The organism is Streptomyces nodosus (genome assembly GCF_008704995.1).
GTDB classification, from domain to species: Bacteria; Actinomycetota; Actinomycetes; order Streptomycetales; family Streptomycetaceae; genus Streptomyces; species Streptomyces nodosus.
The window spans coordinates 912,725-968,960 of sequence record NZ_CP023747.1 but is presented as its reverse complement, the minus strand read 5'-3'; the positions used below and the strand labels follow the sequence as shown (position 1 = coordinate 968,960).

General features: G+C 70.7%; 54 protein-coding genes (2 of these 54 cut by a window edge). 26 read left to right on the top strand and 28 right to left on the bottom strand.

Annotated elements, in window-relative coordinates; translation table 11 throughout:
* The 3 genes from CP978_RS04335 to CP978_RS04325 form a co-directional block, all read right to left on the bottom strand.
* Positions 1–674, bottom strand: partial view of a SpoIIE family protein phosphatase gene (locus CP978_RS04335; RefSeq protein ID WP_043448134.1) — the start only. Its footprint begins 1,729 nt before the window's first position; the window shows 674 of its 2,403 coding nt (coding positions 1–674); the start codon lies at positions 672–674; the stop codon falls past the left edge of the window.
* A gap of 214 nt (positions 675–888) precedes the next feature.
* The gene (locus tag CP978_RS04330; protein WP_052454523.1) at positions 889–2,211 is read right to left on the bottom strand and encodes a glycoside hydrolase family 10 protein; all 1,323 of its coding nucleotides are present in this window, start codon (positions 2,209–2,211) and stop codon (positions 889–891) included.
* A gap of 447 nt (positions 2,212–2,658) precedes the next feature.
* On the bottom strand, positions 2,659–3,681 hold the full coding sequence (locus tag CP978_RS04325) for a LacI family DNA-binding transcriptional regulator (protein WP_079162001.1): 1,023 nt from the start codon (positions 3,679–3,681) through the stop codon (positions 2,659–2,661).
* Between the two features lie 139 nt (positions 3,682–3,820).
* On the opposite strand from CP978_RS04325, the gene CP978_RS04320 reads away from it, so the two are divergent.
* The 6 genes from CP978_RS04320 (at position 3,821) to CP978_RS04295 (ending at position 11,611) form a co-directional block, all read left to right on the top strand.
* The gene (locus tag CP978_RS04320) at positions 3,821–5,122 is read left to right on the top strand and encodes an ABC transporter substrate-binding protein (RefSeq protein ID WP_043437645.1); all 1,302 of its coding nucleotides are present in this window, start codon (positions 3,821–3,823) and stop codon (positions 5,120–5,122) included.
* Positions 5,123–5,129: 7 nt separating this feature from the next.
* Positions 5,130–6,086 carry a carbohydrate ABC transporter permease gene (locus tag CP978_RS04315; protein WP_043437643.1) on the top strand — a complete coding sequence of 319 codons (957 nt, stop codon included), beginning with the start codon at positions 5,130–5,132 and terminating at the stop codon, positions 6,084–6,086.
* Positions 6,083–6,901 (top strand): carbohydrate ABC transporter permease, encoded by an 819-nt coding sequence (locus tag CP978_RS04310; protein WP_043437641.1) that lies wholly within the window; start codon positions 6,083–6,085, stop codon positions 6,899–6,901. Before CP978_RS04315 ends, CP978_RS04310 begins: the two co-directional genes overlap by 4 nt.
* Positions 6,898–9,279: a beta-xylosidase/alpha-l-arabinosidase gene (locus CP978_RS04305; RefSeq protein WP_107070342.1), complete on the top strand. Its 2,382-nt coding sequence runs from the start codon at positions 6,898–6,900 to the stop codon at positions 9,277–9,279. Before CP978_RS04310 ends, CP978_RS04305 begins: the two co-directional genes overlap by 4 nt.
* A 293-nt stretch (positions 9,280–9,572) precedes the next feature.
* Complete coding sequence (locus CP978_RS04300) at positions 9,573–10,235, top strand: response regulator transcription factor (RefSeq protein ID WP_043437640.1); 663 nt, start codon at positions 9,573–9,575, stop codon at positions 10,233–10,235.
* A complete protein-coding gene (locus tag CP978_RS04295) occupies positions 10,232–11,611 on the top strand; it encodes a sensor histidine kinase (RefSeq protein ID WP_043437639.1) in 1,380 nt (459 codons plus the stop codon). Before CP978_RS04300 ends, CP978_RS04295 begins: the two co-directional genes overlap by 4 nt.
* 16 nt (positions 11,612–11,627) lie before the next feature.
* On the opposite strand, the gene CP978_RS04290 is transcribed toward CP978_RS04295, so the two are convergent.
* The 4 genes from CP978_RS04290 to CP978_RS04275 all read right to left on the bottom strand — a co-directional run bounded on the left by CP978_RS04290 (position 11,628) and on the right by CP978_RS04275 (position 15,549).
* Positions 11,628–12,428, bottom strand: a complete 801-nt coding sequence (locus CP978_RS04290; RefSeq protein ID WP_242647128.1) for a COG4705 family protein — start codon at positions 12,426–12,428, stop codon at positions 11,628–11,630.
* 220 nt (positions 12,429–12,648) lie between these two features.
* On the bottom strand, positions 12,649–13,488 hold the full coding sequence (locus CP978_RS04285; RefSeq protein WP_043437635.1) for a COG4705 family protein: 840 nt from the start codon (positions 13,486–13,488) through the stop codon (positions 12,649–12,651).
* Positions 13,489–13,546: 58 nt separating this feature from the next.
* The gene (locus tag CP978_RS04280; RefSeq protein WP_043437633.1) at positions 13,547–14,884 is read right to left on the bottom strand and encodes an MFS transporter; all 1,338 of its coding nucleotides are present in this window, start codon (positions 14,882–14,884) and stop codon (positions 13,547–13,549) included.
* Positions 14,881–15,549 carry an ArsR/SmtB family transcription factor gene (locus CP978_RS04275; RefSeq protein ID WP_043437632.1) on the bottom strand — a complete coding sequence of 223 codons (669 nt, stop codon included), beginning with the start codon at positions 15,547–15,549 and terminating at the stop codon, positions 14,881–14,883. The genes CP978_RS04280 and CP978_RS04275 overlap by 4 nt, the downstream gene beginning before the upstream one ends.
* A gap of 193 nt (positions 15,550–15,742) precedes the next feature.
* On the opposite strand from CP978_RS04275, the gene dnaK reads away from it, so the two are divergent.
* The 4 genes from dnaK to CP978_RS04255 all read left to right on the top strand — a co-directional run bounded on the left by dnaK (position 15,743) and on the right by CP978_RS04255 (position 20,059).
* Entirely contained in the window at positions 15,743–17,602 is a 1,860-nt protein-coding gene (gene dnaK / locus CP978_RS04270; RefSeq protein WP_043437631.1) for a molecular chaperone DnaK, read from the top strand.
* A 26-nt stretch (positions 17,603–17,628) separates the two neighbouring features.
* Positions 17,629–18,126, top strand: a complete 498-nt coding sequence (gene grpE / locus CP978_RS04265; RefSeq protein WP_227745315.1) for a nucleotide exchange factor GrpE — start codon at positions 17,629–17,631, stop codon at positions 18,124–18,126.
* A gap of 368 nt (positions 18,127–18,494) precedes the next feature.
* A complete protein-coding gene (locus CP978_RS04260) occupies positions 18,495–18,917 on the top strand; it encodes a subtilase-type protease inhibitor (RefSeq protein WP_043448129.1) in 423 nt (140 codons plus the stop codon).
* Positions 18,918–19,195: 278 nt separating this feature from the next.
* A complete protein-coding gene (locus CP978_RS04255) occupies positions 19,196–20,059 on the top strand; it encodes a Cof-type HAD-IIB family hydrolase (protein ID WP_043437630.1) in 864 nt (287 codons plus the stop codon).
* A gap of 36 nt (positions 20,060–20,095) precedes the next feature.
* Here the strand turns inward: CP978_RS04255 and CP978_RS04250 are convergent, their stop codons facing one another.
* Positions 20,096–21,100: a zinc-binding alcohol dehydrogenase family protein gene (locus tag CP978_RS04250; protein WP_043437627.1), complete on the bottom strand. Its 1,005-nt coding sequence runs from the start codon at positions 21,098–21,100 to the stop codon at positions 20,096–20,098.
* 195 nt (positions 21,101–21,295) lie between these two features.
* On the opposite strand from CP978_RS04250, the gene CP978_RS04245 reads away from it, so the two are divergent.
* Positions 21,296–21,997 carry a ribonuclease H family protein gene (locus tag CP978_RS04245; RefSeq protein ID WP_079162000.1) on the top strand — a complete coding sequence of 234 codons (702 nt, stop codon included), beginning with the start codon at positions 21,296–21,298 and terminating at the stop codon, positions 21,995–21,997.
* Positions 21,998–22,048: 51 nt separating this feature from the next.
* Here the strand turns inward: CP978_RS04245 and CP978_RS04240 are convergent, their stop codons facing one another.
* Entirely contained in the window at positions 22,049–22,675 is a 627-nt protein-coding gene (locus CP978_RS04240) for an alpha-ketoglutarate-dependent dioxygenase AlkB (RefSeq protein WP_043448128.1), read from the bottom strand.
* Between the two features lie 117 nt (positions 22,676–22,792).
* Entirely contained in the window at positions 22,793–23,461 is a 669-nt protein-coding gene (locus CP978_RS04235) for an AIM24 family protein (protein ID WP_043437623.1), read from the bottom strand.
* Between the two features lie 162 nt (positions 23,462–23,623).
* Between CP978_RS04235 and CP978_RS04230 the strand changes: the two genes are divergently transcribed.
* Complete coding sequence (locus CP978_RS04230; RefSeq protein ID WP_043437620.1) at positions 23,624–25,111, top strand: FGGY-family carbohydrate kinase; 1,488 nt, start codon at positions 23,624–23,626, stop codon at positions 25,109–25,111.
* A gap of 79 nt (positions 25,112–25,190) precedes the next feature.
* Here CP978_RS04230 and CP978_RS04225 read toward each other — a convergent pair whose 3' ends face one another.
* Positions 25,191–26,384, bottom strand: a complete 1,194-nt coding sequence (locus CP978_RS04225) for an ABC transporter substrate-binding protein (protein ID WP_376697907.1) — start codon at positions 26,382–26,384, stop codon at positions 25,191–25,193.
* A gap of 509 nt (positions 26,385–26,893) precedes the next feature.
* On the opposite strand from CP978_RS04225, the gene CP978_RS04220 reads away from it, so the two are divergent.
* The 3 genes from CP978_RS04220 to CP978_RS04210 all read left to right on the top strand — a co-directional run bounded on the left by CP978_RS04220 (position 26,894) and on the right by CP978_RS04210 (position 29,761).
* On the top strand, positions 26,894–27,637 hold the full coding sequence (locus CP978_RS04220; protein ID WP_043448127.1) for a cache domain-containing protein: 744 nt from the start codon (positions 26,894–26,896) through the stop codon (positions 27,635–27,637).
* A gap of 306 nt (positions 27,638–27,943) precedes the next feature.
* Entirely contained in the window at positions 27,944–29,254 is a 1,311-nt protein-coding gene (locus CP978_RS04215) for an MFS transporter (RefSeq protein WP_043437615.1), read from the top strand.
* Between the two features lie 135 nt (positions 29,255–29,389).
* Positions 29,390–29,761 carry a DUF6479 family protein gene (locus tag CP978_RS04210; protein ID WP_043437613.1) on the top strand — a complete coding sequence of 124 codons (372 nt, stop codon included), beginning with the start codon at positions 29,390–29,392 and terminating at the stop codon, positions 29,759–29,761.
* Positions 29,762–29,804: 43 nt separating this feature from the next.
* On the opposite strand, the gene CP978_RS04205 is transcribed toward CP978_RS04210, so the two are convergent.
* The 3 genes from CP978_RS04205 to CP978_RS04195 all read right to left on the bottom strand — a co-directional run bounded on the left by CP978_RS04205 (position 29,805) and on the right by CP978_RS04195 (position 32,365).
* Positions 29,805–30,770 (bottom strand): ATP-dependent DNA ligase, encoded by a 966-nt coding sequence (locus CP978_RS04205; protein WP_043437611.1) that lies wholly within the window; start codon positions 30,768–30,770, stop codon positions 29,805–29,807.
* A 96-nt stretch (positions 30,771–30,866) separates the two neighbouring features.
* Positions 30,867–31,760: a Gfo/Idh/MocA family protein gene (locus CP978_RS04200; RefSeq protein WP_043437608.1), complete on the bottom strand. Its 894-nt coding sequence runs from the start codon at positions 31,758–31,760 to the stop codon at positions 30,867–30,869.
* Positions 31,761–31,864: 104 nt separating this feature from the next.
* Positions 31,865–32,365 carry a hypothetical protein gene (locus CP978_RS04195; protein WP_043437606.1) on the bottom strand — a complete coding sequence of 167 codons (501 nt, stop codon included), beginning with the start codon at positions 32,363–32,365 and terminating at the stop codon, positions 31,865–31,867.
* 242 nt (positions 32,366–32,607) lie between these two features.
* Between CP978_RS04195 and CP978_RS04190 the strand changes: the two genes are divergently transcribed.
* Positions 32,608–33,138, top strand: coding sequence for a hypothetical protein (locus CP978_RS04190; RefSeq protein ID WP_043437605.1), 531 nt, complete (start codon positions 32,608–32,610; stop codon positions 33,136–33,138).
* A gap of 117 nt (positions 33,139–33,255) precedes the next feature.
* On the opposite strand, the gene CP978_RS04185 is transcribed toward CP978_RS04190, so the two are convergent.
* The 4 genes from CP978_RS04185 to CP978_RS36070 form a co-directional block, all read right to left on the bottom strand.
* The gene (locus tag CP978_RS04185; RefSeq protein WP_043437603.1) at positions 33,256–34,068 is read right to left on the bottom strand and encodes a pectate lyase; all 813 of its coding nucleotides are present in this window, start codon (positions 34,066–34,068) and stop codon (positions 33,256–33,258) included.
* 31 nt (positions 34,069–34,099) lie between these two features.
* A complete protein-coding gene (locus CP978_RS04180) occupies positions 34,100–35,077 on the bottom strand; it encodes a pectate lyase family protein (protein WP_043437601.1) in 978 nt (325 codons plus the stop codon).
* Positions 35,078–35,752: 675 nt separating this feature from the next.
* Entirely contained in the window at positions 35,753–36,106 is a 354-nt protein-coding gene (locus CP978_RS04175; protein WP_207312930.1) for a VOC family protein, read from the bottom strand.
* A 301-nt stretch (positions 36,107–36,407) separates the two neighbouring features.
* The gene (locus tag CP978_RS36070; protein WP_260421442.1) at positions 36,408–36,533 is read right to left on the bottom strand and encodes a hypothetical protein; all 126 of its coding nucleotides are present in this window, start codon (positions 36,531–36,533) and stop codon (positions 36,408–36,410) included.
* On the opposite strand from CP978_RS36070, the gene CP978_RS04170 reads away from it, so the two are divergent.
* The 3 genes from CP978_RS04170 to CP978_RS04160 all read left to right on the top strand — a co-directional run bounded on the left by CP978_RS04170 (position 36,475) and on the right by CP978_RS04160 (position 39,065).
* A complete protein-coding gene (locus CP978_RS04170) occupies positions 36,475–36,708 on the top strand; it encodes a hypothetical protein (protein ID WP_242647129.1) in 234 nt (77 codons plus the stop codon). The genes CP978_RS36070 and CP978_RS04170 overlap by 59 nt on opposite strands.
* A 47-nt stretch (positions 36,709–36,755) precedes the next feature.
* Complete coding sequence (locus CP978_RS04165; RefSeq protein ID WP_043448125.1) at positions 36,756–38,054, top strand: SGNH/GDSL hydrolase family protein; 1,299 nt, start codon at positions 36,756–36,758, stop codon at positions 38,052–38,054.
* Positions 38,055–38,246: 192 nt separating this feature from the next.
* A complete protein-coding gene (locus tag CP978_RS04160; RefSeq protein ID WP_043437597.1) occupies positions 38,247–39,065 on the top strand; it encodes an SAM-dependent methyltransferase in 819 nt (272 codons plus the stop codon).
* Between the two features lie 15 nt (positions 39,066–39,080).
* Here CP978_RS04160 and CP978_RS04155 read toward each other — a convergent pair whose 3' ends face one another.
* Both CP978_RS04155 and CP978_RS04150 read right to left on the bottom strand, forming a co-directional pair.
* The gene (locus CP978_RS04155; protein WP_043448123.1) at positions 39,081–40,001 is read right to left on the bottom strand and encodes a helix-turn-helix domain-containing protein; all 921 of its coding nucleotides are present in this window, start codon (positions 39,999–40,001) and stop codon (positions 39,081–39,083) included.
* A gap of 98 nt (positions 40,002–40,099) precedes the next feature.
* Positions 40,100–40,330: a DUF397 domain-containing protein gene (locus CP978_RS04150; RefSeq protein ID WP_167748001.1), complete on the bottom strand. Its 231-nt coding sequence runs from the start codon at positions 40,328–40,330 to the stop codon at positions 40,100–40,102.
* Positions 40,331–40,637: 307 nt separating this feature from the next.
* Between CP978_RS04150 and CP978_RS04145 the strand changes: the two genes are divergently transcribed.
* Positions 40,638–41,135, top strand: coding sequence for a hypothetical protein (locus CP978_RS04145; protein ID WP_227745314.1), 498 nt, complete (start codon positions 40,638–40,640; stop codon positions 41,133–41,135).
* A gap of 133 nt (positions 41,136–41,268) precedes the next feature.
* Here the strand turns inward: CP978_RS04145 and CP978_RS04140 are convergent, their stop codons facing one another.
* A complete protein-coding gene (locus tag CP978_RS04140; RefSeq protein ID WP_043437594.1) occupies positions 41,269–42,438 on the bottom strand; it encodes a hypothetical protein in 1,170 nt (389 codons plus the stop codon).
* A gap of 348 nt (positions 42,439–42,786) precedes the next feature.
* Here CP978_RS04140 and CP978_RS04135 point away from each other — a divergent pair, with 348 nt between their 5' ends.
* Positions 42,787–44,136, top strand: coding sequence for a transaminase (locus tag CP978_RS04135; RefSeq protein ID WP_043437591.1), 1,350 nt, complete (start codon positions 42,787–42,789; stop codon positions 44,134–44,136).
* A 48-nt stretch (positions 44,137–44,184) separates the two neighbouring features.
* Positions 44,185–44,625, top strand: coding sequence for an Lrp/AsnC family transcriptional regulator (locus tag CP978_RS04130; RefSeq protein ID WP_043437587.1), 441 nt, complete (start codon positions 44,185–44,187; stop codon positions 44,623–44,625).
* A 117-nt stretch (positions 44,626–44,742) separates the two neighbouring features.
* Here CP978_RS04130 and CP978_RS04125 read toward each other — a convergent pair whose 3' ends face one another.
* The 6 genes from CP978_RS04125 to zwf form a co-directional block, all read right to left on the bottom strand.
* A complete protein-coding gene (locus CP978_RS04125; RefSeq protein WP_043437584.1) occupies positions 44,743–44,949 on the bottom strand; it encodes a hypothetical protein in 207 nt (68 codons plus the stop codon).
* Between the two features lie 152 nt (positions 44,950–45,101).
* On the bottom strand, positions 45,102–45,992 hold the full coding sequence (locus CP978_RS04120) for a DMT family transporter (RefSeq protein ID WP_052454013.1): 891 nt from the start codon (positions 45,990–45,992) through the stop codon (positions 45,102–45,104).
* Positions 45,993–46,070: 78 nt separating this feature from the next.
* Positions 46,071–46,526 carry an NlpC/P60 family protein gene (locus CP978_RS04115; protein ID WP_043437581.1) on the bottom strand — a complete coding sequence of 152 codons (456 nt, stop codon included), beginning with the start codon at positions 46,524–46,526 and terminating at the stop codon, positions 46,071–46,073.
* Positions 46,527–46,580: 54 nt separating this feature from the next.
* Positions 46,581–48,923, bottom strand: coding sequence for an FUSC family protein (locus tag CP978_RS04110; protein WP_227745313.1), 2,343 nt, complete (start codon positions 48,921–48,923; stop codon positions 46,581–46,583).
* A complete protein-coding gene (locus CP978_RS04105; protein ID WP_043437578.1) occupies positions 48,920–49,141 on the bottom strand; it encodes a hypothetical protein in 222 nt (73 codons plus the stop codon). The genes CP978_RS04110 and CP978_RS04105 overlap by 4 nt, the downstream gene beginning before the upstream one ends.
* 126 nt (positions 49,142–49,267) lie before the next feature.
* Entirely contained in the window at positions 49,268–50,644 is a 1,377-nt protein-coding gene (gene zwf / locus CP978_RS04100; RefSeq protein WP_043437576.1) for a glucose-6-phosphate dehydrogenase, read from the bottom strand.
* A 187-nt stretch (positions 50,645–50,831) separates the two neighbouring features.
* Here zwf and CP978_RS04095 point away from each other — a divergent pair, with 187 nt between their 5' ends.
* The gene (locus CP978_RS04095; RefSeq protein ID WP_052454012.1) at positions 50,832–51,461 is read left to right on the top strand and encodes an isochorismatase family protein; all 630 of its coding nucleotides are present in this window, start codon (positions 50,832–50,834) and stop codon (positions 51,459–51,461) included.
* Positions 51,458–52,726 (top strand): MFS transporter, encoded by a 1,269-nt coding sequence (locus CP978_RS04090; protein WP_043437574.1) that lies wholly within the window; start codon positions 51,458–51,460, stop codon positions 52,724–52,726. The genes CP978_RS04095 and CP978_RS04090 overlap by 4 nt, the downstream gene beginning before the upstream one ends.
* A 15-nt stretch (positions 52,727–52,741) precedes the next feature.
* On the opposite strand, the gene CP978_RS04085 is transcribed toward CP978_RS04090, so the two are convergent.
* Entirely contained in the window at positions 52,742–53,755 is a 1,014-nt protein-coding gene (locus tag CP978_RS04085; RefSeq protein ID WP_043437572.1) for a LysR family transcriptional regulator, read from the bottom strand.
* A gap of 549 nt (positions 53,756–54,304) precedes the next feature.
* Here CP978_RS04085 and ctaD point away from each other — a divergent pair.
* Together ctaD and CP978_RS04075 are read left to right on the top strand one after the other, a co-directional pair.
* Entirely contained in the window at positions 54,305–55,948 is a 1,644-nt protein-coding gene (ctaD, locus tag CP978_RS04080; protein ID WP_227745312.1) for an aa3-type cytochrome oxidase subunit I, read from the top strand.
* Between the two features lie 3 nt (positions 55,949–55,951).
* Positions 55,952–56,236, top strand: partial view of a hypothetical protein gene (locus tag CP978_RS04075; protein ID WP_063839039.1) — the 5' portion only. 282 nt of this gene lie beyond the right edge of the window; the window shows 285 of its 567 coding nt (coding positions 1–285); its start codon is at positions 55,952–55,954; its stop codon lies beyond the right edge, outside the window.

Genomic DNA, 56,236 nt, shown 5'->3' with positions numbered 1-56,236 from the left:
AGGTCGTGCGCGGTCACGGACACTCCGCACACCCGGCCGTCGCCGTCGGTCAGCGGGGTCAGCCGGACCAGCCAGCCGTGCGCGTACTCCTCCACGCCGGCGCGCAGCCGGGTGCGCACGTCCCGGGCCTGCCCGGTGTCCAGGACCTCCCGCGCCCGGCGCTCCAGGGCATCGGCCTCGGGCTTGCCGCCGATCTCCGACATCCGCAGACCGCGTATGCGCTCCAGAGGCAGCCCGATCACCTCGCCCATGGCGTCGTTGACGTCGCGCAGCCGCAGATCCTCGTCCCAGACGGCGATGGCACAAGGGGAACGGGCCGTCGCCATGCGCATCAGACGGTCGTGCCCGGCGGGCGGAGCGGAGCCGAGCGGAGCGAGCACCAGCCAGCCGCCGCCGGGCTCGTGTCGCCGGCGGTGGGCGAGCAGCCACAGGGACAGGGGGTGTCCGTCGCGGCGGCGCAGCTCGACCGTGCCGCTCCAGCGGGCCCCGCCCGGTCCGGGTGACGGCACCCGGCCACCCGGCACGAGCAACTCGGCGGCGGGACGGCCCTCGGCCTCACCCGGGGCGTAGCCCAGCAGCCGGCGCGCAGGCTCGTTCCACTCCACCAGAAGGCCGTGGTCGTCGACGACTGCCCGGGCCGTGGCGGCCTCGCCGGAGGGATGGACGGGGCTCATCGACGCCACTCCCTTGCACACACTCCCCGTGACCGAGTACATCACTCGTGCTCCAGCCTAGTGCCGCAGTGGTCAACACTCGCCCCGTATCGCCCCGATCCGCCCGCCGGCCGGGCCGGACACGGTGAGGGGCCGTCCGTGAGGGGTGAGCCCCACGGACGGCCCCGGTCCCCCCGGTCCGCCCCCCCGGTCCGCCCCCCCGGTCCGTCGCCTGTCAGGACGCCGTGCAGGCCCCGATGACGGGCGCAGAGGTGTTGCCGTTGGTCATGATGGTGAAGCCGAAGGTCGTCGAGGCACCGGCGGCCAGATTGCCGTTGCCGTTCGGCTTCATGGTCATGACGTTGCCGCTGCTGTCCCAGCTCGGTGAGCCGTTCCAGGTGGTGGAGATCTTCTGCGGTGAGGTGACGGTGACCTTCACGGTCCAGCTGCTGATCGGGGAACTGCCCGCCTTGACGGTCACATTGCCGTTGAAACGGTCGCTCCAGGTCTCCGCCTTGCTGTAGGTGGCGGTGCAGGTCGCGCCGGTGCCGCCACCGCCGTCCCCGTTGCCGCCCCCGCCGGAGGAGGAGCCGCCGAGCGCGCTCAGCACCGCGTCGTAGGCGGGCTTCTTGGCGTAGTTGGAGTCGAACAGCAGCGGAGTGCCGCCGCTGCGCCAGGAGTACTTGTCGGTGACGCCCCAGACGGTGATGCCGGTGCAGCGCGAGACGGCCAGACAGGCCTTCACCACATTGCCGTAGTTGGTGGCCTGGGCGCTGCCCGAGCCCTCGATGTCCAGCTCGGTGATGTGGACGTCCACGCCGAGATCGGCGAAGCGCTGCAGGTTCGCCTGGTAGTCCGAGGGGACCGGGGAGGCGCTGTTGAAGTGGGACTGGAAGCCCACGCAGTCGATCGGCACGCCCCGGGACTTGAAGTCCTTGACCATGTTGTAGACGGCATTGCTCTTCGCGTTGACGCCGTCGGTGTTGTAGTCGTTGTAGCAGAGCTTGGCGTTGGGATCGACGCTCCGAGCCGTGCGGAACGCCTCCTCGATGAAGCCGTTGCCGAGCTTGTCCTGGAAGGGCGAGCTGCGCCGGGCCCCGCTGGAACCGTCCTGGTAGGCCTCGTTGACGACGTCCCAGGCGTAGATCTTGCCCTTGTAGTGCTGCATCACCTGGGTGATGTGATTGTTCATCGCCGACCTGAGGTCGGTCGCGTTGAGGCCGCCGACCCAGGAGGGCAGCTGGGAGTGCCACACCAGGGTGTGCCCGCGGACCTTCATCCCCTTGCCCTGGGCATGGCTGACGATCTGGTCGGCGGAGCCGAAGGAGAAGGAGTTGCGGGAGGGCTCGGTGGCGTCCCACTTCATCTCGTTCTCGGGCGTCACCGCGTTGAACTCGGCGTCCAGGGTGGAGGCGTACGCGGACTCGCCCAGATGGCCGGCGGCCACGGCGGTGCCGAAGTAGCGGCCCTTGGCGGAGGCGGCGGAGGCGAGGGAGGTGGCGGCGTCGGCCGTTCCCGCCAGCGCGGTCGCGCCGGCCGTGGCCAGCAGGCCCGCCATGCCGAGGACCAGGGCCCGGCGCAGCCCGGAACGCCGGGGTCCGGGAACCGCGGGCGTGCTGCCGCGGGGCGGCGCGGAGGTGTGCGTACTACCGACGGCAATCATGGGCATGTCATCCCCTTCTGGGTGGCCGCAACCGGGGTGGTGCGGCCGGTGGAGTGGAGGGCGGATGAGCAGATGAGCCCATTCGAAAGTTTCGCTCGGCTTTCCGAATGGCTGGGCAGAACTTACGGGCGACCGCGAGGCGGGTCAACCGGTTGTGCGAAGATCGCCGTACGGAGGGTGGCTTTCCGGTTCTCCTCTGTCATGGCGGTTGACGCCGCGGAGCCCCGGCCCCTACCGTGCCGCGACAACGGCCGAAAAGTGCCGAAACTTTCGGCTCGCCGCAAGGTCTCCCGAGCCCGTACGCGGGTGGGCGGCTGGCGCCGGCCCCCTCCCGTCGAGCGCTCAGGCGCTCTTCGGCGGCGCCGTGCTCTGCCGCACCACCAGATGACTGGCGAGTTCGATGCGCAGGGACGAGGCGCGGGGGCCGGCCGGGCGCAGCAGCATCCGGGCCGCCTCCTCGGCCATCTGACGCAGCGGCTGGTGGATGGTGGTCAGCGCCGGGCTCGACCACTGGGCCAGCGGGACGTCGTCGTATCCGACGACCGAGAGGTCTCCGGGCACGCTCAGGCCCTTCACCCGCGCCGCCTCCAGCACACCGAGCGCCTGGAGGTCGCTGCCGGCGAAGATGGCGGTCGGCCGGTCCGGTCCGTCCAGCAGGTCCATGGCGTGTTCGAAGCCGCCCTGCACATGGAAGTCGCCGAACCGGATCAGCCGCGGATCGACCGTCAGATCGGCCATCGCCATGGCCGAGCGGTAGCCGTCGAGCCGGGCGAGGGAGCACATCATGTCCTCGGGCCCGGTGATGATGGCGATGCGCTCGTGCCGGTAGTCGGTGAGATGGCGGGTGGCCGCGAGGCCGCCGGCCCAGTTGGCGGACCCGACGGAGGGCACATCGGGATCCGGATCACCTGCCGGGTCCACGATGACGAACGGTATGGCCCGCGAGCGCAGTTGCTTCTTGACCTTGTCCGGGAGGGCGGAGAAGACCAGGACCACGCCCAGCGGACGGCGCCGCAGCACCCCTTCGATCCAGTCGGGCGAGGGCGCGTGCCGGGTGCCGCTCTCGGTGAGCACCACACTCGCCTTGGTCTCCTTGGCGACGTTCTCCACCCCGCGGATGAGCTCCATCGCCCAGACGCTCTCCAGCTCGTGGAAGACCAGCTCGATCAGCGGGGCCCGGGGCGCGCCCTGGGCCCGGCGGCGGTAGCCGTGCGTGTCCAGTAGCCGCTCCACCCTGGTGCGGGTCGCCTCGGCGACATCGGAACGGCCGTTGAGGACTTTCGAAACCGTCGACAGCGACACCCCGGCCTGTTCGGCCACCGCCGCCAGGGTCACTCGACCGTTCACCTCGTGGTCATCGCGCATGTTTCGAAGAATAGGGCACCGGATACTGGTAACGGTTTGGTCGCGCGCGTACCGGGCCGTTGACCGCCCGGGGTGCCTCCCCTACTGTCCGACAGCAGCGACTTTCGGCGATGGTGTCGAAACTTTCGAGAGGTATGCGATGACGATACGCGCGCGGTTGCCCCGTCTGATTGCCGGTGGCGTGACGCTTGGCCTGACGCTGAGCCTTTCGGCCTGTGGGAGCGAGAGCGGGGGATCCTCGAACGACGGGAAGATCCACGTCCTCGTCTACGGCGACGCCACCAACAAGGTCGAGAAGCAGATCATCGAGACCTTCAACAAGACCTCGGACGTCAAGGCCGTCCTGGACACCATCCCCGGCGCCGACTACCAGCAGAAGCTCCAGACCATCATCAGCACCCCGCAGGCCCCGGACGTCTTCTTCAACTGGGGCGCCGGCAGCATCCAGCCGTTCGTCAAGGCCGATCTGCTGATGCCGCTGGACGACTTCATCAAGGACGACCCGGGCCTGAAGGACAACTTCCTGCCGTCGGTGTTCAACAGCGCCGTCGTGGACGGGAAGCCGTACGGCATTCCGATGCGCGGCACCCAGCCGGTGCTGCTCTTCCACAACAGCAAGGTGCTGGCCGACGCCGGGGTGCAGCCGCCCAAGACCTGGGACGAGCTGCTCGACGCGGTCAAGAAGCTCAAGGCCAAGGGGTACACCCCGATCGCCCTCGGCGCCGGCGACCAGTGGCCGACGCTGATGTGGTTCGAGTACCTCTACGACCGCATCGCGGGCCCTGAGCTCTTCCAGAAGGCCCTGAGCGGCGACAAGAGCGCCTGGGAGGCGCCCGAGAGCAAGAAGGCGCTGAGCATGCTGAAGCAGCTCGCCGACGCCGGCGCCTTCGGCACCAACTTCGACTCCGTGAAGTACACCAACGGCGCCTCGGTCGCCCTGGTGTCCCGCGGCAAGGCCGGCTTCGAGCTGATGGGGTCCTGGTACTACTCCCAGCAGCAGCAGGACGCCAAGGAGTTCGCCGAGAAGGACCTGGGCTACACCACCTTCCCGACCATCGACGGCGGCAAGGGCGACCCGAACGACATCGTCGGCAACACCAACAACTTCTACTCGGTGCTGAAGAAGACCAAGCACCCCGAGGCCGTCGAGAAGTTCCTGAAGCTGATGTACTCCGACGAGTTCGTCAAGGCGCAGATGGCCGTCGGCAACCTGACGACCACCGCCAACACGGAGAAGTTCCTGGACACCGCGGCCAGCCCCGAGTACGCGCACTTCCAGTACGACGTGGTGAAGAAGGCCCCGTCCTTCCAGCTCTCCTGGGACCAGGCGTACCCGCAGTCGGCCAGCACGCCCATGCACCAGGCCGTGCAGCAGTTCCTGAACGGCCAGCTCGACGCCGACGGGTTCATCAAGGCCATGCAGGCCCTGCCGAACGAATGAAACCCTCATGACCACACAGATGACGAGCACTCCCCCCGCCGCCGGGAACGGTAAGACCGCCCGGCGGCGGCCGGACGGCTCCTATGTCGCCCAGGTGGGGCGTCCGGGCTTCGCCTGGGCGCTCCCCGCCACGTTCTTCTTCGCCGTCTTCGCCATCGCCCCGCTGATCATGGTGGCGGTGCTGTCCTTCATGAGCTGGAACGGCCTCGGCTCGCCCCAGTGGGTGGGGACGGACAACTGGTCCCGGGTCCTGGACGACCCGGTGATGATCAAGAGCATCTGGCTGACCCTGCTGGTCACCGTGCTCGGCGTGGCCATCCAGACCCCGCTGAGCATTCTGCTCGGCGTCTGGGCCGCGGGGCAGCAGCGCAACCGAGCGGTGCTGTCGGTGATCTACTTCATCCCGCTGCTGCTGTCCTCCACCGCCGTCTCGGTGCTGTGGCGGGCGCTGCTCGACCCGAACTTCGGCATCCCGGCGCAGGCCACCTGGCTGTTCGGCGACGGCAACCTGTTCGGCAAGCAGGCCTCCGCGATCGGCGTGCTGGCGTTCGTGGCCACCTGGCAGTTCACCCCCTTCCACACGCTGATCTACCAGGGCGCCGCCCGCGCGATCCCCTCCGTGCTCTACCAGGCGGCGGAGATCGACGGCGCGGGGCGCTACCGGAAGTTCTTCCACATCACCCTGCCGCAGCTGCGCAACTCGATCGTCACCTCGATGATCCTGATGATCGTCGGCGGGCTCACCACGTTCGAGACGGTCCTGATCCTCACCCAGGGCGGACCGGGGACGGACACCACGATCAGCGCCTACTACATGTACCAAAAGGCGTTCAAGAGCTTCGACTTCGGCGCCGCTGCCGCCATCGCCCTCGCCCTGGTCGTCGCGGCGACGATCATCTCGCTGATCGTCGTGCGGGTGTCCGGCTACGACAAGATGCGCGGAACCATGGAGGGCCTGTCATGAGGCGACGCCCCAACTACCTGGCCGGCGTGGGCTCACTGATCTGGCTCTTCCTGATCGGCCTGCCGCTGTACGTGATGCTCGTGGCCACGGTGCAGCCCCAGTCCAAGTACTCCCAGAACGGCCCGGTGTCGTTCCCGCGCAGCTTCACGCTCGAGAACTACACCGGGGCGTTCAACAGCGGCTTCGGCCAGTACTTCCTGAACACGCTGATCGTCACGGTGTGCGTGATCGGACTGGTGCTGCTGCTGGTGCCGCCGCTCGCCTATGCGATCGTGCGCAGCCGCTCCAGGGTCACCTCGCAGATCTTCCGGCTGTTCCTGCTGGGACTCGCGATCCCGGCGCAGGCCGTGATCGTCCCGATGTTCTATCTGATCAGCAAGGCCGGCCTGTACGACAACCTCCTCGGCGTCATCCTGCCGACCGCGGCCTTCTGTCTGCCGATGTCGGCACTGATACTCAGCGGCGCCATGCGGGACATCTCCCCGGAGCTGTTCGAGGCCATGGCGATGGACGGCGCCAGCCCGCGGCGGATGTTCTTCCAGCTCGTGGTGCCGCTCTCCGGGGGCGGGCTGTCCACGATCGTGGTGTTCTCCGCCCTCCAGGCATGGAACGGCTTCCTGTTCCCCCTGGTCCTGACCCAGTCCGAATCCACCAAGCTGATCACCCTGGGTCTCTACAACTTCCAAACCGAACACGGCATCAACATCCCCGGACTGCTGGCAGCAGTGGTGTTGTCCATGGTGCCCGTCCTGCTCGTCTACCTGTTCGCCCGTCGTGCCCTGGTCCAGGGCCTCATGGGCGTCGGAGGAAAGTGACCGCCATCGTGGCAGTTGAGACCACCCCCGAAAGCCCCGTCTGGAACGACCCCGGCCGCGACACGGACACCCGGGTGTCCGCCCTGATCGAGGCCATGACGCTCGAGGAGAAGATCGCCCAGCTCTACGGGGTCTGGGTCGGCGCGTCCGAGGACGGGGGCCAAGTGGCCCCCCACCAGCACGACATGGAGGAGGCCGTCGACCTCGAGGGCCTCCTGCCGTCCGGCCTCGGCCAGCTGACGCGTCCCTTCGGCACCGCGCCCGTCGACCCCGCGCTCGGCGCGCTCTCCCTGCTGCGCACCCAGCAGAACATCGCCTCGGCGAACCGTTTCGGCATTCCCGCCGTCGCCCATGAGGAATGCCTGGCCGGCTTCGCGACCTGGAAGGCCACCGCCTATCCGGTGCCGCTGTCCTGGGGCGCCACCTTCGACCCCGGTCTGATCCGCCGCATGGCCGCCGCCATCGGCCGTGACATGCGGTCCGTCGGGGTGCACCAGGGCCTCGCGCCCGTACTCGACGTGACGCGCGACGCCCGCTGGGGCCGCGTCGAGGAGACCATCGGTGAGGACCCGTACCTGGTCGGCACCGTCGCCACGGCCTATGTGCAGGGGCTCCAGTCCGCGGACGTCATCGCCACCCTCAAGCACTTCGTCGGCTACTCGGCCTCGCGGGCCGGGCGCAACCTCGCCCCCGTCAGCGTGGGCCCCCGCGAGCGCGCCGACGTCCTGCTCCCGCCCTTCGAGATGGCCGTGCGGGAGGGCGGCGCCCGGTCCGTCATGAGTGCCTACAATGACAACGATGGCGTGCCGGCGGCGGCCGACGAGGAACTGCTCACCGGGCTGCTGCGCGACACCTGGGGCTTCGACGGCACGGTCGTGGCCGACTACTTCGGCATCGCCTTCCTCAAGGTCCTGCACGGGATCGCCGGCGACTGGGCCGGCGCCGCGGGGGCCGCACTGCACGCCGGTGTCGACGTCGAACTGCCCACCGTCAAGACGTTCGGCGCCCCCCTCGTCGAGGCCGTCACCAGCGGCCGGGTGCCGGAGTCCGTCGTCGACCGCGCCCTGCGCCGGGTGCTCACCGACAAGGCCAGGCTCGGTCTGCTGGACCCGGACTGGACGCCGGTCCCGGCGGTGCTCACCGGCGCCGACCTCAGCGACCCGGACGTGCTGCGCGGCACGGTGGACCTGGACACCCCCGAGAACCGGGAACTGGCCCGGGAGGTCGCCGAGCAGGCGGTGGTGCTGCTCTCCAACGACGGCACGCTGCCGCTGGACCGGCCCCGCCGCATCGCCCTGGTCGGCCCCAACGCGGAGCAGCCGACGGCCGTGCTGGGCTGCTACTCCTTCCCCCTGCACGTCGGGGTCCACCACCCCGAGGTCCCGCTGGGGCTCGAACTGCCCACCCTCCGCGACGCCGTGGCACGCGAGTTCCCCGACGCGGAGATCACCGTGGCGCGGGGCACCGGCGTCGACGACGGCGACACCTCCGGCATCGAGGACGCCGTTCGCGCGGCGGGCGAGGCCGATGTGGTGATCGCGGTGCTGGGCGACCGCGCGGGACTCTTCGGACGCGGCACCAGCGGCGAGGGCTGCGACGCCGAGTCGCTGGAGCTGCCCGGCGCCCAGCAGCAACTCCTGGACGCGCTCCTGGACGCGGGCACACCGGTGGTGACCGTGCTGCTCGCGGGAAGGCCGTACGCCCTCGGCCGCGCCGTGCAGGAGGCCGCCGCTCTGGTGCAGTCCTTCTTCCCGGGTGTCGAGGGCACCGGCGCCCTCGCCGGTGTGCTCAGCGGCCGGACCAACCCCTCGGGACGGCTGCCCGTCAGCGTGCCCCGGGGCCCCGGCGCCCAGCCCACCAGCTACCTCGGCGCGCCGCTCGCCCAGGCCAGCGACGTCTCCAACATCGACCCGACCGCGGCCTTCGGCTTCGGGCACGGCCTGTCGTACACCTCCTTCGCCTGGAGCGACCTCCTGGTCGACGAGAAGGAGACGGGCACGGACGGCGAGTTCCGTCTGGAGTTCACGGTGCGCAACACGGGGCAGCGGCAGGGCACCGAGGTCGTCCAGCTGTATCTGCACGACCCGGTCGCCCCGGTGGTCCAGCCGGTGCAGCGCCTGGTCGGCTACACCCGGGTGCCGCTGGCCCCCGGCGAGGCACGGCGGGTGCGGGTGACGGTGCCGGCCGACCTGGCCTCGTTCACCGGCCGGGACGGGCGGCGCGTGGTCGAAGCGGGCGATCTGGAGCTGCGGCTGTCCGCGTCCAGCGCCGATGCGCGGCTGACCGCCTCGGTCACCCTGACCGGGCCCGACCGGCAGGTCGACCACACCAGGCGGTTCCACGCGGTCTTCGAGCAGGAGACCGAGTCGGACGACTGAGGCGGCCCGGCCAGGACCGACCGGTCCGAGCCCCCCTCACCCTGCGGCCCGGCGCCCGTCCGAGATCCATCGGGGGCGCCGGGCCGCGGCCGTCGGCAGACGATGTCGGAGCCGGGGTGTACCGACCTGCTGCGGAGCTCCGGTCGCGAGGTACGCCCGCCGCCGTCGGGTGGGGAACGCTCCTCGGCCGCCGGTCGTCTACAGTGACGTAGACGGTTCCCGATTCTGGGACCCGGTGACTGCCCGATCCGTTCACCGCGGGTACGACCCCCGCCGGAGGCCGACGGAGGATCATGCGACCCAGGATCCTGGTCGTCGAGGACGATCACGCCCTGCGGGACGTGCTGCGGCGGGGCCTGCAGGACGAGGAGTTCGAGCCGGTCCTCGCCGCCGACGGCGCCACCGCCCTACGGCTGGCGACCGACGGCATCGCGGCGGCCGTGCTGGACGTCGGCCTGCCCGACTCGGACGGACGGGACGTCTGCCAGGCGATGCGCGCCAACGGCTTCCTCGCCCCCGTGATCTTCCTGACCGCCCGGCACCGGCTCACCGACCGACTGTCCGGCTTCTCGGCCGGGGGCGACGACTATCTGCCCAAGCCCTTCCACCTCGCCGAACTCGCCGCCAGGCTGCGCGCCGCACTCAGACGGGTCGCCCCCCGACCCGATGCCACCCACGGTGATCTGGTCCTGGACGCGGTGGATCACCGTGCGACCGTGCACGGTTCACATATCGCCCTCTCCCCGACGGAGTTCCGGCTGCTGGCGACGCTCGTCGCCGCCGACGGGACGCTGGTGCGCCGCCGCGACCTGGTGCGGGCCGGCTGGCCCGAGGGCGCCCAGGTCAGCGACAACACCCTGGACCAGTATCTGAGCCGGCTGCGCCGCAAACTGCGTGCGGCGAGCAGCCGTCTGACGATCGACACGGCGCGCGGCGTCGGACACCGCCTGACATGAACCGTGCCCGCCGTGCCCTTCGTCGCCTGACTCCGCGCACCCTGCGGGGCCGGCTCTCCCTGGTGGCGCTGACCACCGCCGCGCTGCTGATGACGGTCCTGACCGTGGCGTTCAACGCCGTGATGGACGAGCACCTGCAACACCAGGCGGACGCCGAACTGCGCAACAGGGCGGCAGCGGTGACCACGACCGTCGACACCAGCGGTCCGCGGGTACGCGTCCTGGAAACCGTCAACGACCGGCTCCTCGACACGAACGTGTGGATCTACGCCGGAAGCCGCCTGCTGGAGAAGCCGCCGTCCGCCACCGTCGGGAGCCCGCTGACCCGGGCCGTCGACCGGCTGGCCGCACAGCGGGGGCATGTCTGCGCGACCGCCGACGGTCACCGGCCCGTCCGGCTGTGCTCACAGCCGATCCCCGGGCGCGCTGTCGGTGCCACTGTCGTCACCGCCCTGGACCTGGCTCCGTACCGCAGTTCGGCCGACACCCTGCTGCTGGGGTCGCTCGTCCTGGACGCCGTGATGCTCGGATGCACCTATGTACTCACCCGCCTGGCCGTCGGCCGGGCGCTGCGACCGGTGCGCACCATGACCGACCAGGCCACCCAGTGGAGCGCCGTGGGCTCCGACGACCGCTTCGGCACGGAGGACCACCCGGTGGAACTCGCCCGTCTGGGTGCCTCACTGGACGCGCTCCTCGACCGCATACGCACCGTACTGGTCCACGAACAGCAGCTGACGGGAGAGCTGTCCCATGAACTTCGCACGCCGCTCACCCGGATCGTCATGGAACTCGACTGGTGGCGGGCCCGCCCCCGCACGGACACCCAGACCCGCGCCACCCAAGAGGTGATCGCCGAGGCCGCGCGGTCCATGCGCACGATCTGCGACACACTCCTCGACGACGCCCGCGAGTATGCGCTGCACCCGGCGTCGGCCCCCGCGACGACCGACGTCGTGCCCGTCCTGGGCCGCCTGCTCGAGCACGTCGGCCCACCGGACCGGGTGGACGTCACGATGGAGACGGAGGCGCGGGCGCTGGAGGCGGGGGTCGCACCCGCTCTCCTCGAACGCATCCTCAGCCCGCTGCTCGCCAACGCCGTCCGCTACGCCCGCTCCCGCGTGATCGTGTCCGCGCGGCGCCTGCCCGGTGTCGTGCGGATCGATGTCGTCGACGACGGCCCCGGTGTGCCCGAGGCGTTCGTCCAGGAGTTGTTCCAGCCCGGCCGGCGCGCCGACACCGGCGACGGGCACGACGGCGCGGGCCTCGGACTGCCGCTCGCACGACGTCTGGCCCGCGCCGTCGGCGGTGAGGTCTCCTTCGACCCCGGACAAGCGCCCGGGGCCAGGTTCACGATCAGCATCCCCGCCGGGTGACCCGCTCCCGCTCCGACTACGCCCGTGCGGCGGAGGTCCGGCGCTCCCGCACCTGGGCGTGGGCCATCAGACCGAACAGGACGACGAGCAGGACGGCGGAGGAGCCCACGGTCCCGAGATCCAGGCCGCCCTTGGCGGCCGGCTTGGTGAGAAAGTCGCCCGCGGTGGCGCCCAGCGGGCGGGTGAGGACGAAGGCGATCCAGAACAGCAGCACGTTCGGCACCGCCGGCGCCTTCATCAGCGCCATGAGTACGACGAGCACCCCGGTCACCAGCAGCGCACCACCGGCATAGCCGAGGCCGGAACTGTCGGACAGGAAGTCGCCCATCGAGGTGCCGAGGGTGTTCGACACGAGGATCGCCGACCAGAACAGGGCCTCGCCCCTGAAGGTGACGATGTCGCGGATCTGGAAGGTCATCCCGCTCAGCTTCCAGACGAGGAAGATCGCCAGCAGGACCGAGATCAGAAGAGCCGCTCCGGCCGGGTAGCCGAGGCCGAGGCCCTGCGGACCCCGGCCCAGCTCGGTCGCGCCGTTCGAGAGGTACTCGGCGCCGGCGTCGCGGTTCATGAAGTCGGACATCGTGGTGCCGGCCATGCTGGTCGAAAGGATCACCGTCCAGTAGAAGAACGGGTTGTAGCGCCTGGATCGCAGCTGGACCACCAGAGTCACCACGAAGATCAGGAACAGCGCGATCGTGGTGAGGAAGTAGCCCAGTCTCAGGGTCTGCGCGAAGAGGTCGCCGGCCGTCTCCCCCAAGGTCGTCGCGGCGATCTTCATGATCCAGAAGGCCGCCGTGACCTCGGGCAGCTTCTTCATCACCGACCTGGTGGTACTCGACGTGACTGCTACGTCGAGGTCGGGGAGGACCTCCGATTTCTCCACCTCAGCGTCTCCTGTCCGGTCGAACGACGGGGCGCTCGCCTCCGGGAACCGGGACGAGCGCCCCTGCGGGATGAGCCGGCCGCCGGTGGTGGCCGAGAACTCCGACCGTGACACAGCACGCCCGACCGCCCGGTGAACGCAGACAGGTCGCAGGTCACGCTGCGTGTCGGCTGGTTCGCTCCGGTTCGATGACGTCCTTGCGGGTGACGGCCAGGTACACCACCAGCCCGAGGACGACCGTCAGGAACAGCGCGCTGGTGATCACGGTTCCCAGGCCCAGGCCACCGTCTCCGCCCGGCTGTGAGAGGTAGTCGCCGATCGAAGCTCCGAGCGGCCGCGTGAGGATGTACGCGATCCAGAAGCCCCATACCGCGTGGAGACCGAGCGAGAAGCGCGCCACGGCCACCGCGGCGATGGCCAGGGCGAACAGCACGGCGGACAGCCAGTAGCCGAGATCCATGCGCTCGGAGACCAGGTCACCGGCCGCGGTGCCCAGGGCGAAGGTGAACAGAACGGCGAGCCAGTAGAAGGACTCGCGGCTCGGCGTGTCGATGCTGTGGATGGACAGCGTCCGCTCCCGGCGGTACCAGACGACGAACACGACCGCGAGAGCGACGGCGAACACCGTGGTGCTCAGCTCCAGCGGTACGCCCATGTTGTCGGTCAGGTTGTCGCTGATCAGCGTACCGACGACGCTGATCAGGGCTACGGCGAGCCAGTACACGCCCGGCCGGTACGCGCTGGTGCGGAACTGCACGACCAGCGTCACCGCCAGCAGCGCGCTCATCAGCACCGACACACCGGTCAGACCGAGGCCCGCCTTCTCGTTCAGCAGGTCGGCCGCGGTCTCGCCGACGGTGGTGCAGAGCACCTTGATGATCCAGAAGTAGACCGTGACCTCGGGCACCTTGTTCCCGCGCAGCCATCGCTGCGCATGAGGGGCGGGCCCATCGGCCGCGGGGACGGCGGAAGTCTGCGACGTTTCATAGGTCATGGACAGTGACCGTGCCACCGGACACCTGAACGCATCCTGACTGCCGCACGGCCCCGCGTCATGTGGTGACGTCCGCCTCGCTCGGTGGGGCGTCGTTCTCGGGGTTCCGCCGCGGGACGGCTCGCCCGGCCGTGCGGTCCATCTCGCGCCATTCGGGCCGCAGTCCGGCCAAGGTCGTGGTGAGGAAGTACGCGGACCCGCCGGCGAGCAGCGCCGGCACAAGCCCGAAGGAGGCCACCACCGCCCCGGCGACCAGCCCGCCGAGCGGGATACCGGCCCAGGCGAGGGAGTCGCCCAGCGCGTTGACCCGGCCCAGCATCCGGCGCGGCACCCGCTCGAAGAGGACGGCCCCCAGCACCGGATTGAGGAACCCCGCGCCGAACCCGCTGACGGCGAAGACGGCCAGTACCGCCCCCATCGGCGCACCGGAGGCGAGCACCAGGAACCGCGGCGCCCCGGCCAGGAGGAACCCGGCGAAGAACACCAACCGGCGTCGCAGCCGGTGCGCGGCCATCGCGGCGATCAGGCTCCCGCCGACCGCCGCGGCTCCCGTCACGCTGCCCACCAGCCCGATAGCGGTCGGCCCGCTGCCGGAGTCCTTGGCCCAGACGGGCAGCAGCACGGTGGTGAAACCCGCGTCCAGCAGATTGATGATCCCGACCGTGACGGTCACGGTGAGCAGCAGCGGCTCGCCGCGCAGGAAGGTGAAGCCCTCGCCGAATCGTCGCCAGTAGCCCGGTTCCGCCGTCCCGTCCTGCGCCGGGGCGTCATCGGCCGCGTGCCCCATATCGCGAGGCAGCGCCAGTTTGATGATCAACGATCCGAGCGCGAAGCAGCCCGCGTTGACGGCCAGCCCCGCCAAGGGGCCGAGCAGCGCCACCAGCGAGCCGCCGGCCGCCGGGCCGATGGTGGAGGCGAGCCGCTCGGTCACACCGGAGAGACCGGTGGCCCGTTCCAGCGGCACCCCGGCGCGCTCGGACGCCTCCGGGACCATGACGTGCTTGGCGAGATCGCCGGGGCCGCGGACCGCACCGATCAGCGTGACCAGGACCAGCAGCAGCGGAAAGGAGAGGAGGCCCAGGGCGTGGAGCAGGGGAACCGCCGCGGCGGCGGTCGCACTGGCCAGATCGGTGGTCCAGGAGACGGTCCGCGGGCCCCATCGGTCGACCAGCGGACCGGTGAGCGCCTTGACCACCACATAGGGGGTCATCTCACAGAAGGCGACCAGCCCGGTCTGGGTGGCGCTGCCGGTGGTGACGAGCACGAACCAGGGCAGTGCCACGGCCGAGATCCGGGTACCGGTCAGCGACACGGCCATGGCCGCCAGCACTCCGACCAGCGGCCGTGACGACCGCGTGCGGGGTATGCCGTCGGCGCCCGGGACGTCCTCCCTCATGAGGTCTCCGTTCCGGGCGCCTGCTGCGGACGGGGCGGGGCGGACTCGGCGGCGGGCACGTCCAGCTCGGGCAGGAGATGCGTGATGACGCCGATACGCTCGGCGCCGTCGGGGGCGCTCGCCGCCGACTCGGGTGTGTCCTTCCGGTAGCGGGCGATGACGGCTCTCAGGTCCTGCCGCAGGGCGACGGCTTCTTCGGGGGTGAGTCGCAGAGCCCAGTCGCTCATCTCGAAGGCGTCCCGCCAGGCGGTGGGCATCGTCTGCAGCTCGTTCAGCGCGCGCTGGGTGCGCAGGGTGTAGGTGGCGGCGACGGACTGGAGAAAGGCCAGGGTGGCCTCGGGCTCCCGAACGGCCAGGTCCCGGTCGTTGAGCTCCGTCGTCTGATGCACGGCACGCCACCAGCGCTCACGCGCATTGCCGCGTTCCCTGTCCTCCTCGACGAAACCGGCCGCCCCGAGCTGCCGCAGGTGGTAGCTGGCCGTCCCGGAGTTCACCCCCAGCCGCTCCGCGAGGCGGGTGGCCGTCGACGGGCCGTACTTGCGCAGCAACCCCACCAGCTGGACACGTACCGGGTGCGCCAGGGCGCGCAGCCCCTTGGCGTCCAGGGCGATGGCGTCCTCCGGGACGTGGGGACCGTTCGACGGCCCCTTCGATGCGTCGGTCATACCGCACACGCTATCCGCAAAGAGTTCTTCGCGAAGGGTTCTTTGCGAAGAAATCTTCGCGGTCTTGCCGCCCGTCTGCCCGGCTAACCTTGACAAAGGGGCACTCAAGTTTTATTCAGGCATGAGAGGCAGATCGCGGTCCCGCCAGGAGGTGGGACCGTGGAGATGTGGACGACGAGGAGGGAGAACCCCCATGGCACGTCCGGTCGGTATCGACCTCGGCACCACGAACTCGGTGGTCTCGGTCCTGGAGGGCGGTGAGCCCACCGTCATCACCAACACCGAGGGCGCCCGGACCACCCCGTCGGTCGTGGCCTTCGCCAAGAGCGGCGAGGTGCTCGTCGGCGAGGTCGCCAAGCGGCAGGCGGTGACCAACGTCGAGCGCACGGCACGCTCCGTCAAACGCCACATGGGCGACCAGTCCTGGCGCTTCCCGGACAGCGGCACCATCGACGGCAAGAAGTACACCGCGCAGGAGATCTCCGCGCGGGTGCTGCAGAAGCTGAAGCGGGACGCGGAGGCCTATCTGGGCGAGGACGTCACCGACGCGGTGATCACCGTGCCCGCCTACTTCGACGACTCCCAGCGGCAGGCCACCAAGGAGGCCGGGGAGATCGCCGGTCTGAACGTCCTGAGGATCATCAACGAGCCGACGGCCGCCGCACTGGCCTACGGCCTCGACAAGGAGAACGACCAGACGGTCCTCGTCTTCGACCTGGGCGGCGGCACCTTCGACGTCTCGCTGCTGGACATCGGCGAGGGCGTCATCGAGGTGAAGGCCACCAACGGCGACACCCACCTCGGCGGCGACGACTGGGACCAGCGGGTCGTGGACCACCTCGTCAAGCAGTTCAAGAACGCGTACGGCGTCGACCTGTCCAAGGACAAGATGGCGGTGCAGCGGCTGCGCGAGGCGGCCGAGAAGGCCAAGATCGAGCTGTCCTCGGCCACCGAGACCTCGATCAACCTGCCCTACATCACCGCCTCCGCCGAGGGCCCGCTGCACCTGGACGAGAAGCTCACCCGGGCGCAGTTCCAGCAGCTGACGGCCGATCTGCTGGAGCGCTGCAAGTCCCCCTTCCAGCAGGCCGTCCAGGACGCCGGGATCAAGGTGTCCGCCATCGACCATGTGATCATGGTGGGCGGCTCCACCCGGATGCCCGCGGTGACCGACCTGGTCCGTGAGCTGACCGGCAAGGATCCGCACAAGGGCGTCAACCCGGACGAGGTCGTGGCCGTCGGTGCCTCCCTCCAGGCCGGTGTCCTCAAGGGTGAGGTCAAGGACGTCCTGCTGCTCGACGTGACCCCGCTGTCCCTCGGCATCGAGACCAAGGGCGGGATCATGACCAAGCTCATCGAGCGCAACACCACGATCCCGACCAGGCGTTCGGAGATCTTCACCACGGCCGAGGACAACCAGCCGTCGGTGCAGATCCAGGTCTTCCAGGGCGAGCGGGAGATGGCGGCGTACAACAAGAAGCTCGGGATGTTCGAGCTGACCGGTCTGCCGCCGGCGCCGCGTGGCGTCCCGCAGATCGAGGTGTCCTTCGACATCGACGCCAACGGCATCATGCATGTCGCGGCGAAGGACCTCGGCACCGGCAAGGAGCAGAAGATGACCGTCACCGGCGGCTCCGCGCTGCCGAAGAACGACATCGACCGCATGGTCCGCGAGGCCGAGCAGTACGCGGAGGAGGACCACCGCCGCCGGGAGGCCGCCGAGACCCGCAACCGGGCCGAGCAGCTCGTCTACCAGACCGAGAAGCTGATCAGGGAGAACACGGACCGGATCCCCGCCGACGCGCGCGGCGAGACCGAGAGCGCCCTCGCCGAACTCAAGGAGGCGCTCAAGAGCGAGGACGACGCGGAGATCCGCCGGGTCATGGACAAGGCCGCCGCCGCGGCACAGAAGATCGGCGGCGCCCTGTACGAGCAGGCGCGCACCGAGGGCGGCACCACCGCGGAGCAGGGCGCGGCGAGCGACGGGGGCCACGACGAGGATGTCGTGGACGCCGAGATCGTGGACGACGACAAGCCCTCACAGGCGGGCTGACCATGGATCCGACCCGGCCGGGGAGCATGGAGACGAGGCGTCTGCTGGACGAGCGCACCGCCGACCTTCAACGGGTGAAGGCCGAGTACGACAACTACCGCAAGCAGGTGCGCCGCGACCGCATGGCGGTACGGGAGATCGCCGCGCAGAACGTGCTGCGGGCGCTGCTGCCCGTGCTGGACGCCGTGGAGAGCGCCCGGCGGCAGGGAACCGTGGAACCCGGGCTGAAGGCCGTCGCCGATGTGCTGGAGACCCAGCTGGGTTCCCTGGGGCTGCGCACGTTCGGACAGGAGGGCGAGCCCTTCGACCCCACCCGGCACGAGGCGGTGACCCATGTCGTCTCCCCGGGCACCGACCGGCTGACCTGCACCGAGATCCTCAGCCCCGGATACCGGGCGGGCGACCGGCTGCTGCGTGCCGCCCGCGTGGTGGTCACCGGACCGCCCCCGCCCGCCGGCACCGGGGACGCGCCGCGGAGCCACGACGGCGGCGCACCCCGGGAACAGCCCGGCCTGTGTCCCTGACACTCCGCTGCCGCGCCGGGTACGCGGCAGCACACGAGCACGACCGGAGCGATGCGTCCGGGGACCGCGCGTGCCCCGGAGGGCGGACGGAACGTTTCCGGACGATTGCCGAACCGTGGGATTCCGGCCAGTGGGCCGCTTCCCGTGATCGACAGCCGTGCCGTTCCGGGCCGGGCCACGAACCGATTGGTCACTTCACGCCACTGATTCAACACTCAAAGTTACCGAATCCCGGGGGGTCGATATGAGATTCCCGCCCGGACTCGGCAGACTCCCGCTCGCCGGACCGGCACCCGACCGGTCCGTCCCCGGCCCATCCCACGCCGGAGCCGGACCGTGACGTCGACATGAGCGGAAGGATGCACACCATGCCGAACATCGCGCGCTGGGCAGCAACCCTCACCCTGACGGCCACCGCCGTCTGCGGCCCCCTCTCCGGGGCCGCCCTCGCCGCCCCCGCCTCGCTCCACGCACCGTCGGCGCTCGTCCTGACCCTGGGGCACGGCGAGGACGCCGCCCTTGCCGCACCCCAGCGCGCGGTCACCCTGAGCTGCGCCCCGACCGCCTCGGGCAGTCACCCGGACGCCGTCGCGGCCTGCGCCGCACTGAAGGCCGCCGGGGGTGACCTCGACGCACTGCCGGCCGAGGGAGGGGCCCTGTGCACCCGGCAGTACGACCCGGTGGTCGTCACCGTGCAGGGTGTCTGGGAGGGCCGACGCGTCGACTATCAGCGCACCTTCTCCAACGAGTGCGTGAAGAACGCCCATGGGGCCGCGGTCTTCGCGTTCTGAGGACGCGGATCGCGCGGACCTCGTGCATGGTGAGCCGGGGCTGGTGGCTGGGGAGCGCCAGCCCCTTCGCGGTCCGCGCGATCTCGCCTCGGGGGCCGGCCGGACGGAGTGGGGCCGTCCGGCCGGCCCCCGTAATTCGCGGTGCGGCCCGCCCCCCTTCGTGAACAGACGCGACCCCGCGTCACCCGGCGCGACCCCGCCCAGGGAGACTGATCGGGACGAACACACCGGACAGGCCGCCGCCGCACCTTCCCGCGCCCCCGATCGGAAAGCACCCCATGTCCACCACGCCCTCGTGCCCCCTCACTGCCCCCGAGCTGCCCGGGGAGCCCGTCGACATCCGGCTGGTCGTCACCGACATGGACGGCACACTGCTCGACGCCGCCGGACGCGTCCCCGACGGGCTGTGGCCGCTGCTCGCGGAACTGCGCCGGCGTGGGGTGCTGTTCAGCCCGGCCAGCGGTCGCCAGTACGCCACCCTGGCACGGCAGTTCGCAGCGGCGGCCGACGGCATGGTGTTCGTCGCCGAGAACGGCACCTATGTCGTACGCGACGGCCGGGAGCTCAGCTCCGACCCCCTGGACCCGGCGGTGGCCGCCCGGATCGTCGCCACCACCCGCGGACTCGTGGCCGACGGCGTGGACGTCGGGGCGGTGCTGTGCGGCAAGAAGTCCGCCTATGTGGAGCGGACCGACGACGCCTTCGTGACCGAGGCGAGCAAGTACTACGCACTGCTGCGCACCGTCGAGGACCTCACCGCCGTCGAGGACGAGTTCCTCAAGGTCGCCCTCTACGACTTCGGGCCCGTCGACCGGACCACCGCGCCCGCGCTCGAGCCGTTCACCTCGACCCACCAGGTCGTCGTCTCGGGAGCGCACTGGGTGGACATCATGAACCCCACCGCGAACAAGGGCGCCGCCGTCCGCAGGCTCCAGCACGACCTGGGCATCACCCCCGCACAGACCCTGGTGTTCGGCGACTACCTCAACGACCTGGAGATGCTCGACACCGCCGACTGGTCCTTCGCCATGGCCAACGCCCACCCGGACGTGCTCCGCCGGGCCCGCCATGTGGCGCCGCCCCACACCGAGAACGGTGTGCTGCGCACCGTCGCCCGACTGCTGGGCCTGCCCACCGGCTGAGCGCCGAAGGCCCGCACCGGCGGGGCGCCGTCGCGCTCAGAGATCGTTCACCAGCACGGCCGCCCCGTCGAAACGTCCCGCCTCGAGGTCGCCGAGCGCCCGCAGCGCCCCCGACAGCGGATACGGGTGCGTCGTCGCCCGTACGCCGTACCGGGCCGCGAGCTCCAGGAACTCCCGGCCGTCGTCGCGCGTGTTCGAGGTGACGCTGCGCAACTCCTTCTCGTAGAAGAGCTCCTTCTCATAGCGCAGCACCGGGACGTCGCTCAGATGGATGCCGGCGACCGCCAGCACACCGCCACGGTCCAGCGCCCGCAGCGCCACCGGTACGAGATCGCCGACCGGTGCGAACAGGATCGCCCCGTCCAGCGGCTCCGGGGGCATGTCATAGGCATCGCCCGCCGAGGCGCAACCCAGTTCGAGCGCGAGCCGCCGGGAGGCCTCTTCCCGCGTCAGCACATGCACCGTGGCACCCTGCGCCAGGGCGACCTGTGCGCACAGATGGGCGCTGCCGCCGAACCCGTACAGCCCGAGGCGCCCGCCGCTCGGCAGTGATGTGCGCAGCAGCGCCCGGTACCCGATGATGCCCGCGCACAGCAGCGGCGCCAGCGCCACATCGTCCACGTCCGGGGGCAGGCGGTAGGCGAAACCGGCGGGCACGGTCGTGTACTCCGCGTACCCTCCGTCGGCGTCCCAGCCGGTGTACTCCGAGGCCGGGCAGAGGTTCTCGGACCCGCGCAGACAGTACCGGCAGGTGCCGTCCGTGCGGCGCAGCCATGCCACCCCCACCCGGTCGCCGAGGGCCCACCCGCTCACGGCGGCTCCGATCCCGGCCACCTCGCCCACGACCTCATGCCCGGGTGTCACCCCGGTCCTGTGCACCGGCAGGTCACCCTCGGTGACATGCAGATCCGTACGGCACACCCCACAGGCCCGCATCTGCACCAGAAGCTCGTCGGGCCCCGGCTCGGGGATGGGCCGCCCCACGAACCGCAGCGGCTCGCACCCGACGGGTCCCGGCCGGTCCACCACCCATGCGCGCATAGCCTGCGCCCCCGTCCCGTCCCACGACTGTCTCGTCCGTGTCCTTCTTCGTCCTTCTTTCGCCCTGTGTCTCCAGTGTGGGCCGCAACCGGCGTCCGGCGCGCGGCACACGGCAGGCCGGGCACGGAGGGAACGGCCGCCCGGTCCCGCCGGTGAGTGATCGCCCCCGGGCCCGGAGGGCGTCCCGGGCGTGGCATGATCAGGGGCATGCCTGAACGTGTTGTGGCCGCCTGCGACGGGGCTTCGAAGGGGAACCCCGGACCTGCCGGATGGGCCTGGGTGGTCGCCGACGACGACGAGGTCCCGAACCGCTGGGAGGCAGGCCCGCTGGGCAGAGCCACCAACAACGTCGCCGAACTCACCGCGCTGGAACGTCTGTTGACCGCTGTCGCGGCGGATGTCCCGCTGGAGATCCGGATGGACTCCCAGTATGCGATGAAGGCCGTCACCACCTGGCTGCCCAACTGGAAGCGCAACGGCTGGAAGACCGCCGCCGGCAAGCCCGTCGCCAACCAGGAGCTGGTGGTGCGCATCGACGAACTGCTGGCCGGCCGTGAGGTGGAGTTCCGCTACGTCCCCGCGCACCAGGTCGGCGGCGACCGCCTCAACGACTTCGCGGACCGCGCCGCCAGCCAGGCGGCGAGCGTCCAGGAACCGGCCGGCAGTGCCTACAGCTCCCCGGAGCCCCCGCCGTCCCCCGACACCCCTGGTTCCGCCTCCGCCCGCCGCGCCGCACCCGCGAGGAAGCGCACCGCCGGTCGTACCACCGGCCGCACCATCAAGGCGAAGTTCCCCGGCCGCTGCACCTGCGGCCGCCCCTATGCGGCGGGCGACCCCATCGCCAAGAACCCCCAGGGCTGGGGCCACCCGGAGTGCCGCACGGACGGCGACGGATAGCGGTTGCGCGGGGCGATGTGAGGCGGTGCGGTTCCCGGGCCGTGGCGTGGCTCAGCTGACGCCCCGCGGGCGGAACTGGATGCTGATCCGGGGTCCGATCGCCCGGCTGCTCTTCGGGACCGCGTGTTCCCAGGTCCGCTGGCAGGAGCCGCCCATCACGATCAGATCGCCGTGCCCGAGAGGGTGCCTCAGCGAAGGTCCGCCGCCGCGCGGCCTCAGCGCCAGATCGCGGGGTGTTCCCACGGAGAGGATGGCGACCAGGGTGTCCTCGTGTGCGCCGCGGCCGATGCGGTCCCCGTGCCAGGCCACGCTGTCCCGGCCGTCGCGGTAGTAGCAGAGCCCGGCCGTGACGAAGGGTTCCCCGAGTTCGCCCGCATAGTGCGCGGAGAGGGCTTCGCGTGCCTCCTCGAGCACGGGGTGCGGCAGCGGCTCGCCCGCACGATAGTGCGAGAGCAGCCGTGGCACGGCCACCGTCTGCTCGTACATCTGCCGCCGCTCGGCGTACCACGGCACCTCGGCGGCCAGCCTCTCGAACAGGGCGTCGGCTCCGCTCAGCCAGCCCGGCAGCAGATCGATCCATGCCCCCGCACCGAGCCGGGTCCGCCGTAGTCCGTCGAGGGGCGCGAGCCGGATGTCGTCGGTCTGGTCGAACAGAGAGCCCTGGAAGTGCGTGGCCATGGGGGCAGCGTACTCCGGCATTCGAAAGTATGTTCTGATCAAGCTCCTTCCCCGTGGTGTGAGCATGCCAAGTCAAGGGTGCGGAAGAGGCCCCGTCATGCAACGGGGCCCGGTCGTTCAGCGCTCCTGTGAGCTCAGCTCGCTGGGCCGTACGACCACATACCCCTCGCCCTCCAGCTTCAGCTGAACGACCTCGCCGGAGCCGCCGCGCAGCATCGAGCCGAAGGTCTGCGAGCGGTGCAGGGAGGTGTGCAGCCGGGCGGTCCAGCCCACCACCGCGTCGGTGTCGACATACAGCGGCTGCTGCGGGGTGACGGGGATGACCAGCGGACTGCCCGCACAGGTCAGCCCCAGCCTGCCGTGCCCGGAGAACACGCTGTTGAACAGCCCTCCGCCGGTGATGCCGGCGCCCTTCACGGTCTGGATCCGGTACGACAGGGTCGCATCGAAGCACAGGACATTGCGTCCGTCGACGGTGAACTCGTCGCCCGGTTCGATCTCCACGATGAAGCAGTTCTGCGCCTGGTGCGCGAACCATGCCTCGCCCTGGCCGCGCACCGCCATCAGCGGCAGCCCCTCGCCGGTGACCACCCGTTTGAGCATGCCACCCACGCCCTGGCCCTTGCGTTCGAACTGCAGGTCCCCGCGGTAGGCGACCATCGCCCCCTGCCGGGCCAGCATCTCGCCGTTCACGACGTATCGGATGGATTTCTCGTTCTGTACGGACATGCCCGGCGCCGAGGCGGGCCCCACCATGTGGTCACTGGAAAAGAGGTCACCCTTCATATGCGCATCCTGTCCCGGCGAGGACGGCCGCGCCAAGATCGGCTGGATCAGGAAACGGCAACGCGCGGGGACCGGCGCCGATTTCCTCCGTTCCGCCCGGTGATCGTCCCCTCCCGGCGGGGAACCATGTCCCGGAGGCCCCAGCGGGGAGGACGGGATCGCATGACGGTGCTCGGTGTCGACATCGGTACGTCCAGCAGCAAGGGTGTGCTGGTCGCCGCGGACGGGACGGTGCTCGCCACCGCGGTGCGCCCGCACACGGTCAGCCGTCCCCGGCCCGGTCATGTCGAGATGGACGCGGGCCTGTGGTGGGACGAGTTCGTCTCGCTCGCCCGGGAGTTGACGGCGTCCGGCACCGCCGTGGACGCGGTCGGGGTCAGTGGCATGGGCCCGTGCGTCGCCCTGGCCGACGAGTCGGACACCCCGCTGCACCCGGCCATCCTCTATGGCGTGGACACCCGCGCCACCGCCCAGATCGCCCGGCTCGACGCCGAACTGGGCCGCGAGACCGTCCTGGGACGCTGCGGCTCCCTGCTGTCCACCCAGGCGGTCGGTCCCAAGATCCTCTGGCTGGCCGAGCACCGCCCCGAGGTCACCGCCCGCGCACGCCGGCTGTATATGCCCAGCTCCTACCTGGTGCGGCGGCTCACCGGCGCCTATGTTCTCGACCACCACTCGGCGAGCCAGTCCGTGCCGCTGTACGACTCCATGGCGCAGGAGTGGTACCGGCCCTGGGCGCGCTGTATCGCACCGGACATCGAGCTGCCGCTCCTTCGCCTGCCCGGTGAGATCGCAGGAGGGGTCACGGCCGACGCGGCCGCGGCCACCGGGCTGCCCGTCGGCGTTCCGGTCGTCACGGGCACCATCGACGCCTGGTCGGAGGCGCTGAGCGTAGGCGCCCGGCACACCGGCGATTTGATGCTCATGTATGGCAGCACCATGTTCCTGATCAACACGGTGTCGGAACGGCTGCTGGTGCCTCAGCTGTGGAGCACGGTCGGCGTACTGCCCGGGACCCGCAGTCTCGCGGGCGGCATGGCCACCTCGGGGATGATCACCGACTGGCTGAGGGACCTCTTCGGGGCCCCGGACCACCGGGCGCTCCTCGCCGAGGCCGAGGCGTCAGGACCCGGCGCGAAGGGCCTGCTGATGCTTCCCTACTTCGCGGGGGAGCGGACCCCGGTCGCCGATCCGGACGCCCGGGGGATGATCGCCGGACTGACCGTGGAGCACACCCGCGGCGATCTCTACCGCGCCGCACTGGAGGCCACCGCTCTCGGTGTCCGGCACAACGTCGAGGCGATGCGCGCGGCCGGCGCCGACGTCCGGCGCGTGGTCGCGGTGGGCGGTGGTACCCGCGGCGGACTGTGGACCCGTGTCGTCTCCGATGTCACCGGCCTGGAACAGGAGATCAGATCCGTGATGCTCGGCGCGAGCTACGGCGCCGCGTTCCTCGCCGCGAGTGCGATCGGCGACGCGGACATCGACCTGTGGAATCCGGTGCGTGAGCGCGTCGTGCCCGATGCCCGGCTGCGGTCCCGCTACGACGATCTGTACGACCTCTATCTACGGCTGTATCCGGCGACCCGGGACATCGCCCATGCCCTCGCCCGCCGGCAACACGCCCTGGCGGACGATCCGCCCCGATGAGCCCCGTCGGCGGTCACGCCCTACGCGGACGGGGCCCGTGGTGCCCGACGGCACCGCAGACCCCGTCCGTGCGGTGGGCTCAGCCCTTGATCTCGGTCCAGGCCTGGACCCATTCGGAATACGGCACGCACTTGACCGCCGTACGTCCGTCGAGGCACTGCTCGATCGGCGTCGTCCAGAACTTGACGTCCTTCCAGTACGCCTCGTCCGTGGCGTGGTAGGTGTCACAGAACGTCGGGTCGCTGGTCTCGAAGCACGAGTGGATGTTGGCGGGAGCCTCACCGAAGTACTCGGCCACCTGGGCGTTGACCTTCGGAGAGATGATCCAGTTCATCCACTTGTAGGCGCAGTTGGGGTGCTTGGCCTTGGCGGACAGCATCCAGGTGTCGGACCAGCCGGTGGCGCCCTCGACGGGCAGCACCGCCTTGACCTTCGCGCCCTCGCTCTTGGCGAGGCTCGCGATCACCTGCCAGGTGGTACCGACGACCGAGTCACCGCTCTTGAAGGCGGCGACCTCCTTGAGGTAGTCGTTCCAGTACTCGCCGATGTTGCCGCGCTGCTTCTTCAGCAGGTTCACGGCCATGGTGAACTGCTGCTGGTCCAGGGCGTACGGGTTCCTGATGCGCAGCCCCGGACGGCTGGCGCTCAGATACAGCGCCGCGTCCGCGATATAGATCGGGGAGTCGTACGCCGTGACCTTCCCCTTGTGCTCGGGCGCGTCGTCGAAGACCGCGGACCACGACACGGGTGCGGGGGAGACCTCCTCCGTGTTGTACATCAGCAGGTTGGCGCCACGGCCGTGCGGAATGCCGTAGGCGGTGCCGTCGTAGGAGTTCCAGGTCTGCCGCTTCAGTCCGAAGAAGACGTCCTTGTAGTTGGGCACCAGGCTGGTGTTCACGGGGGCCGCTTCACCGGAGCCGATGAGCCTGAGGGAGGCGTCACCCGACGCGGAGACCGCGTCGTAGTCACCGGTCTTCATCAGCGAGACCATCTCGTCCGAGCTGGCGGCGACCTTGTTGTTGACCTGACAGCCCGTCTGCTTCTCGAAGGCCGAGACCCAGTCGACCGCCGGGTCCGTGGTCCCGTCCTCCACATACCCCGCCCAGGAGACCAGGTTCACCCGCCCCTCCGTCGCACCGAGCCTCGACTGCGCCGTGAGGTTCGGGGGGCTGAAGCCGGACGACGAGGACGCCTTGGTGTCCTCGAACAATCCGCAGCCGGTGATCAGCAGGAGAGAACAGGCGGCGGCTGTCGCTTTGAAAGTTCTGTACACGTGCAAAGGAATCTCCACGGTGTGGGGGGATGGGGAGGATCGGGGGCAGGGTTGTGGCGTTGTATGGCAATGAGCGCGCGGGACGCGCAGGATGCGATACGGGTGTCGGACACGACGGTGTCGCCGCGGCCGGCGCCCGGCACCGAGGGGTGTGGTGACCGGAACAGCCCGGGCGGCAGCCGTGGTTGTACGGCATGGGCTCGGACGAGGCTCCAGGTCGGCCGACAGGCCGGCGGGCCCGTCGAGGGTCCGCCCACAGGACGAGTCACGTCGTCGGGCGAACCGCGTGGCCATCACCTTACGGAGCGTCGCAGTGGCGATCAACTTGCCTCTGTGGAAGGGAGGTTGATGATGCGTCAAGATGCGGTGAAGCGAGCGAGGCGTATACCGTCGCGGTCATGTTCTCCTCCCCGCAGCAGCCCCTCTTCTCCTCCGGCCTCGTCCCGGGGCTCGTTCCCGCGGGCCCGGACGCAGCCGCGAGAGGCGGCGCCCCGTGGGCCGCGACGGCGATGCTCGACCCGGACACGGAAGCGGGCGTGGCCGCCCGGGTGCGCTGGACGCTGGAGGCCGTCTTCGGCACCGTCGCCGAGATCCGGGCCGCCAGCACGGCGCTGCTGAACCGGGTCACGGCGCAGGGGCGCCGACCGGTCAGCGCCGACCTCGCGGCGCTGCGCCCGGGGCTCCATCTGCATCTGGCCCGGCAGGAACTGGTCTCCGGCGTCGGCTTCATCGCGGCCCCCGGGCTGCTCGACGACGTACCGGCCTGGCTGGAGTGGTGGCAGAGCGGCTCCGACGGGGCCGTACGGCCGCTGCTGCTGGACCTCGACCCCCGTAGCTCCGCGTACTCCGACTACACGCACTGGGACTGGTTCGCCCTGCCCCGTGACACCGGCCGCCGTGCGGTCGCCGGGCCGTATGTCGACTACCTCTGCTCCGACGAGTACAGCCTGACCCTGTCCGCTCCCGTCCACATCGGGGGAAGGTTCGTCGGGGTCGCCGCCGCGGACGTGTATCTACGGCACTTCGAGGCGGCCGTCATGCCGCTGCTGCGGGCGCTGCCCGCGCCGGCTCATCTGGTCAACGCCCGCGGCCGGGTGGCCGCCTCGGCCGACCCGGCCCATCTGGCCGGTTCCCTCACCAAAGGCCCCGATTTCGGCGCACTGCTCGCCGGGGCGCGACCCGGGCGCCACGGCGAGCTGCGGCTGGTCCCGTGCGACGACATCCCGCTCGTTCTGGTCATACCGGAGAACTGACCGGACGGACACCGCGAGAATGCCGTGGAAAAAGATTCACACGGTCTTCGAATGTCCCCGCATTTCCCCGCCCGATCTCCCCATGAGTGAAATGGTGATGGCGCGTCGCAATGCGGACGCGGAGTGATCGGATACCCCCCGCCGAAGAACATCGCGGGGTGACAGGAATCACAGAGGAATCACGGTCGAGGGTGACTGACGGTCGACCCCCGGCCCATGAGGGCTGCTCCCTGGGTACCGGGATCGACACCGGATCGGTGATAGTGAACCGACCCGGAAAGATGTATCGAGCACCCAAGGAAGTCCGTGGACACCAGCGACCGTACGGCCCACAGCGGCGAGGCACCTGACGACACCCGGCCGGACGGGGCGGGAGCCGGAGGCAGGGGCTGGCGCCGCTGGGCCATGGACACCCGGCCGCTGCGCCGCCCCGCCTACCGCCGGCTGTGGTCCTCGACGATCGTCACCGCGGTCGGCAGCCAGCTCACCGCGGTCGCCGTGCCCAAACAGATCTACGACCTCACGGGCTCCTCGGCATGGGTGGGCTATGCGAGCCTCGCCGGTCTGCTGCCGCTCGTGGTCTTCGCGCTGTGGGGCGGTGCGATCGCCGACCGCATGGACCGCCGCAGGCTCCTGCTGATCACGAACTCCGGTCTCGCCGTGACCTCCGTGCTCTTCTGGGTGCAGGCCGCCACCGGGCTCGGCTCGGTCCTGGTGCTGATGGTGCTGCTCGCCGTCCAGCAGGCCTTCTTCGGCCTCAACTCCCCGGCCCGCAACGCCTCCATCGCCCGGCTGGTCCCGCCGGAGGAGCTCCCGGCGGCCAATGCGCTCGGCTCCACGGTCATGCAGACCGGAATGGTGGCGGGTCCCCTGCTGGCCGGCGTGCTCATCCCCGTCATCGGCCTCTCGGAGCTCTATCTGATCGACGCCGTGGCCCTGTGCGCCACCCTCTGGGCGGTCGTCCGGCTGCCCGCCCTCCCCCCGCTGACCGAGGCGGCGAAGAACCGGGCGGGCTGGCGGGCGATCGCCGAGGGCTTCCGCTACATCTCGCTGCACAAGGTCCTGCTGCTGTCCTTCGTCGCCGACATCATCGCCATGGTGTTCGGCATGCCGCGCGCCCTGTTCCCCCAGCTCGCCGCCCGGACCTACGCGCCCTACGGCGAAGGTCTGGCGCTCGGCCTGCTGTTCGCGGCGATCCCGATCGGCGCGGTGCTCGGCGGCCTGATGTCCGGCACGTTCTCCCGCGCCCGCCGCCATGGACCGATGGTCATCGCGGCGGTGATCGTCTGGGGCGTCGCGATCATGGGCCTCGGCCTGACCAGCAATCTCTGGGTCGCCGTGGTCTTCCTGGCCGCCGCCGGAGTCGCCGACATGGTCTCCATGGTCTTCCGCGGCGCGATCCTGCTGTCCGCCGCCACCGATGAGATGAGGGGCCGGATGCAGGGCGTGTTCACCGTCGTCGTCGCGGGCGGCCCGCGCCTCGCGGACGTCCTGCACGGCACGGCCGGCTCGGCTCTCGGCCCCCGCGCGGCCATCGCGGGCGGCGGCCTCCTCGTCGTCCTGGCGACCCTCGTTCTCGCGCTGGCCACTCCGGCCCTGCGCGAGTACCGGATCTGACCCGCCCCCGATTCATGCCCGTATCCGCCCGGCCCGGAGGATTCCCGGCCGCCCGAAATCCCCGGGGACATCGAATTCGGATTCCCGTGGAATTCTCCGGGAGCCGTTCCTGAACAACGGCGGTATGGTCGTGACATGAATACGGCGAGCTTTGTGGTACTGGCTGTCTCGCATCAGCAACTCAACGTGTTCTTGGCCTTTATCGGCGGCATGGTGGTCTCGGGCGCGCTGATCTGGGCCGTGCGGCTCGGAATGGCCGTACGGGACCGTGAGCCGGACGCACCCCGACCCGAGGAGCAGCCCCATCTGCCCGAGGGCGGCGCGGTGCGGGAGGAACGGGAGGTTCGGGAGCCCGAGGAGGTGCCGCACGCGGCGCAGGAGAGCGAACGGCTCATGCCGTACCAGCTCCACCACGCGGCGAGCAGACGCGGCGACGACCAGCACCGCAAGCGCTGGCTCCCCGGCTCCAGCGGTGCGTTCGGCAGTGGCGGCCCGGGCCATGTGTGAGGCCCGGGCGACGGGGGACACCGACGCGTCCGGGCCCGCGCCCTCACGGCAGATCCGCCGCCGAGTCCTCCGGCGCGAGGTCCGGGCGCAGCCGCAGCCAGGACGGCTGACGCAGCAGACCTGACCGGGTACGGGTGTGGTAGCGGACCTCGCCGACCAGTCTCGGCAGGACCCAGTGGGACCCGGGAATCCTCGGGTCGCGGTCGAAGGGGCACTTACGCGTCTCCATGACGTGCAGCAGCCGGGCGAGCTCGGTCCGCTCGGTCTCGCTCCAGCCGGTGCCGACCCGGCCGACATAGTGCAGCCGTCCCGCCTCCCGCTGCCCCACCAGCAGCGCTCCGGGCAGCCCGGTCAGCCGCCCCTGGCCCGGCAGCCAGCCGCCGACGATCACATCCACGGCCTGTACATTGCGGATCTTGATCCAGTGGCGGGAGCGCACGCCGGGCTCGTACACCGAGTCGAGCCTCTTGCACACCAACCCCTCCAGGCCCTGTACCCGGGTCGCCTCCAGGGCCTCGGCACCATGACCGACGAGCGCGCCCGGCGTCGACCAGTTCGGCCCCTCCAGCCGGAGCGCCTCCAGTTCCGTGCGCCGACGGGTGTAGGGCAGACCGGTCAGGGGGTGTTCCAGGAACATCACGTCGAACAGCACCAGGTGCACCGGTGTCCCCGCGGCACGGCGCGCCGCCAGCGCGGGGGAGTGGGCCAGCCCCATACGCGACTGGAGCCGCTGGAAGTCACCGCGCCCCCGCTCGTCCAGGGCCACCACCTCCCCGTCCAGCACGGCCGGTGTCTCGCCCAGGGCGCCGCCCAGCGGTCCGAGCTCCGGATAGGCGCCGGTGATGATCTCGCCCGACCGGGCGCGCAGCTCCAGGCTGCCGTCTCCGGGCAGATACACCACCACCCGCTGGCCGTCCTGTTTGGTCTCGTAGGCCCACTGTGCGTCCTGCCGGACGGGCGGCAGGGAGCCTGGGGTGGCGAGCATGGGGGCGATCAGCGGCAGTCTCACGGGTCACTTGTGGACGGTGCCGCCGGTCCTCACGCGTCCCGACCGGTCGTTTTCCCCTGAACGGCGCCCCCGCGCCACCCCACCCGGCCGGTCGTCCTAGGCCGGGGCGGCCTGCGCGATCAGCTCCTGGAGCCGTAGCCCGCGCCGAGCGTCCAGCTCACCGGACACCCCGCTGCGCACGGCGGTGGCGAACTCCCGGCGCAGTACCGGCCAGGGCTCCTCGGGGCCCAGCTCGGCCGTGTCGTACACCAGCGGGGGCTGCGGTCCGAAGAGCTCGATACGGGTGCCGCCGTCCGGGACGTTCACCGAGCCGGACAACGAGCACTGACTGACCGCCCCGCTGGCGTGTTCGCAGGTGAGTTCGATCCATCGGCGGGGGTCGCCGACGCCCCGCACCCGCTCGATGGGACCGATCGCCGCGTCCAGCAGATCGAGCAGATGCGGCCCCACATCGAGCAGCGCCCCGTGCTCCAGCCGCCAGGGGGTGGTGAAGTCCCCGCCCAGGAAGGCGGCGCTCAGCCCCTGCGAGCGCGCACCGTAGATCTCCAGGTCATGTGCGGCGGCCAGGAACCGTCGCGCGGCCGGATGGTAACGGTTGCTCAGGACGAGCTGACTGACGAGCCCGGCCTCCTCGATCGCGTCGGCCAGCCGTCGCGCCGACGGCAGATCCGCGCCGAGCGGCTTCTCCAGCAGCAGGGCCTTGCCCGCCTTGGCCGCCCGCAACGCCAACTCCGCCTGGACCGCCGGGGGGACCGAGAAGGCCACCGCCTCACAGCTGTCGAGGAGTTCCTCGAACCCGGCGGCCACCGCGGCACCGTACGGCGTGGCGATCTCGCGGGCCGCCTCCTCGCGGCGCGCCCACACCGCCGTCAGCCGGGTCTCGGGTCCGGCCGCCAGCACCCGTGCGTGCACGGCGCGCGCCCAGGGGCCGGCCCCGACCAGCCCGACCCGCACCGGTTCCCCGTTCCATGGCTGCGAGATGTCCGTCATGGAGGGAACTCCATCATGACTTCACGGACTTGGCGAGAGCGCCTCGGCGAGGGGACCGGCCGGACACGGCCGACCGGTCCCCGTCGCACCGTGGGGCCTGCCGTTCAGGGGCGGGTGTACTCCTGCCGTACGACGGTGGCGAGTTGGGCCAGGGCCTGCTCGGCGCCGGCCCGGTCGGCCGCGTCGAGGACGGCCAGTGCGTCCGCGGCGGCCTCTCTGACCAGCCGGGGCACCTCGTCCAGCGCCGCCATCCGATAGGCGAGGGTGCGTCGGGCGGCGCGCTCCTCGGCGGCGACCCCGGTGGGCCCCGTGCGCGGGAAGACCGCGGCCTCGTAGGCGGCGACATGGAGCAGCACCCCGTGTGCGATCCCCTCGGCGTAGCCGCGGATGCCGGCCTCCCGCTGGGCCGCCGCGAAGTGCCTCAGCGCACGCCGGCGGACGAAGAGGGCACCTAGCGTGCCCGCCGCACCCGCGCACCCCGCGGCGAGAAGGGCGCCCCGGACACCGCCGAACAGCGCGCCGATCAGTGCCCCGCTCGCGGTGATCAGGCAGACCAGGCCGACGGTGAGCAGCAGCAGGGCACGGGCGGGTGTGATCGGGGTCATGGCGTGCAGTGTGCCAGCCGTCACCAAGGCGTACGGCCGGACCCCAGCTCAGGGCCGGGGCGGACGTGATCTGCGACACGTGTGCCGTGCCCCGTCGGAACCCCTCGGGGGGATCGGTGCTGCGCATCGCTTGATCGGTGATCAAGCGATGCAAATCCGCTGCCCATGGGGTGTACGACGCATTTGACACTGTGTTGCACGCGTGGATAGGAAACATGGCGGCGGAAGCGGAGAGGTGGACAGTGCGCGAGCCCAATGTGATCGGCGACTGGCAGGAATATGCGGACGAGCATGCCGGTCTGCGTGTCCGTGTCCATGGCCTGGAAAAGGCCGAGCCGCCGCACGGGCGTGACGGGGCCGCCGAGGGTCTGACCTATTTCCGCTTCCGGGTGACCGTGGAGAACCGCATGGGAAAACCGGTCGGTGTCCATCTGGAGGACGGCCAGTTCGACATCCGGGTCGGCACGGACGGTGAGAGCGCATTCCTGGACTGGCGCAACTCACGGTTCGTCGAGGGCTTCGACCTCTATCCGCTGCGGCGCGTGACCGCCGTGCTGTACGCCGCCGCGCCGGAGTCCTCCCTGAACGTCGTCGACATCCAGGTGCAGCTGAAGGCGGACGACGACTGGGCCGACCGATATCTGTGGTCCGGCGGTCTGCCCGCGCCGGACGGCCCGCCCGGCACGGACACCCGCGCCGACGGCGCCCCCGAGGGCCTGATGGGCCAGATCGCCGTGTTCCTGCGTGAACAGGCGGAGCGAGGACAGAGCTGAAGCGCCTTCCGGTACCCGCGGCGGCCGGTCGCCCGGTCCGGCCGCGGTCCGGGCCGGGACGGCCGAGGACGGTGGTACGGGCCCGTGCCGGGTGCCGCGTACCACCGTCCGCCGGGCTCAGCCGTAGGTGATGTCGGACGTGTTGAACTTGCAGTAGGTGCCGTCGGCGCCGTTGCCGAGCTCGGTGGGTTCGGCGCCGGTGTTGTTGCCCTGGTAGCGGGCACAGATCTTGATCTTCTTGCTGCTGTCTCCGTGGATCCGGATCTTGGTCAGCGTGGCCGAGTCGCCGTAGTTCTGGTTGACGCCGACGATCATCTTGCCGGGAGCGGTGACATCGACGTCGTTGACGACGACGGTGCGCTTGTACTGCGTCTTGCAGTTGCCGCAGGAGCGGACCAGCTTGCCGAAGTCCGACACCTGGAATCCGCCGGTCACGGTCAGCTTGCCGGCGCCGTTGAACTGGAACACCTTGTCCGAGGCCTTCCGGGCGCCGCCGCCGGTCACGGTGTATGTCGCCGAGGACGAGGTGCCCTTGAAGGTGGCGGCGTCCTCACCGACGTCCTCCCACCAGACGTTCTGCAGGGTGCAGCTGCCCGCGCAGTGGATGCCGTCGGCCCCGGGGACGCCGATGATGACGTTCTTGAGGACCGCGCCGTCGGCGAGGTTGAAGACCGGGGACTGGCTCTCCGACTGGCCGCCGTCGCCGAGACTTCCGCTGCCGTAGTAGCGCTGGAGACCGCCGTCGTAGGTCCCCGAGACGGCGATCGTGGAGCTGACAGCCACGCTCTTGGTGGCCGTCGGCCAGGAGGGCAGGGCGCTGGCGGTGCCGGCCATGCCGTCGGCCATGAAGGTGGCGCAGGTGATGCCGAGGGCGGCGAGGGTGCCGGTCAGCGCGCGGGTGCGGGCGCGCCGGCGTACGGGTGGCCTCATGGGGCGACTCCTTCTGGTGCGGTGGGGGTGGTCAGAGCTTTCCGGTGCCGGCGCCGGAGGTCACCGAGGTGACGACGGAGGAGGCGGGCTCGGCGGTGTAGCTGTAGGGCGCCTTGGTGAAGGTGCCCACCTGGGAGATCTCGGTCGTGGCCCCGCCGAGGTCGTTGCCCGTCAGATTCGCGTAGCCGTCCACCTTGCTGTCCCGGTTGGTCGTCACGGCGACCTTGGTGCTGCGGAAGACGTTGTTCTCGACGAGCATCTGGGCGCCCATCCGCGAGTGCACGGCGGTCTCGGCCCCGACGACATAGTTGTCGTAGAAGTGCCCGGTGCCGAAACGCAGGCTGGGGATCCGTGAGTTGACGTTGTCGAAGTAGTTGTGGTGGTACGTCACCCGCAGATGCCCGGTGTCCTCGCTCGCGTTGTTGTCGCTGTGGCCCACGAGCGAGCCCTTGTAGTGGTCCTTGAAGACGTTCCAGGACACGGTGACGTAGTCGGAGCCGTGGCTGACGTCGACCAGCCCGTCGTAGTAGTCCTTGCCGTGGTCGCGGTCGGACGACAGCGTGTTGTGGTCGATCCACACCTTGGTCGAGGCCTGCACGGTGATGGAGTCCGTGCCGACGGCCTTGCTGAGGTTCAGGTTGCGGACGACGACATTGGACACGTTCTTCAGCCGCAGTCCGCCGCCGGTGAATCCGGAGGACGAACCGACGCCCAGGACCGTGGTGTTGGCGCCGATGTCGACCTGACCGCTCAGCGAGATCAGTCCGTTGACCTTGACCACCTTGGCCGAGCTGCCGGTGACGGCGGACTTGAAGGCGTCGAGCGTGGAGACGGTGACGGCGGAGGCGCTGCCGCCGCCGGTCGTCCCCGCGCCGAACCCGATCGGAGCGGACTCGGCCGCACCGGCGGACTGCGGCAGGGCGAGCCCGACGGTGACGGCGAGGGCGACCGAGGCCGCAGCCGTGAGAACTCCTCGGCGGGAAGGTGTACGTGAGGGCACGGTACGCATGCGGGGGGTGTCCCTTCGGGAAGCGTTCCGATGGTCAGGAGTGTGAACGACGTACGTCATGTGGAACCTTGCGCGCATACAGCGTGGGGGGATCAAGCGGATGCAACGCCCCGAGGAGTGCACTTCCCCAGGTCGCTCGGGTTCCGATATCTGTCATCTCGTATACGAGGTACGGCAGTTGGGTCACGCTGCTGAACGGGAACGTAAGGGGTAAGCGCTTTCTGGTCAACGCTTTGCGCAGAACGCTTTTCGGTCGCTCCCGGAGCGCGAGGAGGATGCCGTGAGTGCGGCAGGTGCCGACTGATGACCCGCTACGTCGGCGAAGTGTGGTCCGGCCGCACGGCAGCCCCGGACGCCGCGACCCATGGCCGCGAAAGGGGGTGCCGTGCCTCGCCGGAAGGAGGGGTGTGACCCGGGCACGCTCCGAACCCGCCATGAGATGATCTCGGGCTGGGCCGTCGCGGCGTCGTGCCGCGTAGGTCAGAGAACCGCAGGACGGTCCGGGCAGGAGAACGGGAACTCGCGCGGCACGAACCCGGCGGTGCCGACCCGCTCCGGTGCGCGGCGCCACCGCCATCCGGCTTCCGTGTCAATGCCGTCCGTGTTGCCGTGTGGGACGTCGGGGCCCCGGACGACTGCCCGGGCTCCGCTCAGTGCTTCCGCCAGTGCTTCCGCTCAGCTCTTCCGCTCACTCAGTACGCAGAACTCGTTGCCCTCCGGGTCGAGGAGGGTCACCCAGTGCTGCTCGTCCTGCACGGTGTCGGCACGCCGGGCGCCGAGGGAGAGCAGCCGGGTGACCTCGGCCTCCTGGTCGTCGGGGCGGAAGTCGGGGTGGAGCCGGTTCTTCGACGTCTTGCCCTCGGGGACAGGCACGAAGAGCAGCCCCGGCATCCGGTCCGGTTCAGGCCGGATCTCGATGATCTCCTCGGATTCGTCGACCACCACCCAGCCGAGAGCCTCGGCCCACCAGCGCCCGAGAGCGACGGGGTCGGCGGAGTCGACGATGATCTGTTCCCATTCCAGTGCCATGAGCCTGAGCATAGACAGGACCGGTGGGTGCCGGCCCCTCTTCTTGCCGCTGGTGATGACGAGCTTCGCGGCCATGCCGCGCAGGAGGGCCGCAGGGAAGGCTCCGGGCGAAACTTTCGAGGTCAGGGCCCGGGTGCGGGTGGTCGGCGCGGGTGGGGAAGTCCCTCCGCCCAATGAAGTGGGAGCGCTTCCATGGGGAGCGTGTTCATGCCACGATGCTTCCCGTCGACGCCCGATGGTCCTCGACGCCGATGTGCCGTGCGCATCGGCGCCGAGCCGGTCGACCATGACGCCCGTCCTCTCACCGCGGCCCGCGGGTCACCTCGGGCCGGAACGCCACCTCCACCTCCACCTCCTCCGGCTCGACCGTGACCGCGGTGAACGTCTCGTACGACGGCACCATCGCCCCGGACACCGGCGTGAGCATCGGGTGTCAGGCCGGCTGCCGGGGCGCCGCCGCCGCATGTCCTTCGCGCCCGACGGCACGTCCGGCATGCTCGGCTGACCGAACGGAACCGCACCACCCCGGATGCGCGCGCGGGCAACCTCCGGCACGCACCTCCGGTACACCGTCTCCCAGAGGAAAGGCACCTTGCCCGTGAACCCGCTGAGAACCGTGTCGTCGTGGAGCCGAGTCTCCCGAGGCCAACTGGTCGCCGCGAGCGTCCTCGCGCTCTCGCTCGTCACCACGTCGGGCGTGGTCGGCGCCGCGGAACGGCACACCGACACCCCTGCCGCCGCCTCCCGGGCCGACCGCGGCTGGGTCGACACCTGGACGGCGATGCCGCAGCTCACGGAGCCCGGCAACATGCCGCCCGAGCCCTTCACGGGCCGGGACTCCGTCCTGGTGGACACCACTCTGCGGCAGACGGTGCATGTCACCGCCGGAGGCTCCCGGATCCGGCTCCGCTTCTCCAACGCCTTCGGCACCACCGCGCTGCCGATCACCCGGGTGTCCGTGGCGCTGCCGCTGAACGGCCGGGCGGGCGTCGACGCGATCCAGCCGGCCACGACACGGCAGGTGACGTTCTCCGGGCGGCAGTCGGTCACCGTCCCGGCCGGGGCCCAGATGGTGTCCGACCCCCTCGACTTCACCCTGCGGCCCGGTTCCAATCTGACGGTGACGGCCTATCTGGCCACCGGGCAGCAGTCTCTCGACCTCACCTCCCACCCGGGTTCCCGCACCACCTCGTACCTGGTGACGGGCGACCACACCCGGGACAAGGACCTGCCCGGGGCCACCCCGGTGGACCACTGGTATCTGCTCAGCGACGTCGAGGTCGTCCCCGGCCGCGCCGGCGCGGCCGCCGCGGTCCTCGGTGACTCCCTCACGGACGGCCGGGGTTCCACCACCAACGGCAACGACCGCTGGCCCGACCAGCTCTACGACCGTTTCCGGACCGGCTCCGGCACCGCGGGCCTCGCGGTCCTCAACCAGGCGGCCGGCGGCAACCGGGTGCTCAACGACGGGCTCGGCCCGAACGCCCTCGCCCGCCTCGACCGTGACATCCTCGCGCACAGCGGCGTCGACTGGCTGATCGTCTTCGAGGGCGTCAACGACATCGGCACGGCCCCGGCCACCGCCAAGGACCAGCGAGCCGTCGCCGACGACCTGATCGCCGCCTATGAGCAGATCATCGTCCGCGCCCATGCCCAGGACATCCAGGTGTACGGCGCCACCCTGCTGCCGTTCGGCGGCAACGAAGGCTACGACGATCCGGCCGGGCTGCGGGAGGCCACCCGGCGGACGGTCAACAACTGGATCCGCACCAGCGGCCGTTTCGACGCGGTCCTCGACTTCGACCGCGCGGTCCGCGACCCCTCCGACGTCCGGCGGCTGAGCCCCGGCCTCCAGGTGGGGGACTGGCTGCACCTCACCCCGGAGGGCTACCGCAAGCTGGCCGCCGCGGTGCCCCTCCAGCTCTTCCGCACGGCGAAGACCTCATAGGTCCGCCGAAGGTCCGGCGTACGGCCGCGGGAGCTCCGACTCTCGTGGTCCGTACGCGAGTTGACGCCCGATCCGGCTGTGCCGCCCGGCCGGTGTCCTTCGTTCGGGGACTGGCACGGGCATTCCCCGGCTCTCTAGGATGGGGCGCCCGCCGAGCCGGTTTCGACGGCGCGGCCCGGATCTGGGAGAACGATGCAGTCTGGCAGGCAGGTCTCCACATCCATCGACGCCACGGTGCCGACGGCCGCCCGTATGTACGACCACTACCTGGGCGGCAAGGACAACTACGCGGCCGACCGGGCGGCCTGCGAGGAGCTGGACAGGGTCGTGCCCAGCACCCGTGCCCTCGCCCTGAACAACCGGCGCTTTCTGCAACGGGTGGTGCGGACGCTGACGCAGGACCACGGGATCCGGCAGTTCCTCGACCATGGATCCGGCCTGCCCACCCAGGACAATGTCCACCAGGTCGCCCAGCGCGTGGACCCCACCGCCCATGTGATGTACGTGGACATCGACCCGATGGTCCTGGTGCACGGCCGGGCCCTGCTGGAGCAGGACGAGCGCACCGCCGTCATCCAGGCGGACATGCGGCACACGGAAGAGATCTTCTCCCATGCCGAGACCCGGCGCCTGATCGACTTCTCCCAGCCGGTGGCGGTGCTCTTCAACTCGGTGATGCACTGCATTCCCGACAGCGAGACCGACGGGCCGCCCGCCCTGGTCCGCCGGGTCGCCGAACGGCTCGCGCCCGGCAGCTTCATGGTGCTGTGTCAGCTGGTCAGCGAGGACCCCGAGGTCCGCGACTTCGTCACCGGCTTCATGGACCAGGCGACCCAGGGCAACTGGGGGCGGGTACGGCGGCAGAGCGATGTCGCGGCCTGGTTCGAGGGCATGGAGATCCTGGAACCGGGTCTGGTGGAGGTGTCCACCTGGCGACCGGACTCCGAGGTGGCTCCGCGCCAACTCACCCAGGAATGGATCGAGTTCGGCGGAGTCGGCCGGATCCGCTGACCGCCGCCGGAGCCGTCACCGGGTGGCGTAGCGCTCTTTCAGCGTCCTGCGGAGCAGGGCCATCGACGCACGGGGGTCCAGGGCCTCGTCGGCGAGCCGGTCCAGCACCACCCGGTACTCCTCCGTCTCCTCCCGGTCCTCCAGGAAGTGGGCGCTTCGGATGTGCTCCAGATAGACGATGTCGGGCAGATCGAGGCCGCCGAAGCGCAGATAGGTGACGGGGATCGCCGGAGCCGACGCATTGGTCACGTCCAACGGGACGATCTGCACCGTGACATGGGGAAGCCGGGCCGTCTCCACCAGATGCTCCAGCTGCTCGCGCATCACCTCGGCCCCGCCCAGCACCCGCAGCAGGACCGATTCGTCGACGATCGCCCACAGCCGGGGAGCGTCCGGGCGCAGCAGCAACTCCCGCCGCCGCATACGTAGTTCCACCCGGCGCTCCGCCTCGGCCGCGGACGCCGTGGGCAGACCGCGCTCCACCACGGCCCGGGCATAGGCCCGGGTCTGCAACAGACCGGGGACGTACTGGATCTCGAAGGTGCGGATCGCCTCGGCCGCCTCCTGCAATCCGACCAGACGGTCGAACCACTCCGGCATCAGCCGCTTGTCATAGCGCTGCCACCACCCCGGCTCACCCGCCCGCTGCAGCAGCGCGACCAGGACCGAGGCCTCGTGGCCATCGGCGCCGTACAGCTCCAGCAGCGCCCGGACATCGGCTTCCGCGGGCGGTCTGCGGCCCTTGCCGGCCTCGATGCGCGACAGCTTAGCCGCGCTGAACCCGGCGGCCCGTGCCGCCTGTTCCTGGGAGAGGCCGGCCTCCTCGCGGATCCCGGCCAACTGCACCCCGACCAGCATCTTCAGCAGCGTCGGAGCGGGCTCCGACCGGCTGAGATAGGGCTCCAGGCGGGAGACGCGGTGCGATGCGGCGGACATCCTGACCCCCGGCCGGCCGACGGACAACGGAACCGCATTATCGCATTCTTCCGATGCTCGCCGCAGGCGCCGGGAGCGGGAGACCGCCCGCGTCGCGCTCACACCAGATGGTCGAACTCCCCCTCCTTGGCGCCCGCCAGGAAGGCCCTCACCTCGGCGGAGGTGTAGACGAGCGCGGGTCCCTCCGGGTCACGGGAGTTGCGTACCGCGATCGCCCCGTCGGCCAGGGCGGCCACCTCCACGCAGTTTCCCTCGGCATTGCTGTGCCGGCTCTTGATCCAGCGGGCGTCCAGCGCGCCCGCCCGCACTCCGTTCGGCACCGAAGTCACCAGGATCTCCTTGCTGACGTTCCGTCACAGGACAGCGGGGGCGGGTGGGGCGTGGTGCACTGTTCGGGCCCCCTGATTCTCCTACCCCGCGTGCAATTTCTCATGCAATTGCACGCCGTCGGCCTTGCGTATGGATAATGGAGACGGCGTCAACAGCCTGACCGCGGCCGGCCTCAACGGGCCCCCGAGCGTGGCACCGACCGCTCCCCGGCGTCCGTCGCGACACCGGGGAGAGCCACGCCGAGAGCGCCGCTGCGACGAACGGGACGACCGAGGCACGGCCTCACACGGCTTGCGGGGAGTGGACATGGCCGCACCACTGAAGGATCTGGAGCGCGTGCCCTGGGACACCATCAAGGATTCCAGCGGTACCGCAGAGGCCATCCCGGTCCTGCTCCACCATGTCGCCCGGGGCGACGAACCCACCGCCAGAGCGGCGCTCGCCACCCTGAGGGAACGCATCTGCCAGTACGGCTTCGTGGTCGATCAGGCCACGGCCGTCACGGTGCCCTTCCTGTGGGAGCTGGCCCGGCTTCCCCAGGTCACCTGCCGGGTGCAGATCGTCCGGCTGCTCAAGAACATCGCCGACGCCCGCCAGTGGGAGAGCACCGCCTCCGCCTACCCCAAGCTGCTCCACCACCGCCATGACTATGTGGGGTGGGAGCGGGAGGCCCGCCGCGCCGTGCGGGCCGAACAGGACGTACTGCGCCAGCTGCTCGGGGAGCCGGACCCCGAACTCGCCGAGGCCGCGGCCGAACTCGCGTCCACGCTGGCCGCCGGGCGAGTGAGCGGATCGCGCGCCTGACGCACCTGTTCGGTGTGCGGAAGGTGGTCGCGTCGGCGCGGGGCAGGCAGTTCGGACCGGCAGGCCGCGTTCCGGGGAGCACTGACGGGCGATGAGCGGGCGGTTGGTTCGTGAGCGTGGGAGACCTCGTCGGTCACGCGTCGTCCGCCGGGGCGGAGGCGCCGCCCGGCTCGCCGGTGCCGGGGGTGTGGTCCGCAGGGCTCGACGGGCGGAGCAGTTTCGCGTCGCGCACGCGTTCCAGGGGACGGGTCAGGGCGCGCAGGGAGAAGCCCTCCCGCTTGCGCGGCTCCTGACGCGGTGACGGCAGTGTGCCGAAGGACTCCCGATAGGACTCCAGCGCCTCATGGGCGAGTTCGGCCGCCTCCCGGTACAGGTCGCGCGACTTCGTCATGGCGTCGAGCGCCTCGGCATAGGCGGCGACCTGGCGGCGCGCCAGGTCCAGTTCCTCCTCCAGCGTCGTCAGATGCCACTGCTCGCGCAGATCGGACAGCGCTTCCTCGCCGCCCTCGGGCAGGGGGCCCGGCTGCCCGGCGAAGCGCCGTACGGCGTCGATGAGTTCCGCCGGCTTCGAACCGTCGAGGAACACCGAGCGGACGCTGAAGTCGTCGTTGCCGACCCCGGGACCGGCCGGTGTCGCCGGGAGCACCACGGCGCCACCCCGGGGCACCCGCACCCCGAGGTCGTAGAGCGCCCAGTTGACCACCTGGAACTGCTCGGGCGAGGCCCGGTGCTCCACGACACGGTGGCGCAGACCGGGAGGCAGCAGCGGTGCCAGGGGGCGCAGTCCGCGCTCGTCGGGGGTCATCGCCTCATGGACGACCACATGGACGGCCCAGCTGCGGCGCACGCACTCCTTCAGCAGGCGGCGGAGCGCACGGTCCTCCTCGGGGAGCGGATTGATCTCCTGGAAGCGGAGTCCCGCGACCACATCGTGGTCCCAGGGGGCGTCCCCGTGCTCGGGCCAGAAGACCGTGGCGGGCGAGGGCCAGTCGAGCTTCCAGGACCGGTCCGCCTCGGCCACCAGCACCCAGTCCTGGGAGCCGCCCTCGCCCTCGGGCGCCCGGAGGTCCAGCCGGGCCCGCACCACGATGTCGTCGTCGACCAGCCAACGGGCCTCGAAGGCGCGGCCGGCCGTGTCGCCGCCGGGGTCGTCGAACTCGAGATGGTCCTGGAGGGCCGCGCTGCTCCGCAGCTCCCGCAGGCGGTCGCGGACGGTGTCCTCGGCACCCGGGCCGAGATGTCGCCCGCGTGCCAGCCACACGGTGTCGGGGGCCGCGGCACGGGCGGGAGGGGACTTTGCCATGGATCACTCTGGGGGACGAGGACGAGGGGGCGCCTCCCAGTATGGTCCGTCCACGTCACGGGCCGGAGGCGAGGTTGTTCATGATCGCGCTCCTCAGCGTATTCCTCTCCGGCGGGCGGATGCACGCCGCTCCGACGAGAAACCTCCCGGCTGGGCCGGTGCCCCGGCAGCCGTGCGGTCTCCACCGCCCCCTCGGTGTCTGCCGTCCCGTGCGCCTTCGGCGCCCCGAGCGCTCCAGACGCTCGAATCGATCGTCGTCGCAACAGATTCTGTCGTGAGATATTGATCCGGCGCGTGTTTCCGCCGTAGAGTCCCGGCTGTCACGTGTTGCCGGAAGTGGGGTACACCATGGATCGCGCCCGACTGCGCCAGCTCCTCGCCCGTGAGAGTGCCGAGGCCGAGCGACAGAACCCGCGTTCGCGGACCGCCTATGAAAGCGCCGACCATCTCTTCGGCCGGGTGCCGATGACCTGGATGAACAAGACCGCGGGCGCGTTCCCGCGCTATCTCGCCACCGCCCGGGGCGCCCGGGTCACCGACGTCGACGGCCATGAGTACATCGACTTCTGTCTCGGTGACACCGGCGCGATGGCCGGGCACTCCCCGGAGGCGGTGGCCGAGGCCGTGCAGCTGCGGTTCGGCGAGCTGGGCGGAGCGACGGCGATGCTGCCCACCGAGGACGCGGAGTGGGTCGGCGCGGAGCTGACCCGTCGGTTCGGGCTGACGCGCTGGAGCTTCTCGCTGACCGCGACCGACGCCAACCGATGGGCGATCCGGCTCGCCCGGGCGGTCACCGGCCGCTCGAAGATCCTGGTGAACAGCTACTGCTACCACGGCAGCGTCGACGAGTCCTTGATCGTGGTGGGGTCCGACGGGCACGGGACCGCACGGCCCGGCAACGTCGGTGCGCCCTGTGACGTCACCCTGACCAGCCGGGTCGCCGAGTTCAACGACCTCGAGCAGCTCGAACGTGAGCTCTCGCACGGTGATGTGGCCGCCGTACTGATGGAGCCCGCGCTCACCAACATCGGCATCGTGCTGCCCGAGCCGGGCTATCTGGAGGGCGTGCGCGAGCTGACCCGGCGCCACGGCACCCTGCTCATCAACGACGAGACGCACACCTTCTCGGCGGGTCCGGGCGGCTGCACCGCCGCCTGGGAGCTGGAGCCGGACATGCTCACCATCGGCAAGGCGATCGGCGGCGGCATCCCGGTGGGCGCCTACGGTCTGTCCGCCGAGCTGGCGGAGACGCTGCTGGACCGCGAGGACCTGGACCTCGTCGACATGGGAGGCGTCGGAGGCACCCTGGCGGGCAACGCGCTGTCGATCGCCGCGACCCGCGCCACCCTCGAACACGTCCTCACCGCCGAGGCGTTCACCAGGATGGACGGGCTGTCGCAGCGGTTCGAGGCCGGAGTGCTGGCCGCCGTCGAGCGCTGGAACCTGCCGTGGTCGGTCAGCCGGCTCGGCGCCCGCACCGAGTACCGCTTCGCGAACCCCGCCCCGCGCAACGGCACCGAGTCCGCGGCCGCTTCCGACGCCGAGCTCGAGGACTACCTCCACCTCTATCTGGCCAACCGGGGCCTGCTGCTGACCCCGTTCCACAACATGGCGCTGATGTGCCCGGCCACCGTGGACAAGGACGTCGACACCCACACCGAGCTCTTCGACGCGGCACTGGCGGAACTGGCCGGCTGAGCCGCATCGGTAGGCTGGACACCGATCATCCGGGGAGGACGAACGAGCGTGGACGAGATCGACCGGGCCATTCTGCGCGAGCTGCAGACCGACGGCCGTATCGCCTACGCGGACCTCGGCCCCCGGGTCGGCCTGTCGGCCTCCGCGGCCCGGCAGCGACTGCAACGACTCGTGGACTCCAGGGTCGTCCAGGTGGTCGGGGTCACCGATCCGATGCGGATGGGCGGCCAGGCGATGGCCCTGCTCGGCGTCACCGTGGACGGTGATCCACGGGCCGTCGCCGACCAGTTGGCCGCCCACCAGGAAGTGGTCTACTCGGTGCTGACGTCGGGCGGGTTCGACCTGTTCGTCGAGGTCGTCTGCGCCGGGCCGCGGGAGCTGCTCGACTTCGTCAACGATGTGGTCGCGGCGGCGGAGGGCGTCGAGCGAGTGAGGTCGTTCCCGTACTTCGGCATCCACACCCATCGGTTCCTGTGGAACGTGGGATAGCGCGAGGCGGCACGCCCCGGGCAGACCGAAGCGCGCCCGCGTGAAGGAGCTCTGCCGCGTCGGCGCGCGCCGGCGGTGCGGTGCAGGTGTGCGCCCGAGGGCGCGGCCGGAACGGTGTCAGGGCAGCAGTTTGTCGAGCGCCGCCCGTCCCTCGGACGCGAGCTTGCGCTCGGCCCAGGCGAGGGCGCTGGGGGACATGTCCCTGCCCGAGGCGAGGACCAGATCGTCCGGTGAGGCCTGTGCCGGAGCCACATGGAGCAGCTCGTCCGGAGTGGCCCGGTCGTCGGACGGACGACGCGACGCTTCGGGCTGCGACGTGGACATGATGTCTCCTCCGCGAGTCGATCCGCGGTGGCGGCACCCGCGGATCCGTCGTGCGCGCCGCCACCCTTCACCTCACCTTTCATCCAGATGGCGCAGTCCGCATCCCGAGAGCCGCACATCACCGGGATCGCCGACACACCGTGAGGGTGCGCCTACTCCGGGTGGCGATCGGCCGTCATGCCCCCGTGGTCCGTCGCCCCGTGGACGGCGGGCACCGCCCGGCTCAGCATCACCACGCCCCACACGATGAACCCGACCCCGACCACCTCCGGCAGCAGCCACCAGCCCATCCGGATCCTCTCCTCGAACAGCGCGACGGCCAGCACCAGGCTCACCGTGGCGTCACCGATGGTCAGCGCCGGCTGGGACGCGGCCAGCCAGCCCGCCTGAAGAGCGTTCTCCAGCAGCAGTACGGCGGCGACACCGGTGAGCGCGAACCCATAGGTCTGCCAGGCCGTCAGGAAGGCGACGAGGCCCTGGCCGGCGAAGATGCCCGTGGCCGACTTCAGCATCGCCGCGGTGAGGGCGTTGCCGATGGCCGAGGCCGTGGCCAGCACGGCGGCCCGGAACAGAGGCGGCCGCCCCGGGCGGGCCACGACGACGGCCACCGCCATGGCCCCGAGACAGCACGCCAGCACCGGGACCCACCGCACCATGGACGCCTGGTCCCGCGCGCCGGACGGGGCGGCGGCCGCCAGGACCAGCGCGAGCCCCGTGACCACCCCGGCGATCGACCACCAGACCGAGGTCGGCATGCGCCGGTGCATCAGCGGGGCGGCGATCATCAGGGCGAAGGGCAGCTCCAGGACGAAGAGCGGCTGCACCAGGGCCATCGGACCGTTCACCAGGGCCAGCGCCTGGAACATCGCGGCGCCGGCCACCCCGCCCACACCGATCACCCAGGCGGGACGGTGCGCCAGTTCCACCAGGAGCCGCAGACCGCCGCCCTGCGCGACCGTGGACGCCGCCTTGCGCTGGAACGCGGTGCCCATCGCATTGCTGGCGGCACCGGTAACGGCGAACACCGCGGCGAGTACGATCACGCTCCCAGCATGCCCCGGGGCGACGAACGGTGCCCCGCGGGACGCCCCGCACTCCGGTCCCTCGCCATGGCGCGGGGGTCACCGTATGCCCAGGGAGCCGATCACCCGCTTGACGCCGACCAGGACCGCATAGCGCTCTCGCGCGGCGAAGTCCCCCAGGTCCCAGACCGCCGGACGGCCGACCTCCGCGCACAGATGCAGCACCTGGTCCTCGCCCGCCCACACCCCCAGATGGGCGCCGTAGGCGTCGTCGGTCGCGTTGAACAGCAACAGGTCCAGCGGCCTGGGAACCGGCACCCGCAGGGTGGCCCGGGTGTCGGCCCACAGGTCGCTCGAACGCAGGGCGGGGACGGTCAGACCGAAGTGCCGCAGGACCTCGTAGGCGAACAACTGGCAGTTCGCGCCGTCCGCCAGTCCCGGACGCCCGGCCACCGCCGCCGATCCCGGAAAGCGGAAACCCACATGGGGAACCGTCCGGAAGCCCTCCGGCAGACGATCGAGCAAGGACGCCCCGGCACCCTCCCCGGCACCCATCGCCTCACCCCCTCCTCGTACTCCTCGTACGGGATCCGTCGGATCGTGACCACCTTAGAAGGCTCCCCTGCCGGACCGGGTGCCGACGGCCGGCCGGGAGCCGGCCGTGCCGTCGCCCGCCCGGGCCGCGGCGGCCAGAGCGGGCTGGAGACGGCGGGCGGCATCGAGGTGGTCGCCCGTCCAGATGATGCGCACGGATGTGGCGGTCGCCCTGCCGCGGCCGTCGCTCAGGTCGTGCCGCAGGGATTCGACCAGCCGGGCGTCGGCCGCCGGACGCGGCGGGAGCGGATCCGGGACGGCGGTGTGCCCGATCAGACCGGCGGCCAGGTCCCGGTACCAGTCGCACACCCGGCCCGCCGCACTCAGCAGCGCGAGCCGGGCATCGGTGGGGTCGGTCTCGGTGCGCTGTTCGCCGTGGTGCCGCCACAGCCCCAGCACGGCGTCCCCGGCCAGCCGCAGCCCCACGACACCCGTGACCAGAGTGGTCATGTCCGCCAGCGGCGCGGGCTTCGGACCGCGTTCGGCGAGATAGCTGCGGAAGGCGTCGTCGAGCCGACGCGCCGCGGCGGCGGCCCGGCGGCCCCTTTGCACGGGAGTGTCGGCCGGCGCAGGGTCGGGTCCGCAGCGGCCGACGGCGAATTCCACCGCGCCCGCCAGATACCGGGCACTGTCCGAGTACGCCGCGGCCAGGGCCCGGTCCACCGCCGCCGCGGCGCCGCGCGGCCAGAAGAGCAGCCCCACCAGCACACTCACCGCACAGCCGAGGGCGATGTCCTGGACCCGCAGGAGGGCGAGGTGCCAGTTGGGGGTGTGGCCGATGGTGAACAGGATGACGAGGTTGACGGTGAAGGCCGCCTGACCCGCGGTGAAGGAGATCGCGGCGGGAGCGATGCCGGCGATCAGCACGGTGAGCGGCAGCAGCAGCCAGAGCAGGGTGCCGTGGTGTCCGACGAGATGCAGCAGCCCGGCGCCGACGACGGAACCCGCGATTGTCCCGCTCAGGGCGCGCAGCGCCTTCTCACCGGTGTTGAGCGCGTTCGAACGCAGCACGGACAGGGTGCCCAGGAGCACCCAGAACGAACGCTGAACCCCGGTCAGATCTGCCAGGGCCACCGCGATACCGAGGCCGAGCGCACCGCGCAGGCTGTTGTGCAGCCAGACCGAATGCGGCTCGAGGTGGGCCGCCGCCCGCTCCTGGGCCGCCGCCAGCGGGGAGCCCAGTGTGCCCGGCTCGTGTCCCAGCAGCCACTCCGGCCAGCTGCGCCGCTCGGCGGACGCGGCCAGATCCACGTTGCCCGCGATCTGGAGCGTCACGAAGCCCAGCTCCTGGGCGCGGAACGACAGATCCAGGGTGCCGAGGAAGGCCTGGACCACCGGCCGGGCGCCCGGCCCCGCACGGTGCACGGACAACCGGGTGGTGGCGCTCTGCTCCATGCGCGCCAGATCCGCGCGCAGCTGTGCCGAGGCGGAGTGCAGCGGGTCCGGCGGGCCGTGCGGGGCGCCCAGCAGCTCGGCCGCCCGGTCCAGCACCTCGGCCGCCGCCCGGCGGACGGCACGCGCCGCGGGATCGCAGGCCGGGCGGCTCTCGTGCGGAGCCGCACTGTCGGCCACGACGGCGCTGAGCCAGGTGAGTTCGTCGACCAGCCGGACCAGGGCGCGGGAGCCGGTGGACAGCCCGGTGGGCCGGTAGGGAGTGGTGTCGAAGGCGTGACGCAGATCCACCGCCGCGGTGGCGGTCTCCTCGGCGGCGGCACGGCACCGCCGGGCGCTCGGCGCGTCCGGACCCCCGGTCAGCCGGGCCGCGTCGGTGCGCAGCTGCGCCGCGGCCGCCCGGCAGACACGGGAGGCGGGCGCACAGAGCGGATCCGCCGCGGGCCGGGGCCACAACAGGGAGATCGCGAGCAGGCCGGCGGCGGAGGCGAGCCCCGCCCCGGCCAGCCGCTCCGGCAGTGCCGACGGCGGCGCGGGGGAGGTGACCGCCAGGACGAAGGCCAGCAGCAGCGCGGTCGCCGCCCCCGCGAGGACGGAGCTGACCACACCCGAGAAGAGGATCAGAAAGCCGACCACGATCATGGCGGCCACGGCGAGCCAGGTCTCACGGGAGACGAGCGTGCCGAGGCAGACGAGCACAGCCCAGGCCACCGAGAGCCCCAGCTGTGCCCGCAGCCGCTCTGCCATCGGCCCGGTGAACTCCACCAGCAGCAGCATCGAGAACGCCGCGAACGCCGCGAAGGTCGCCATCGCCGGGGAGCCGAACCCCCGCCCGCACAGGGCGAACAGGGAGGGCACCACCAGCGCGGTGCGCACGGCCCGGCGGGTCGCCGTCAGCTCCGGATCGTGGGTACGCAGCCATGCCGGGAGCCGTCCGGGCACGCTGTGGCCGGGTGTGTCCCTCACCCGCCGCTCCTCGGCCACACCTCGGGCCCACCGCCGTGCCACTCGATCAGGGGCGACGAGGTCACGTCCAGCTCGTCCCAGCCCTCCAGCCCGGCCCGCTGCAGGAGCACCGCCAGATCGTGCAGGCTGTAGGCCATGCCCAGGATCTCGCCGCCGGCCCGGACGCGCCGGCCGCCGGTCTCGGAGGGCGGGGACACGATCACGCGAGGCTTTGCCATGCCCCCAGCCTCACTCGGGGTCACCTGGCCCGCATCCGCGGCCCCGGTACGTGCGCGCCGCGGTGCACCGGGACCGGACGTCGCCGGGCACACGGGCGCCGATGCCCGCCCGCCCGGGGCCGCCGCTCAGCGGGCCGGGTCGTGCCAGTCGTCCCCGGCCGGGAGCAGGGCGTCGGCCTCCTTCGGGCCCCAGGAACCCCTGGGATAGGGGTGGGCGGGGACGACATCGCCCAGCACGGGGTCGACGACGCGCCAGGCCGCCTCCACCGTGTCCTGCCGGGCGAACAGCCGGCGGTCGCCGTCCAGCGCCGCGCCGATGAGCCGGTCGTAGGGGCGCATGTCCGAGCCCGGAAGCCGGCTGAAGGACAGCTCCTCGCGCTGGGCCTGCCAGCCCTCGCCGGGCTTCTTCCCGGTGAGGGTCAAGGACACCTGGGTCTCGGGCCACACCCGGAACCGGAGCATATTGGCGGCGGTCACCGGCCCGAGCCCGAACACGTCGTGCGGGGGACGCCGGAAGCGGACGGCGACCTCGGTGGCGGTCACCGGAAGGCATTTCCCGGCGCGGATGAGGATCGGCACATCGGCCCAGCGCCAGGAGTCGGCGGCCAGCCGGACCGCGGCGAAGGTCTCGGCCGTCGACCGGGGATCCACCCCGGCGACCTCGCGATAGCCCTCGTACTGGCCGCGCACGATGTCCTTCGCGGTCAGCGGCCGCAACGAGGAGAGGACCTCGGCCTTGGTGTCCTGCCAGGATCCCGGCCCCCGACCGGAGGGCGGATCGGCCATGACGGTGGCCAGCACCTGGAGCATATGGTTCTGGAGCACATCGCGTACGGCCCCGGTGCGATCGTAGAACCGGCCCCGGTCGGAGACGTCGAAGGCCTCCGCCATGGTGATCTGGATGCTCTCCACATGGGTGCGGTTCAGCAGCGGCTCGAGCACCGAGTTGGCGAAGCGCGCGAAGAGGACGTTCTCCACGGGGTCCAGCCCGAGCCAGTGGTCCACACGGTAGATCGCGTCCTCGGGAAAGGACCTGTGCAGCGTGGCGTCGAGCCGGCGTGCGCTCTCCAGATCGTGGCCGAAGGGCTTCTCGACCATGATGCGGGCGTTCCCGGCCCGTCCCACGGCGGCGATCCCCTGGGCGATCCGCCCGAACAGCGAGGGCGGCACCTCCAGATAGAACAGGCCGCACCCGCCCCCGCCCATCGCCCTGGACATCGCCGTGTAGGTGGCGTCCTCGTCGAGATCGCCGTCCACATAGCGCAGCAGACCGAGCAACTCGACCGCCGCGGGCGACCGGGGATCCAGCCCGTTGAGGGTGAGGGACGCCTCCGCGTACGCACGGAACTGCTCCAGACTCCAGCCCGTCTTCGCCACACCCACCACGGGGACATCGAGCACCCCGCGCCGCACCAGAGCCACCAGGGCCGGAAAGGTCTCGAGTTTCGCCAGGTCACCGGTCGCGCCGAAGATCACCAGTGCGTCCATGCGCCGTGTCGTCATCGCTGACCCTCCTGTGCCCGCCCCGCCGGCACCCAGCTGATCCGGCCTCAGGCGCTCCCCGCCACCCCACGACGGTATAAAGAATTCCTATGCCTGGCGGAACACGTTTCACGGTTAGGCTCTCGCCCAATCCTCCGGTCAAGATCCGGGCCTCCCGCTTTCCCGAAACGCAAGAGGAGACCACCCGTTGAACGCGAAGTGGCGCGTGAATCCGCAGAACGCAGCACTGCTCGTCATCGACATGCAGAACGACTTCGTTCTCGAAGGGTATCCGATGGAAGTGCCGATGGCGCGCCGACGGCTGCCCGCGATGCAGGAAGTCATTGCCGAATGCCGGGCGTCCGAGATTCCGGTCGTCTACACCAGGCATATTCTGCTGGACGCCTTCGATGTGTCCCCGTTGGAATCCGCCTACAATCCGGCGCTCTTGAGCGCCGGCCTGCGCAAGGGGACGTCCGGTTCGCAGGTCGTGGACGACCTGCGGCCGGAGCCCGACGACGTCGTCATCCAGAAACACCGCTACGACGCGTTCCACAACACACAGTTGGAGAACGTGCTCACCAGCATATCGGGCCTTCGCCAGGTGGACACGGTGATCGTCATCGGCACCCTCACCGAGGTCTGCTGCGACTCCACCGCACGCGGGGCGTATATGCGCGACTTCAAGGTTGCTTTTGTCTCGGACGCCACCGGAGCACGCAGCGACGAGGCGCAAAGAGCCACCGAGAACACCATCGGCACATTCTTCGGCCGGGTGCTCACCACCAGGGAACTGGTCGCGGAGATCCATGAGGGCCGGGAAGGAAGAGCGGCATGACACCGAAAGAGTACGACGTCCGCTACGAGCGTTCCGCGGTACTGCTGTTGTCTCTGGGATTCGGCCTCGTCGGCCTCGACCGCTGGATCATCAGCCCGCTCTTTCCCTCGATGATGAAGGAACTGGGCCTCGACTACCAGGACTTGGGCAACATCATCGGTGTTCTCGGGCTGGCCTGGGGGTGTTCCTCCCTTCTCATCGGCGGTCTCTCCGACCGGCTGGGGCGGCGCAGAATACTGGTCGGCTCGATCGTCCTCTTCTCGGTCTGCTCGCTGCTGACCGGTTTCGTCGGCGGACTGGTCGGTCTGCTGATGGTGCGGATCGTCATGGGGGTCACCGAGGGCGCGTTCACCCCGACCGCGGTGGCCGCGACGGCGGAGGCCTCGCGGCCCGAGCGCCGCGGACTGAACATGGGGATGCAGCAGAGCACCTTCGCCCTGTTCGGCATCGGTCTCGGCCCCATCATCGCCACCCAGCTGCTGCGGGTCCTGCCGAGCTGGCACTGGGTCTTCGGGATCATGCTGCTGCCCGGCCTGGTCCTGGGCTATCTGGTGCTGCGGACCATTCGCGAGCCCCGTCAGCTGCCGGCCTTCACCTCAGCCGTCGCCGCCACCCCCGAGGGCGGGACCCGCTGGCTCGACCTCTTCCGCTACCGGAACATCCGGCTGGCCATCGTCGCCCTGTGCGGCGCGATGACCTGCATCTTCGTGCTGAGTGCCATGGTGCCGAGCTATCTGGTCGACCATCAGGGCATCGGGACCTCCCAGATGGGGGTCATCGCCTCCGGTATCGGTTTCGGCGCCTTCGCGGGGCAGTTGGCCATTCCCGGCCTCTCCGACCGGTTCGGGCGCAGACCCGTGATCGTCGTCGCCCTGCTGATGGCGATGGGCATGCTGATCGGCTTCATCCTGCAGGGGCCGGTGGTGCCACTGCTGTTCCTGCTGCTGTTCTTCGTCGCCTTCGGCGCCAACGGCTGTCTGGCCCTGCTCGCCGGAACCGTGACCGTGGAGTCCGTCCCCGCCGGCCTGATGGCCGCCGCCGCGGGAACCGTCATGGGCATCGCGGAGATCTTCGGCGGCGGTGTCGCCCCGTCCGTCGCCGGATATCTGGCCCAGCACCACGGCATCCACACCGTGCTCTATCTGGCGCTGGGCGGACTGCTGCTCTGTGTGGGGGCCGCGTCCTTCCTCCAGGAGACGGCCCCCAGGAAGACCGGACGCGCCGGCCGGGAGGACACCGCCGTCACGGCGACCGCCGGCGCCTGACGTCGCGGGGACCCGTCAGCAGGTCCCCGGCCCCGGGAGGCACCCGGGATCGGCCCGGACCGGGCGATGCGCGCAGGGGCGGGCGTCTCCGGATCCGGGCCGGTCGTCGTGGAGGAACCCGGCGACCGACCCGGCGAACGCCTCGGTCACCCCGTGGTCCCGGCCGGCGTCACTGACCCCCACGATGACGCTGATCTCCGGAAGCAGCCCGGGCAGCGGGGTGAAGGAAAGGTTCGAGCCGTGCCGTCCCGCGTCGTCGAGGACGACACCGGCCGGAACCACCGTGATGCACTCGCCCAGACGGATCAGCGCACGCATGGTCCGGTAGTCGTCCACCACATGGAAACGGGAGATCTCATAGGTCTCGATCAGTGTGGTGGTGATCCGCGCATGGTGGGTCAGCACCGGGTTGTCGAAGAGGACGAACCGGTGGCGGGAGAGCAGCTCCTTCAGTGCCGGGGCGCTGGTCTCCTCCAGGGCCGTCCCCGGCGGATGGACGAGCGCCATGTCCTCGGTGCCGATGACCTCCGTGGGGAACGGATGGGCCGGCTCGGTGGAGTAGAAGAGCCCGGCGTCGAGCTGGTTGAGCTCCAGCAGGTCGATCACGGTGGTGGCCGGGCGGCTGGTGACCCGGAACTCGTCGGCCCCGTAGCCGGTCAGCGCACTGCTCACCACGGCCCGCACCGCCCGCTCGGGCAGCCAGTTGTCCACCCCGAACACGACCTTGTGCGGATGCCCGGCCACCTCGGCGAAGCTCCGCGGCCTGGCGGCGTCCTTGCTGCCGAGGACCGCCGAGGCGTTCGACAGGTCCCGCATCAGCTGGGCGGCGTACGGCAGGAAGTAGGCGCCCTGGGGCGTCAGCACCACACCGGTCCAGCCCCGTCGGAACAGTGCGAAGCCGAGGCTCTCCTCCAGGCGGCGCAACCGCTGGCTCATGGTGGGCTGGGTGACATAGAGGGCGGCGGCGGCCTTGGAGATGCTCCGGTGCTTGGCCACGGCCAGGAAGGAGCGAAGGGCCTCGAGGTCCATGGCTGCCCCGCTTCCGGTCACGAGAAAGGGTCGAACGAGTCGGACCCTACTGCCTGAGGGAGCCCTTGTGACCTGCTCGGACAGCGGAATTCCGGGGCGCTCGGGCATCCGGGGCCCCGCTCGTCTTCACCCGTCGGAGTGAAGCCTCACGCTAAAGTTGACCTTGAGAACCGACGCGTTCGGTGATCAAGGTGCGGGATGCGCCGTTCATGCCGCGTGCCGCGGTCGGCCCCCTGGCGATATACCCACGGTCCGCCCCGCCCTGCGAAAACGCCCTTTCCGGCGAAACCGGACGCCCTGTCGGGGCCCCGGGGCACAGAGGGCCGTTCGGCCCCCGCCCGGTCCGGCCCCGGGGACTGGTCGGCCCTATCCGCACCCGGTACCCCTTTGGCGATCATGTGGCGGCGGCCGGGAAGCGCCGCGTCCGTTCCCGCACTCACGGCACTTCCCGGCCCGTCGGCTCCATGAACAGCTGGGAAGGGACACCGTCCGGTGGACGAGGCGCAGACAACGCAAGCGACAAGCGTGGAGAGCACGCGGACAGGCCCCGTGGTCCACGAGGAACCGGGGCCGGCCGGGCGGACGCAGAGCAGGCCCTCGTGGGTGGAGTGGCTGACGACCACCGACCACAAGAAGATCGGCACGCTCTATCTGGTCACCGCGTTCGTCTTCTTCATCGTCGGCGGCGTGCTGGCGCTGCTGATGCGCGCCGAGCTGGCCCGTCCGGGCCTGCAGATCATGTCGAACGAGCAGTTCAACCAGGCGTTCACCATGCATGGCTCGATCATGCTGCTGATGTTCGCGATGCCCCTGTTCACCGGCTTCGCCAACTGGATCATGCCGCTGCAGATCGGCGCCCCCGACGTCGCCTTCCCGCGCCTGAACATGCTGGCCTACTGGCTCTTCCTGTTCGGCTCGATGATCGCCGCCTTCGGCTTCCTCACTCCGGGTGGCGCCGCCGACTTCGGCTGGTTCCTCTACGCCCCGCTGTCCGACGCGGTCCACTCGCCGAGCCTCGGCGCCGACCTGTGGATCATGGGCGTGGCCCTGTCCGGCTTCGGTTCGATCCTCGGCGCGGTCAACTTCATCACCACCATCGTCTGTATGCGTGCCCCCGGCATGACGATGTTCCGGATGCCGATCTTCGTCTGGAACGTGCTGCTGACCGCGCTGCTGGTCCTCCTGGTGTTCCCCGTCCTCGCCGCCGCGCTGTTCGCGCTGGAGATGGACCGCAAGTTCGGCAGCCACATATTCGACGCGGCCAACGGCGGGGCGCTGCTCTGGCAGCACCTCTTCTGGTTCTTCGGCCATCCGGAGGTCTACATCCTGGCGCTGCCGTTCTTCGGCATCGTCTCCGAGGTCATCCCGGTCTTCAGCCGCAAGCCGATGTTCGGCTACATGGGCCTGATCGGTGCGACGATCGCGATCGCGGGCCTCTCGGTGACGGTGTGGGCGCACCACATGTATGTCACGGGCGGCGTGCTGCTGCCGTTCTTCTCCTTCATGACCTTCCTGATCGCGGTGCCCACCGGGGTGAAGTTCTTCAACTGGATCGGCACCATGTGGAAGGGCTCACTGTCCTTCGAGACCCCGATGCTGTGGACCGTCGGCTTCCTGGTCACCTTCGTCTTCGGCGGACTGACCGGCGTCATCCTGGCCTCACCGCCGCTGGACTTCCACATCTCCGACTCCTACTTCGTCGTCGCGCACTTCCACTACACGATCTTCGGCACGGTGGTCTACGCGATGTTCGCCGGATTCCACTTCTGGTGGCCCAAGTTCACCGGCAAGATGCTCGACGAGCGCCTGGGCAAGATGACCTTCTGGACGCTGACGGTCGGCTTTCACCTCACCTTCCTGGTCCAGCACTGGCTCGGCGTCGAGGGCATGCCCCGCCGGTACGCCGACTACCTGGCCTCCGACGGCTTCACCGCCCTGAACACCCTGTCCACGATCGGGTCGTTCCTGCTCGGCCTGTCGCTGCTGCCGTTCTTCTACAACGTCTGGAAGACCGCCAAGTACGGCAAGAAGGTCGAGGTCGACGACCCCTGGGGCTACGGCCGTTCCCTGGAGTGGGCCACCTCCTGCCCGCCGCCGCGGCACAACTTCGAGAAGCTGCCGCGGATCAGGTCCGAGTCCCCGGCCTTCGACCTGCACCACCCCGAGATCGCCGCGCTCGAGACCTCGAGGTAGACCGTGGCGCACGCAGTCCTGGCCCTGGGCGTCAGCGTGGTGACCGCGTCCGGCTCCGTCTGGTACCTGCCGGCCGTCGCCGATCTGCGGGCCGGCGCCGACCGTCCCCTCTCCCGCCGCAGCTCGGCGACGGCCTGCCTCACCGGCTGGGCCACCGCCGCGGTCGTCGCGGTCCTGCTGCTGGTGGCGGACTCATGGCGGCCGTCCGCCGTCCTGGCCGTCACGGGTGCCTTCCTCACGGCCGCCTTCCGCACCCGGGCCGGGGCCCAGCGCAGGAACGAGCAGCGG

Bases quoted from the DNA above. Each gene is read 5' to 3' on its own strand.
- CP978_RS04210 (WP_043437613.1), top strand. From the start codon at position 29,390: ATGAATACGGCGAGCTTTGTGGTACTGGCTGTCTCGCATCAGCAACTC.
- CP978_RS04195 (WP_043437606.1), bottom strand. From the start codon at position 32,365: ATGACCCCGATCACACCCGCCCGTGCCCTGCTGCTGCTCACCGTCGGC.
- dnaK (WP_043437631.1), top strand. From the start codon at position 15,743: ATGGCACGTCCGGTCGGTATCGACCTCGGCACCACGAACTCGGTGGTC.
- CP978_RS04145 (WP_227745314.1), top strand. From the start codon at position 40,638: ATGGCCGCACCACTGAAGGATCTGGAGCGCGTGCCCTGGGACACCATC.
- CP978_RS04280 (WP_043437633.1), bottom strand. From the start codon at position 14,884: ATGAGGGAGGACGTCCCGGGCGCCGACGGCATACCCCGCACGCGGTCG.
- CP978_RS04155 (WP_043448123.1), bottom strand. From the start codon at position 40,001: ATGTCCGCCGCATCGCACCGCGTCTCCCGCCTGGAGCCCTATCTCAGC.
- grpE (WP_227745315.1), top strand. From the start codon at position 17,629: ATGGAGACGAGGCGTCTGCTGGACGAGCGCACCGCCGACCTTCAACGG.
- CP978_RS04230 (WP_043437620.1), top strand. From the start codon at position 23,624: ATGACGGTGCTCGGTGTCGACATCGGTACGTCCAGCAGCAAGGGTGTG.
- CP978_RS04285 (WP_043437635.1), bottom strand. From the start codon at position 13,488: ATGACCTATGAAACGTCGCAGACTTCCGCCGTCCCCGCGGCCGATGGG.
- CP978_RS04160 (WP_043437597.1), top strand. From the start codon at position 38,247: ATGCAGTCTGGCAGGCAGGTCTCCACATCCATCGACGCCACGGTGCCG.
- CP978_RS04315 (WP_043437643.1), top strand. From the start codon at position 5,130: ATGACCACACAGATGACGAGCACTCCCCCCGCCGCCGGGAACGGTAAG.
- zwf (WP_043437576.1), bottom strand. From the start codon at position 50,644: ATGACGACACGGCGCATGGACGCACTGGTGATCTTCGGCGCGACCGGT.
- CP978_RS04175 (WP_207312930.1), bottom strand. From the start codon at position 36,106: ATGGCACTGGAATGGGAACAGATCATCGTCGACTCCGCCGACCCCGTC.
- CP978_RS04320 (WP_043437645.1), top strand. From the start codon at position 3,821: ATGACGATACGCGCGCGGTTGCCCCGTCTGATTGCCGGTGGCGTGACG.
- CP978_RS04240 (WP_043448128.1), bottom strand. From the start codon at position 22,675: ATGGCCACGCACTTCCAGGGCTCTCTGTTCGACCAGACCGACGACATC.
- CP978_RS04090 (WP_043437574.1), top strand. From the start codon at position 51,458: ATGACACCGAAAGAGTACGACGTCCGCTACGAGCGTTCCGCGGTACTG.
- CP978_RS04135 (WP_043437591.1), top strand. From the start codon at position 42,787: ATGGATCGCGCCCGACTGCGCCAGCTCCTCGCCCGTGAGAGTGCCGAG.
- CP978_RS04260 (WP_043448129.1), top strand. From the start codon at position 18,495: ATGCCGAACATCGCGCGCTGGGCAGCAACCCTCACCCTGACGGCCACC.
- CP978_RS04140 (WP_043437594.1), bottom strand. From the start codon at position 42,438: ATGGCAAAGTCCCCTCCCGCCCGTGCCGCGGCCCCCGACACCGTGTGG.
- CP978_RS04105 (WP_043437578.1), bottom strand. From the start codon at position 49,141: ATGGCAAAGCCTCGCGTGATCGTGTCCCCGCCCTCCGAGACCGGCGGC.
- CP978_RS04220 (WP_043448127.1), top strand. From the start codon at position 26,894: ATGCTCGACCCGGACACGGAAGCGGGCGTGGCCGCCCGGGTGCGCTGG.
- CP978_RS04180 (WP_043437601.1), bottom strand. From the start codon at position 35,077: ATGCGTACCGTGCCCTCACGTACACCTTCCCGCCGAGGAGTTCTCACG.
- CP978_RS04300 (WP_043437640.1), top strand. From the start codon at position 9,573: ATGCGACCCAGGATCCTGGTCGTCGAGGACGATCACGCCCTGCGGGAC.
- CP978_RS04330 (WP_052454523.1), bottom strand. From the start codon at position 2,211: ATGGCGGGCCTGCTGGCCACGGCCGGCGCGACCGCGCTGGCGGGAACG.
- CP978_RS04310 (WP_043437641.1), top strand. From the start codon at position 6,083: ATGAGGCGACGCCCCAACTACCTGGCCGGCGTGGGCTCACTGATCTGG.
- CP978_RS04245 (WP_079162000.1), top strand. From the start codon at position 21,296: ATGATCAGGGGCATGCCTGAACGTGTTGTGGCCGCCTGCGACGGGGCT.
- CP978_RS04115 (WP_043437581.1), bottom strand. From the start codon at position 46,526: ATGGGTGCCGGGGAGGGTGCCGGGGCGTCCTTGCTCGATCGTCTGCCG.
- CP978_RS04325 (WP_079162001.1), bottom strand. From the start codon at position 3,681: ATGCGCGATGACCACGAGGTGAACGGTCGAGTGACCCTGGCGGCGGTG.
- CP978_RS04250 (WP_043437627.1), bottom strand. From the start codon at position 21,100: ATGCGCGCATGGGTGGTGGACCGGCCGGGACCCGTCGGGTGCGAGCCG.
- CP978_RS04295 (WP_043437639.1), top strand. From the start codon at position 10,232: ATGAACCGTGCCCGCCGTGCCCTTCGTCGCCTGACTCCGCGCACCCTG.
- CP978_RS36070 (WP_260421442.1), bottom strand. From the start codon at position 36,533: ATGCTCACGCCGGTGTCCGGGGCGATGGTGCCGTCGTACGAGACGTTC.
- CP978_RS04235 (WP_043437623.1), bottom strand. From the start codon at position 23,461: ATGAAGGGTGACCTCTTTTCCAGTGACCACATGGTGGGGCCCGCCTCG.
- CP978_RS04125 (WP_043437584.1), bottom strand. From the start codon at position 44,949: ATGTCCACGTCGCAGCCCGAAGCGTCGCGTCGTCCGTCCGACGACCGG.
- CP978_RS04255 (WP_043437630.1), top strand. From the start codon at position 19,196: ATGTCCACCACGCCCTCGTGCCCCCTCACTGCCCCCGAGCTGCCCGGG.
- CP978_RS04085 (WP_043437572.1), bottom strand. From the start codon at position 53,755: ATGGACCTCGAGGCCCTTCGCTCCTTCCTGGCCGTGGCCAAGCACCGG.
- CP978_RS04185 (WP_043437603.1), bottom strand. From the start codon at position 34,068: ATGAGGCCACCCGTACGCCGGCGCGCCCGCACCCGCGCGCTGACCGGC.
- CP978_RS04275 (WP_043437632.1), bottom strand. From the start codon at position 15,549: ATGACCGACGCATCGAAGGGGCCGTCGAACGGTCCCCACGTCCCGGAG.
- CP978_RS04200 (WP_043437608.1), bottom strand. From the start codon at position 31,760: ATGACGGACATCTCGCAGCCATGGAACGGGGAACCGGTGCGGGTCGGG.
- CP978_RS04290 (WP_242647128.1), bottom strand. From the start codon at position 12,428: ATGAAGAAGCTGCCCGAGGTCACGGCGGCCTTCTGGATCATGAAGATC.